The following is a 57,671-nucleotide window of genomic DNA, read 5'->3' as shown; positions in this document are numbered from 1 at the left end:
TCGATCCGCGCGCGGCTGCAGCGCGGCGAGACGGTCTACATTGCTGGCCTCGCCTGCCCGGGCACCCACAACACCGGCGTTGCGCTGGTCGAGGTCACTCAGAGCGGCGGGCCGCGCCTGATCGTCAACAACGAGGAAGAGCGCTTTTCCGGAAACAAGCACACCAACGAGTTTCCACAATACGCACTGGACGACATGCGCGAGGTGCTGCGGCGGATGGGCCGCGACATCGGCGATATCGCGGCCTTCGTCACCACGTGGGACTACCCGGCGCTGATGGCGATGCTGATCCGCACCTCGTTCGAGGAAGCGCCCGGCAGCTTCAAGCTCTTGCGCGCGCCGATCGCGCCGGCGATCAACCTGCGTCAGATGGATCAGGTTCGGCGCCTGTCGCGCAAGCTCGGCAAGATGTATGGGCTCGGCGAACAGTTGCCGCTGATCTGCATGCCGCATCACGACAATCACGCCTGGTTCTCGTTCGCCGCCTCCCCGTTCGCCGACAGCACCGAGCCGATCGCGATCGGCGTGCTTGACGGCACCGGCGACATCGGCTCGATCTCGCTCTATGTCGCCGAGAACGGCGAGATGAAGCAGCTCTACTGCAATGAGAGCCTGTTCGATTCGCTCGGCGCCTTCTACAGCGTGATCTCGTCCAGCCAGGGCGGCTGGACCTGGCTCTCCAGCGAAGGCCGCTATATGGGCGCCGCCGCCTGGGGCGACATGAACCGCGCCACCAATCCGTATTATCAGCGGCTGAAGGAGGTGCTGCAGCTCGGGCCGAATGGCCAGGTGCACCTCAATCGCGCGATGGCCAATTGGCACAGCGATCCGACCGACAAGCCTTACAAGGCGCCGCTGATCGAGATTCTTGGCGAGCCGCTACGCTCCGATCAGCTCTGGAATCCCGACGCCGTGCTGCGCGTCGAGGACATCCACCACCGCCCCGACACGAAGGACCGGCTCGACAAGGCGGCCGCGACGCAGATGGTGTTCGAGGACGCGATGATCCACGTCGTCGATCATCTCTTGCGCGTCACCGGCACCAACCGCCTGGTGTTGACCGGCGGCGTGGCGCTCAACGCGCTCGGCAACATGCGACTGCTCGAGCACTTCAACGAGGCCTGGTTCGAACAGGCGCAGCAGCGCAAGGCGCGCCTACACATGTGGGTGCCGCCGGTGCCGGGCGATCCCGGCGTGCCGATCGGCGCCGCCTGGCTGTTCGCGCAGATGGCGGGCGCCCCGCGCGGCGCGGCGCTCTCGCACGCATTCTATTGCGGCTTGCCGCCGTCGCATGCCGACATCACCGCGGCGCTGAACGCCGATGACGTCGCCTCCAGGCCGGTCGGCAGCATCGCAACGCCGGAGGGCCGCGACGCGGTCGCCGACCTGATGGCGTACGCGGTGGCGCAGGGCGGCGTGATCGCGATCTACCAGGGCGCGGCGGAAACCGGTCCGCGCGCGCTCGGGCACCGCTCGATCCTCGCCAACCCCTGCGATCCCAATGTGCGTGAGCGTCTCAACGAGCGGGTCAAATATCGCGAGGCGATCCGTCCGCTGGCGCCGATGGCGACGCTGGAAGCGGCGCGCGATTATTTCGAGCTCGAGGACGGCGCCTCCGACGCCGACTACAACGCCTATAACTACATGGTGCTGACCGCCCACTCGAAGCCGCAGGCGCGCGAGAAAATCCCGGCGGTTGTACATGCCGACGGCACCGGCCGCATCCAGATCGTGCGCAGCGCCGATGATCCCCTCACCTACGCCTACCTGAAGGCGCTCGGCCGCCGCATCGGCGTCGAGATCTCGGTCAATACGTCGTTCAACGTTGCAGGCCCGATCGCACAGACGCCGGCGCAGGCGATGGATACGTTGCGCCGCTCCAAGGGCCTCGATGCCGTCGTGCTGGTCGCCGATGACGGCACAGCCTACGCCGCCTGGCACGGCGGCGAGCGCGACAGTGGACGCTTCACGGGGTGGTATGCCGAGTGGCAGAAGACGCGCAGCTAGCTAGCGGCGCAACCATGCCAGCACGCGGCCGTCGATCAGGAGCAGCGCACTGCCGATCACGAGCGCCCCGATCACCTCGCGCAGCGAGATCGGCTCGCCGAGCACGAGATAGCCGAGCAGGATCGCGGTGACCGGAATGAGCAGGGTCACCAGCATCACATTGGTCGCTCCGGAGCGCTGCAGGATTTGAAAGAACACGATGTAGGCCAGCGCCGTCGACAGCGCCGCCAGACCGATCACCGCGAGCCACGTCGTCAGATGCGGCATCGGCAGTTGCCAGGGCCGGTCGACCACGCCGGCGACGACGAGCATCATCGTCGCCGACGCCATCATCTGGAATGTCGCGGTTCCGAGCGGCGGGACCCGCGCCGGCAACCGCCGCCCGACCAGGGCCGCGACGCCATAGCTCAGCGCACCCGCAAGGCACAGCAGGATGCCGACGCCCTGCCTGGTCTCGAAGCCGAGGGCGTCGCCATGGAGGATCGCGACGCCGATCACGCCCACGACGACACCTGCGACGCGGCGCGGCTGCGGCCGCTCCTCACCGGCCGCCGCCATCACGACCACCGCAAACAAGGGCGTCGTGGCGTTGAGGATCGAAGCCAGCCCGCTCGTGATGTAGGTCTGCCCGAACACGATCAGCGAGAACGGCAGGACATTGTTGAACAGGCCCATAGCGAAGAACGGCGCCCATCCCGACAGACCTCTCGGAAATTCGATCTTGTAAGTCCGCAGCAGCGGCAACAGGATCAGGGCACCCAGCGTCACCCGCAGCAAGACCACAGTCAGCGGCGGCAGTTCGCGCACGATCACGCCGTTGAAGAAGAACGAGCCGCCCCACAAGACCGACAGCAAGCCGAGCAGCGACCAGTCGCGACTGTCGATCCTGTTCTCGGCGGAAGGCATGTCCGATTCCCATCTGCACAGGAGCAGATAGCTAGTGCGCCGCGGCGGCGGTTGCCACCCGATTTCCGGGCCGCTCCCGACAAACTACTTCGGCCGCGATACGATCTCGATCATCTGGCCTTCGTCGGCGTCGGGCGCGTGGGACTTCGCCTCGTCATAGGCGGCGAGCGCGGCGCGGCTGACTGGTACGCCCGGCAGCAGCGTCTCGGCGAGCCGGACCGCATAGTCCGCATCCTTGTGGCGCAAAGCCGCGGTGAAGGAGGCGCCGGAGAAATCACGCGCGATCATCCGCCTGGAATGGCGGATCACCTGCGGGCTCGCCACCACGCCGGTCGCGAGCGCTTCTCCCACCAGCCTCATGTCGAGGCCGGCCTGCTCGGCCATCGCGATGCCCTCGGCGAGGCTCGCGATCTGCACCGCGCCCATCAAATTGTTGATCAGCTTGAACACGGTCCCGGTCCCGACCGCGCCGAAATGGCGGATGGTGTTGCCGATCGGCGTGAGATACGGCTGCGCCATCTCGAGATCTGCGGCGTCGGCGCCGACCAGCAGCGTCAGCGTGCCGGCGGCCGCGGCTTCCGGCAGGCCGGTCACGGGACAGTCGATGTAGATCAGGCCGCGCGAGCGCAACTCGCGCGCCGTGTCGAGCACGTGCTGATACGACACCGTCGAGCATTCGATTGCGAGCGTGCCCGCCTTCATCGTCGCGGCGGCACCGTCCTTGGTCAGCCACACCTCGCGCGAGGCTTCGCCGTCCGCCACCATGGTGACGACCGCATCGGCGTCGATCGCGGCATCTTCGGGCGACGTCGCCCACTGCGCGCCGCGCGCGATCAGATCTTCCGCCTTGGCCTTGCTGCGATTCCACACCGCGACCGTGAAGCCGGCATCGAGATAGCGGCCGGCCATGCCGTGGCCCATGCGCCCCAACCCGATGAAGGCGACGCGCGGCATGGGCTAATCCACATCCTCGACGGAGCCGGGGCCGGTGCCGAAGGCACGCTGCGCCAGCGTCGCCGCCATGAACTCGTCGAGGTCGCCGTCGAGCACGCCGGAAGTGTCGGACGTCTGCACCCCCGTACGCAGGTCCTTCACCATCTGATAGGGCTGCAGCACGTAGGAGCGGATCTGGTGACCCCAGCCGATATCGGTCTTGGCGGCCTGATCGGCGGCGGCCTGCTCCTCGCGCTTCTTCAGCTCGATCTCGTAGAGACGTGCGCGCAGCATGTCCCAGGCCTGGGCCCGGTTCTTGTGCTGGGAGCGGCCGGCCTGGCAGACCACCGCGATGCCGGTCGGAATGTGGGTCAGGCGCACCGCGGACTCGGTCTTGTTGACGTGCTGACCGCCGGCGCCGCCGGACCGCATCGTGTCGGTGCGGACGTCGGACTCTTTGATCTCGATCTTGATCGAGTCATCGATGACCGGGAAGATCTGCACCGACGAGAACGAGGTATGCCGTCGCGCGTTGGAATCGAACGGCGAGATGCGCACCAGGCGATGCACGCCGGCCTCGGTCTTCAGCCAGCCATAGGCGTTGTGGCCGCTGATCTGGATGGTCGCGGACTTGATGCCGGCCTCTTCGCCCTGGGACTCCTCGAGAAACTCGATCTTGAAGCCGTGCTTCTCCGCCCAGCGCGTATACATGCGCAACAGCATCTGCGCCCAGTCCTGGCTTTCGGTGCCGCCCGCACCGGCATGGACCTCGAGATAGGAATCGAACTTGTCCGCTTCGCCCGAGAGCAGCGCCTCGAGCTCGCGCCGAGCGACCTCCTTCTTCAGGTCCTTGAGCGCCTTCTCGGCTTCGGCGACCACACCCTCATCGTTCTCGGCCTCGCCGAGCTCGATCATGCCGACATTGTCCTCGAGCTCGCGCTCGACCTTGCCGATGCCCGAGAGCGCGTCCTCCAATGAGGTGCGCTCCTGCATCAGCTTCTGGGCTTTCTGGGGGTCGTTCCAGAGATTGGAATCTTCAGCGAGCTTGTTCAGCTCAGCGAGGCGTGCCGTCGATGTCTCGACGTCAAAGATGCCTCCTCAGCAGCCCGACTGACTGCTTGATCTCTTCAACAAGGCGTTCGATTTCCGCGCGCATGGGTCTTCAGCTGTTAGGTTCAATTGCTGCGAGGGATGTAGCGGCCGGCGCGGCAAAGCGCAATCGGCTCGGCCGCGCTGTCCCGCTGATTTGGAACTGAGTACCGCCAGGGCGTTTTCGAGCGAAGTGGATACCGGTTCGCGTAAAGAAAACGCGTCAAAACAAGAATCTAGAGCCCCGTTCCGATTCCATCGGAACGGAAATGGCTCTAGTACAGTCCGCCGGTTCCGGGACGCATGAACAATCCGCTGTCAGACGCCGGTTGCTGCGACGCCGGCGGCCCGCGGCCGTCGGCATCGGCGACGCCGATGACGGAGTAGTTATCCGGCGGCGCGGTACCCGGCTTGAAGGCTTCCAGGATCGTGTTGCCGCCATCACCCGGGCCGGCGCGCATGCCGGACTTGGCGTCGACGCGGATCAGCTTGATGCCGGCGGGAACCTTGAACGGGGTCGGCGGCTTGTCGGCGAGCGCGAGCTTGAGGAAGTCGCGCGCGATCGGCGCGGCGACGTGACCGCCGGTCGCGGCCCGGCCGAGGTTGCGCGGCTTGTCGTAGCCCATGTAGACGCCGACCGCGAGGTCCGGCGAGAAACCGACGAACCACACGTCCTTCTCGTCGTTGGTGGTGCCGGTCTTGCCGGCGATTGGCTTGCCGACTTCCTTGACGACGGTCGCTGTACCGCGCTGGACCACGCCTTCCATCATCTCGGTGATCTGGTAGGCAGTCATCGGATCGAGCACCTGCTCGCGACGGTCGACGAGCTGCGGCTCGGGCTGGTTCTTCCAGCCGGCGGGCGCGTCGCAACCGCGGCACTCGCGGGCATCGTGCTTGAAGATGGTGTGGCCGTAGCGATCCTGGATGCGGTCGATCAGTGTCGGCTTCACGCGACGTCCGCCATTGGCGAACATCGAATAGGCCGTGACCATGCGCATCACAGTGGTTTCGCCGGCGCCGAGTGCATAGGACAGATAGTTCGGCAATTCGTCATAGACGCCGAAGCGCTTGGCATACTCGCCGATCAAGGGCATGCCGATGTCCTGGGCGAGCCGCACCGTCACGGTGTTGAGCGAGCGCTGCAACGCGTTGCGCAGCGTGGTCGGGCCGTAATACTTGCCGGTCGAATAGTTTTCCGGACGCCAGACGCCGGCGCCCTGCCCCTGGTCGATTTCGATCGGCGCGTCGATCACGACCGTGGACGGCGTATAGCCGTTGTCGAGCGCCGAGGAATAGACGATCGGCTTGAACGACGATCCCGGCTGCCGATAGGCCTGCGTCGCGCGGTTGAACTGGCTCTGGTCGAACGAGAAGCCGCCGACCATCGCGAGCACGCGACCGGTCCACGGATCCATCACCACCATGGCGCCGGAGACTTCGGGGAGCTGCCGCAGACGATACTGGCCCTCGACGGTGTTGCCGTCCTTGCTGACCAGCGGATCGGCATAGATCACGTCGCCGGGCTGCAGCACCTGCGAGACCGCCGTCGGCGCCTTGCCCTTGGATTTCGCCCAGCGCACGCCGTCCATCGTGATGATGCCGGTCTGCCGGGCTTTGCTGACCGCGCCGCCGAGCTCGCGGCCCGGCTGGAAGCCGATTCGCGCCGACTGATCGCTGGTCTCCAGCACCACGGCCATCCGCCACGGCGAGATGTCCGAGAGCGATTTGACGTCGGCGAGCTTGACGCCCCAGTCGCCGGAAACGTCGAGCTTCTGCAGCGCACCGCGCCAGCCCTGCGCCTCGTCATAGTTGACGAGACCGGCCGCCATGGTCTTGCGCGCCATCACCTGGATCTTGGGATCGAGCGTGGTGCGGACCGACAGGCCGCCCTCGTAGAGCTTCTTCTCGCCGTACCGCTCGAAGATGTCGCGACGGACTTCCTCCGCGAAATATTCGCCGGCGAAGATGTGGGCGCCGTTGCTACGGCTGGTGACGATCAGCGGCTCCTTGCGCGCCTTGTCGGCGTCGGCCTGCTTGATCCAGCCGTTCTCCAGCAAGCGATCGACCACGTAGTTGCGGCGCTCGATCGCGCGGTCACGGTTGCGCACCGGATGCAGCGCCGCCGGCGCCTTCGGCAGCGCTGCGAGATAGGAGGCTTCGGCGATCGTCAGTTCGTTGACCGACTTGTCGAAGTAGACCAGCGACGCCGCAGCGATGCCGTAGGCGCCGAGGCCGAGATAGATTTCGTTGAGGTAGAGCTCGAGGATACGGTCCTTCGAGTAGGCACGCTCGATGCGCATCGCCAGCAAGGCTTCCTTGATCTTGCGCGTGAACGACACCTCGTTGGTGAGCAGGAAGTTCTTCGCGACCTGCTGGGTGATGGTCGACGCACCCTGCGGACGGCGGTTGGAGCCGTAGTTCTGTGCATAGAGGATCGCAGCGCGTGCCATGCCGGAATAGTCGATGCCGCCGTGCTCGTAGAAATTCTTGTCTTCAGCGGCGAGGAACGCGTTGATGACGAGCTTCGGCACCGCCTGGATCGGCAGATAGAGCCGGCGCTCCTTGGAATATTCGCCGAGCAGCGCGCCGTCGGAGGCGTGCACGCGCGTCATCACCGGCGGCTCATAGTCCTGGAGCTGCGAATAGTCCGGCAGGTCCTTGGAGAAATGCCAGATCGCGCCGGCGACGGCGGCGACGCCGACCAGGAACACAACGGTTCCGGCGGCGAACAGGAAACCCAAGAACCGCACGAGCAGGCGCATTATCGACGTTCCGTTCCAACCTTACGACGCTCGATCATCGCGAGCGCCCGTCCAAAGTGCGAAAGCCTTACGCGACGAAACCTGGGGCCCAACGAGCCACCGTTGCGCATGCCCAATATCCAAGAGTCATCGGACAATATGGTCGATTCCGACGACCCTGCGGTCTCTAGTCTATACCGTTGCCGCTGTGGCCAAACTAGGGCCTCCCCTCGCCGGCTCCGTCTTTTCACCCGGCCGGTTTCATTTGGCCGGCCCGGCAGTTGCGAGCCGTTTGGCGAAATATGCATCAATCGCCTGGGCCATCGAGCCGACCGTCTTGTTCCGCCAGTTCTCCGAGACCAGATGCTCAAGATCACCCTTGTTGGAGACGTAGCCGAGCTCGACCAGGACCGACGGAACGTCGGGCGCCTTCAGCACCCGGAAGCCGGCCGATTTGAGCGGATGCTTGTGCATCCTGACCGTGGTCTTCATCTCGGTCATCAGGAGACGGGCGAAGCGATTGGCGAAGGTCTTGGTCTCCCGCTGCGCGAGGTCGATCAGGATGTCGGCAACCTCGGTCGGCTCGTCGGTCAGATTGACCCCGCCGATGGCGTCGGCCTTGTTCTCAACGTCTGCGAGCCGCTCGGCCTCGGCGTCGGATGCCTTGTCCGACAGCGTATAGATCGTGGCGCCCTGGGCATCGCCTTCACGCTTCGGCAAGGCGTCGGCGTGGATCGAGACGAACAGCGCCGCCGACTGGCTGCGGGCGACCTTCACCCGGTCGTTCAACGGGATGAACGTGTCGTCGGTACGGGTCATCACCACGCGGTATTTGCCCGACTTTTCGATCCGGTCACGCAATGCCAGGCCGAACCCGAGCACGAGGTTCTTTTCCATCTCGCCGCCGGATTGGGTGCCGTTGTCGAGGCCGCCATGGCCGGGGTCGATCACGATCAGCGGCCGCGTGTCCGGACCGACGGCAGGTTTCAGGGCCGCCGTCGTCTCGGGTGCGGCCACCGCGGCGTTGGCATCGGCGACCGTCGGCTTGAGCTCGGGCCGATTCTCGGGGGCGAGCGACTGCACGAAGCTCGTGCGATCGACCTCTTCGAGTTCCAGGACCAGCCGCGGCGGCTGGCCGTTCGCGGCGTCGAGGACGTAGGAATTTGCGACCTTGGCCGGCCCGGTCAGGTCGAAGACGATCCGGGAGCCGCCGGGCATGACCAGACCGTAGCGGAACGCCTTGACCAGACCCCGGCCGGAGGAGCCGGTTCCGGCGGCGAGCTGGAAGGTCACCTGCGGGATATCCACCACGACGCGGTAAGGGTCGGCCAGCGGAAAGGCCCGGAACTCGATCTTGCGGTCGAGATCGAGGATGAATCGGGTCTGCTTGGCATCACCGGCGAGGCGCGCGTCCGAGGCAACCGGGAAACTTGGACCTGCCGCCGGGGCGGATTGGCTGGCACGCTGCCCCTCAGCCGCACCGCTCGCGCCGGCGCACACCAATACTGCGGCGCACAAAAGGCCACAGCCCAGCAAAACAAGGTGATTTGCGCGGATCGCCAACGATTCGGTGCCTCCCCGAGCAGCCTCATATCGCAGTAGGACTACAGAGTTAATTGCACCTTAACGCCGCCGGGGCGAAAAGGATCAAGTGTTGCCGGGCCGCGACGCTTCCCTTGCACGGGGCGGGCAATCCACGTATGTACGGGATGCTGACGGCTAGTACTCCCGGTTGTGTCGCGTTCAGCCTCCCGGTGCAGCGGTGGAACTTTCGAAGAGACGGTTCCAGCGTGTTTTACCGATCCCTCCGCAGCCAGCGCCGCGCGCGGCTGACAAGGAGTGGCGGTTTTGAGCCCGAGCGGCGTCCGGTCCCAGGCACACTCTCGCCAGAGGGACGGTTTGAGACACGGCATAACTGATTATCCGGTCCTCCGGGGCCTCGATATGCGATGGCCGGCGAGCGCTTCGGCGCCGCGCCGGGCTTTCAGCAAAAGATACGGCGGTACTTCTCGCCGCCAACATGTTTAGACGGGCCGACGCTTAATGCGCCAGACTGTGTTGCCGACCAGGATCCCCGAGACGATCGCGCTGACGCGAGGTGAAAGCTTCGCCCGCCGCGTTGTCCCGGTGGGCTCCCGCTCGGCTCTGCGCCTCAGGACGCGTTTTGGCCTTCCCCTCACCCCCGAATCAGGTGGACCGTCGCGTCACCGGGCGGCGCAGTTTGCGCGCGCCATGCACCGCGCCCGCCGCCTCCAAGAGCTCCAAAATGCCGAACAAGATGTTGATCGATGCCACTCACCCGGAAGAGACCCGGGTCGTCGTGGTCCGTGGCAATCGCGTCGAAGAGTTTGATTTCGAGACCGCCCAGCGCAAGCAGCTGCGCGGCAACATTTATCTCGCCAAGGTGACGCGCGTAGAGCCGTCGCTGCAGGCCGCCTTCATCGAGTATGGCGGCAACCGCCACGGCTTCCTCGCCTTCAGCGAAATCCATCCCGACTACTACCAGATCCCGGTCGCCGACCGTCAGGCGCTGATCGAGGCCGATGAGCGCGCCCATCGCGAGGCCGAGGAAGAGCACGAGAGCCGCGGCCACCGCCGCCGTTCGCGTCACCGCAACGCCCGCCGCCGCGGCCATGGCGACCGCGTGCAGAGCGAGGTCGTCGAAGGTGCGAGCCTCGATCCGCAGGCGACGGAGGCCCTTGAGGTCCACGAGCAGCAGGTCGATGCCGAGCGTCATGATCATGAGGTCGTGGCCCACGAAGGTCATGAGCACGACGCGCACGCCCATGATCACGATGATCATGACGATCACGGCCACGATCATCATGACCACGACCACGGTCATCGCCACGAGGACGCGCACGACCATGTCCATGCCGCGAGCGAGGCGCCGGCCGCCGACGCGCAGCCGGACCCGGTCGTTGCCGTTGTCGAGGCCTCGGTTGCGGCAGCAGCGCCCGAAACGATCCAGATTGTCGAGATCAATCATGAGCCCGAACGGGCGCGTGAGGAGCAGGTCGAGGAAAACGCCGCGCACGCCGACGATGCGCCGGCGGTGGCGGACGACGTGATTGCCGGCTCCGATGAGCCGGCGGTTGCTGAGCAGGCTGTCTCCGAGGAGGCCGCGGCGCCGGTCGGCGAACGTGGCGATGAACCCCACGACGACGAAGACGAGGACGACGGCGAGGAAGGCGAGGAAGAGGAAGTCGTCGAATCCGTCGGCGGCGACGACGTGCTCGAGGAAGTTCCGGAGCGCGCGTTCCGCCCGCGCCGCCAGTACAAGATCCAGGAAGTCATCAAGCGCCGCCAGGTGATGCTGGTGCAGGTCGTCAAGGAAGAGCGCGGCAACAAGGGCGCCGCGCTGACCACCTACCTCTCGCTCGCCGGCCGCTACGCCGTTCTGATGCCCAACACCGCGCGCGGCGGCGGCATCAGCCGCAAGATCACTAGCGCGCAGGACCGCTCGCGACTGAAGGAAGTGGTGCAGGATCTCGACGTGCCCGAGGGCATGGGGATCATCCTGCGAACCGCCGGCGCCTCCCGCACCAAGCCGGAGATCAAGCGCGACTTCGAATACCTGATCCGCATGTGGGAAACCGTGCGCGACCTGACCTTGAAGTCGCAGGCGCCGAGCCTCGTCTATGAGGAAGGCTCGCTGATCAAGCGCTCGCTGCGCGACCTCTACAACAAGGAGATCGACGAGATCCAGGTGGCGGGCGAAGCCGGCTACCGCGAAGCCCGCGACTTCATGAAGATGCTGATGCCGGCGAACGTGCGCGCGGTGAAGCAGTATCGCGACGGCCAGCCGCTATTCTCGCGCATGGGCGTCGAGAGCCAGCTCGATGCGATGTTCTCGCCGACCGTGCAGCTGCGCTCCGGCGGCTACATCGTCATCAACCAGACCGAGGCGCTGGTCTCGATCGACGTCAACTCGGGACGGGCCACGCGCGAGCACCATATCGAGGACACCGCGCTCAAGACCAATCTCGAGGCGGCGGAGGAAGTCGCAAGACAGCTCCGGCTGCGCGACCTCGCCGGCCTGATCGTCATCGATTTCATCGACATGGACGAGAAGCGCAACAATCGTGCGGTCGAGCGCAAGCTGTCCGACTGCCTGCGGCAGGACCGCGCGCGGATCCAGGTCGGCCGTATCTCGCATTTCGGCCTTCTGGAGATGTCGCGCCAGCGCATCCGCGCCAGCGTGCTGGAGAGCTCGACCGAGCCCTGCCCGCAGTGCGGCGGCTCGGGTCACGTTCGTTCGGTCTCGTCGGTGGCGCTGCAGCTGCTGCGCGGTATCGAAGAGATCCTGATGAAGGGCGCGACGCACAATCTCGTGGTGCGCACCCGCACCGACGTTGCGCTCTACGTCCTCAACCACAAGCGCGGCCATCTGCGCGATCTGGAAGAAGCCTTCAGGGTGTCGCTCTCGATCGTCGCCGATGCGACCGTCAGCGGCCAGCAGTCCTACGTCATCGATCGCGGCGAGCAGGTGCATACGCTCGAGGCGGCCAAGGCGCTCCTGGCGGCCCAGGCGGCCACCGCCCCGTCGCAGACGGAGGAGCAGGACGACGAGGAAGAGCTGTTCGAGTACGAAGCCGAGGTCGAGACCGAGGAAACCGAGGGGCTTGCCGACGAGCAGGCCGCGGGCGAGGACGCTGGCGCCGAGAGCGAGGGCGAAGGTCAGCGCCGCAGGCGGCGGCGCCGGCGTCGCGGCCGCGGTGGCGAGGCGCGCGACGGCGCGCAGCCGGCGCGTGACGACAGCGACCTCATGCATGTGATGCCGGAGGCGACCGAGGCGGTCGCCGCCGAGGATGGCGAAGGTGACGAGGACGAAGCCGACGAGGCGCAGGGTTTCGCGCGCGGCGACCAGGGCGGCAATGGCGAGCGTCGTCCGCGCCGCCGCGGGCGTCGCGGCGGACGCCGCCGGCGTGGCGGCGGAATGCAGGACGAAGGTCTCGCGGGGTCGATCTCGGACGAGCTCGGACCGACCGCGGAGCCGGAAGCGGTCGACGCCGTCGCCGACTTCGACGGCAGCGCACCGGAGCCGGCCCCTTCGCCGCTGCAGCCCGAGCCAATTGCGCAGCAGCCGGACGAGCAGCCCGTTGAGCCGGTGCCGGCCGAGGCCGTCGCAGAACCGTCGCCCGAGGAGAACCCGGCGGAGGCTGACCGCGCCGCCCGGCGCCGCTCGACCGTGCGCGAGAAGGTCAGCTTCCTGGCCAGCCCGCCGCCCGAGACGCCGGCGCCCGCGCTGGTCGAGACCCCGGCCGAACCCGCGCCCGCCCCTGCCCCCGCGGCCGAGCCCGCTCCGGCAGCCGCAACCGAGGCGCCTGCCCGCAAGGGCTGGTGGTCACGCCGGTTCGGCGGCGGAAACTAGATCGAGGCATCACGTAGGAACCGCCCGGCTCAAACCGGGCGGTTTTGATTTTGAGGCGTAAGGGATGCAAAGTGCAATCGTTCTTGGCGGCGGCATGGTGGGCGTCAGCTCGGCGCTGCATCTGCAGCGCCGCGGCTGGTCGATCACGCTCGTCGACCGCAAGCAACCGGGCCTGGAGACGAGCTACGGCAATGCCGGGATCATCCAGAGCGAGGCCGTGCGTCCCTATCCGATGCCGCGCGATCTCGCCACGCTGGCGAGGATCGCGACCGGTCGCACCAACGATGTGCGCTATCGGTTGGCGTCGCTGCACCGGCACGTCGAGCCGTTGCTGCGCTATTGGTGGAACTCGGCACCGAAGCGGCATCAGGAAGCAACCGCCGCCTGGGCGCGTTTAATCGCTCACGCCACGCCCGAACACGACGTGTTGATCCGCGAGGCCCACGCCGACAACCTCGTCCGTCGCGCCGGCTACCGCCTGCTGCACCGCGACCCCGTCGCGTTCGAGCTCGCGATTGCAAAGGCCGAAGAGAACAGGCGCGACTACGGTGTCCAGTTCCGCGTGCTTGATGGCAGCGAGCTCGCCAGGGCCGAGCCACTGCTACGTGACGATCTTCCCGGCGCCATTCACTGGCTTGGGCCGTGGACGGTCTCCGATCCGGGCGGCCTTGTCGCGGCATACGCCAGATTGTTTCAGCGCCTCGGCGGCAACATCGTCTCCGGCGACGCGCTGACGCTCACGGAGACATCGTCCGGCTGGTCTGTCGAAACGGCCGACGGACGCATCGACGCGGCCAATGCCGTCGTCGCGCTCGGGCCGTGGTCACCCGATCTCATGCTGCGCTTCGGCTATCGCATCCCGCTGGTTCGCAAGCGCGGCTACCACATGCACTATCAAGGCGGCAGCTCGCTCGATCTGCCACTGGTCGATACCGCGAACGGCTATGCGATGGCGCCGATGGCCAAGGGCATCCGCATCACGACGGGTGCGGAGCTGACGAGCCCGGATGCGCCGGCGACGCCGGTCCAGCTCGGCAACGCCGAGGCCGCCGCACGCGGCCTGCTTGATATCGGCACGCGCGTCGAGCCGGAGCCATGGTATGGCACGCGGCCCTGCACGTCGGACATGTTGCCGGTGCTTGGGCCGGCGCCGCGCCACCGCGGGCTCTGGATGAACTTCGGCCACGGCCACCAGGGCTTTACCCTCGGCCCCGCCACGGCACGATTGCTTGCCGAATGCATGAGCGGCGAGACACCGGCCGTGGACCTGACGCCCTATCGCGCCGATCGCTTTGGCGGACATTAGCTCGCCCGCGTCGCCGGCACTGGGCGCCGAAACAGCGAGGGCTGATCGACGATGTCGACCAGCCCTATTGTTTCCGCAGCTGAGGCGCGAGACGCGCCGTTCGATGAGATCGCGCTGATCAGTCCGTCGTCAGCGCGGTCTCCATGTCGGTCGGGTCGATCTGCTTGGCGAGATTGGTATTAAGCTTGTCGCGGTCGAGTTCGCCCTCCCACCAGGCGACGATCACGCAGGCAACGCCGTTGCCGCACAGATTGGTCAGCGCGCGGCATTCGCTCATGAACTTGTCGATGCCGAGCACGATCGCCATCCCCGGCACCAGCCGCGGGTCGACCACCGCGAGCGTCGCCGCCAGCGTGATGAAGCCCGCGCCGGTGATGCCGGAGGCGCCCTTCGAGGTCAGCATCGCCACGACCAGGATCGTGATCTGCTGGGTGAAGCTGAGATCGAAGCCGAGCGCCTGCGCGATGAACAGGGTCGCCAGGGTCATGTAGATGTTGGTGCCGTCGAGGTTGAACGAATACCCCGTCGGGACCACGAGGCCGACCACGGACTTCGAGCAGCCGAGCCGTTCGAGCTTCTCCATCAATGACGGCAGCGCGCTTTCCGAGGACGACGTGCCGAGCACGATCAAGAGCTCGTCCTTGATATAGGCCAGGAACTTGAAGATCGAGAATCCGGCGATCCGCGCGATGATGCCGAGCACCACGAACACGAACAGCGCGGCCGTCAGGTAGAACGTCGCGATCAGCCCCAGCAGGTTGAGGATCGCACCGGTGCCGAACTTGCCGATGGTGTAGGCCATCGCGCCGAACGCACCGATCGGCGCCGCCCGCATCACGATCGAGATGACACCGAACACGGCGTGCGCGGCGTCGTCGATGAAGTTGCGGATGGTGTGGCCGCGCTCGCCGAGGCCCATGATCGCGAAGCCGAACAGCACCGAGAACAGCAGCACCTGCAGGATCTCGCCCTGCGCGAACGCGCCGACGACGGTGTCCGGGATGATGTGCAGGATGAAGTCGACGCTCTTCTGCGCTTCCGCCTGCTTGGCGTAGCCCGCAACCGCCTGCGCATTCGCCGCGGCGTTGCCGAAGCCCGCGCCGGGGCGGATCACGTTGCCGACGATCAGCCCGATCACCAGTGCAAACGTCGAGACGATCTCGAAATAGACCAGCGCCTTGACGCCGATGCGGCCGACCTTCTTGGCATCCTGGATGTGGGCGATGCCCGACACCACGGTGCAGAAGATGATCGGCGCGATCACCATCTTGATCAGCTTGATGAAACCGTCGCCGAGCGCCTTGATCCAGTCGTTGGTGGCAAGGTTGGGCCACAACCAGCCCACCAGTGCGCCGAGCACGATCGCGATCAGGACCTGGACGTAGAGAATCTTGTACCACGGCTTGGCGCCGGCGGCTGCCGGCGCACCCGTGGCAACGGTCGTCGTTGCCATGTATCACTCCCCCTCAGAAGCAGGTTCTAGCCAAGATCAAGTTGGCCGGCCGAGTCAATCGGAACTGACCGGCCTGGCCGCCTTATCCGCGGCGATCGGCGAGCCGCCGCGCAGCCGGCACCAGCGTTGCCCCCAGCGCGTTCTTGATCCGCCCCAGGTTGGGTCTTGAAGATTTGCGGCTATTTAAGCCAATGCGCGATCCGCGCAACCGCTTCCTGCATGTCGTCGGCCGAGCGGGCGTAGGAGAAGCGGATGAACGAGCGGCCGTGAATCGGATCGAAATCGACACCCGGTGTCGCCGCGACGTGCGTCTTCTCCAGCATCTCGCTGGCGAAGGCGAAACTGTCCGAGGTGAAGTCGGAGACGTCGGCATACAAATAGAACGCGCCGTCGGCCGGAAGGAACTTGGTCAGGCCGGCCTTCGGCAGTCCCTCGATCAGGATGCGGCGGTTCTCCTGATAACCGCGCTTGATCGCCTCCATCTCCTCGCGCCCGTCGAACGCAGCTTCGGCCGCGATCTGCGACAGCGTCGGCACCGAGATCGAGAGGTTCTGTTGCAACCGTTCGATCGGCCGTACCAGGACATCCGGCACCACCATCCAGCCGACGCGCCAGCCGGTCATGCAGAAGTATTTCGAGAACGAGTTGATCACCAGCGCCCGCGACGACAACTCGGCCGCGGTGACCGACGGAAAGGCGTAGTCGAGCCCGTGATAGATTTCGTCGGAGATGAAGCGGATGCCGGCACTGTCAGCGGCCGCCATCAGGCTCGACAGCGCCTCGCGCGACATCATCGTGCCGGTCGGATTGGCGGGACTGCCGACCAGCACGCCCTTCAGCGGCGTCTTGCGATGGGCAGCGAGCAGCGCCTCGCCGGTCAGCGCATGACGCGTGTCATTGCTGGTCTCGATCAGCACCGGCTCGCAACCAAGCGCGGTCAGGATATGCCGATACGGCGGATAGCCGGGCACGGTGACCGCGACGCGGTCGCCCGGCTCGAACATCGCGAGGAAGGCCAGGATGAAACCGCCCGACGAACCAGTTGTGACGATGATGCGCTCGGCATCCACCTCACATCGATAGGTCTCGCGATAATGCTGCGCGATGCGGGCGCGCAGCGAGGGAATGCCGAGCGCGGAGGTGTAGTCGATCCGCCCGTCGCGGAGCGCGGCCTGCGCCGCAGCAATCGCGGGTTTCGGCGCCGGTGCGGCCGGCTGCCCGACCTCCATGTGGATAACGTGGCCGCCGGCCGCCTCGATTCGCGCCGCGGCCGCCATCACGTCCATCACCATGAACGGCGGAACGTCGCTTCGTCCGGATGCCGTCAACAGGCTGGTCACACGGTCTCTCACTGTCGCATCACGCATGGATTTCTGCTATTTGACCGGGCCGTCGCCGGATTCAGGTTCCCGCACAGGCGACCGCCCCAGACTGGCCGCATTCGGTGGCTCCTTATAGCGTTTTCGAGCAAAGTGAATACCGGTTCGCGTGAAGAAAAACTGCAAAAACAACCCTCTGGATCACGCGTCCGACCTCGTCGGCACCGGATTCGGAACCTCGCCTTCCGCGGCCCGCCAGCGCCTATAGTCCGCCTCATGCTGTTCCGCCTCGCGCCCCGAACCTGGACCTTCAAACTGACCGCGCTCGCCGCCGCGTTCGCGCTGGCGTTCGGCCCCCTGGCGGCGCAGGCGCAGCAGGGCAAGGGACCGCCGGTGCTGCGCGACACTGAGTCCGAGCAGCTCTTGCGCGAATATACCCGGCCGATCCTGCGCGCCGCAGGTCTGGAGAAGCAGAACATCCAGATCGTGATCCTCAACGACAGCGCGTTCAACGCCTTTGTCGCCGACGGCCGGCGCATCTTCGTCAACTTCGGCGCGCTGATGCAGTCGGAGACGCCGAACCAGATCATCGGCGTGCTCGCGCACGAGACCGGCCACCTCGCCGGCGGCCATCTCGCCAAGTTGCGCGAGCAGTTGGCGCAGGCCCAGACCCAGATGATCATCGCCATGCTGCTCGGCGCCGGCGCCATCGCGGCCGGCGCGCGCAGCGGCACCAATAACGGCCTCACCAATGCCGGCGCGGCCGCGATGTCGGCGCCGCAGGAGGTGATCCGGCGCACGCTGCTGTCGTACCAACGGCAGCAGGAGGAAAACGCCGACCGTGCCGGGGTCAAGTTCCTGACCGCGACCGGCCAGTCCCCCAAGGGCATGTACGAGACGTTCAAGCGCTTCACCGACGAGAGCCTGTTCGCGGCGCGCGGCTATGATCCCTATCTGCAGTCGCACCCGATGCCGATCGACCGCGTGCGGGCGCTGGAGGAGATCGCGCGCACCAGCCCGTATTGGGAGAAGAAGGACGATCCGGCGCTGCAGCTCCGCCACGACATGATGCGCGCCAAGATTTCCGGCTTCATGGAGCGGCAGGAGACCGTCTACCGGCGTTATCCGCTCTCCAACAACAGCCTGCCGGCACGCTACGCGCGCGCGATCACCACCTATCTGCACGGCGATCTGCGCTCTGCGATCGCGCAGATCGACGGGCTGATCCAGGTGCAGCCGAACAACCCCTATTTCTACGAATTGCGCGGCCAGGCGCTGCTCGAAGGCGGCAAGCCGGCGGAGGCGATCGCGCCGCTGCGCAAGGCGGTTCAGCTTTCGGGCAACTCGGCGCTGATCGAGATGCTGCTCGGCCAGGCCCTGGTCGCCAGCGACAACAAGGCCTACACCGACGAGGCGATCAGCATCCTGCGCGCCGCCGTTGCGCGCGAGACCGAGGCGCCGCTCGGCTATACCCAGCTTGCGATGGCCTATGGCCGCAAGGGCGACTACGCCCAGGCCGACCTCGCCTCGGCCCAGGCCGCCTATCTGCGCGGCGACAGCAAGACCGCCCGCGACCTTGCGTCACGTGCCAAGACACGGTTCGCAATCGGCACGCCCGGCTGGGTCAAAGCTGACGACATTGTGAGCGCCAAGCCGCTGCCGGGTCAGAAAAACAACTAGAAATAAACCGTAGTTCGATACAACGATCACCGAAACCGGCTCACAGCCCGGCCGTTATTTCAGACACGGCCGAACAAGGATTTGCCCTATGCCATCGCTCCGCTTTCTTGCTCCTGCCCTGCTTGCGCTCGGCCTTTGCGGCGCGCCGCTCCAGGCGTCGGCCCAGAGCTTCTCCGACAGCCAGCGCAGCGACATCGAGAGCATCGTGCGCAACTACCTGATCGCGCACCCTGAGGTGCTCGAGGAGGCGATGAACGAGCTGAGCAAGCGGCAGGCCGCCGCCGAGGCCGAGAAACATCAGCAGAGCGTTGCCAAGAACGCCGACACGATCTTCAACTCGCCGCGCGGCGTGACGCTCGGCAACAAGGACGGCGACGTCACCTTCGTCGAGTTCTTCGATTACAATTGCGGCTACTGCAAGCGCGCGATGGCCGACATGCTCGAATTGATGAAGGCGGATCCGAAGCTGAAGGTCGTGCTCAAGGAATTTCCGGTGCTGAGCCAGGGCTCGGTCGAGGCTGCCCAGGTCGCGGTTGCGGTGCGCATGCAGGATCCGACCGGCAAGAAATATCTCGACTTCCACCAGAAGCTGCTCGGCGGCCGCGGCGCCGCCGACAAGGCCCGCGCGCTTGCCGTCGCCAAGGAAGTCGGGCTCGACATGGCCAGGCTCGAAAAGGATATGGCGGGACCGGAAGCCAAGGCGACGCTAGAGGAGAATTTCCGCCTCGCCGAATCCATGGGCATGAATGGCACGCCGAGCTACGTGATCGGCAAGCAGGTGGTGATCGGCGCGGTCGGCGTCGACAATCTGAAGGAAAAGATCGGCGTCGCCCGCTGCGGCAAGGCGACTTGCTGATCGCGCCGATTTTCATTCCGAAGCACTGAAAAATCCGGCTGCTGCGCAGCCGGATTTTTTGTTGAGCGAAGCGCGACACTGTTCGACGTTCAACGCTGCGCGCGTGTTCATCGCGCATTCACAAAACAAACCGTGTGGAACCAACAATCACTGGGAACATCACCCATCCTCCCTCGTTGTCGGCGCGGGCAATGCATACACGTGAGGAGAAACTTATGTCTAAACGCTTTCTGATTTCGGTCGCCGCAGCGGCCCTGATCGCAGGCACGGGCTTCGCGAATGCGCAGGGCGCAGGTGGCGCAAGCAAGGACTATCCGGCGACCGGCGGCGCGACCATACAGCACAGCGCTCCTTCAGGTGGCGCGACATCAGGCACGATGGAACACGAGAAGGGCATGAAGGGTTCCGAGCATTCCACCACGGGTCAAGCGCCCGACATGAAGGGTGCGGAATCCGAGAAAGGACAGCCGGGCGCTAGCGGCAAGGCCACCGAGCATGAGACCAAGGGTGGCAAGGACATGAAGGCCGACGAACGCAGCAAGAGCGGCACCGTCGGCGAAACCCGCGAGAAGAGCGGCGGCACCGCCACCGAGAGCCGCGAGAAGAGCAGCGGCATGGAAAAGCAGAAGGGTATGGAGACCCAGAAGGGTACCACCGAGCAGAAAGGCATGGAGACGCAGAAGGGCGCAACAGACACGACCCGACAGCAAACCACGACCGGCAACGCAGCGACGTCGGCGACCGCGGCTCCACCGGCCGAGAAGCGGTCTGAGATCACCACGGCGATCAAGTCGGAGAAGGTGACCGAGGTGACGAATGTGAACTTCAACGTGTCGGTCGGCACGGTCGTGCCGACGAGCGTGCACTTCTATCCGGTTCCCGAACGCGTCGTCGTGATCTATCCGCAGTGGCGCGGCTATGAGTTCATTCTGGTCAAGGGCCGCTACGTGATCGTCGAGCCGCGGACGCACGAGATCGTCTACATCATCGAAGGCTAACCGCCACCCCGGCGCACGGCCGGCCGCTGGGGGCTGCCCTCATCCCGCAAAGCCCCGCCCGACCAGGCGGGGCTTTGTCGCGTCAGGCCCGGGGCCGGCGGGCCCACCGGGAGTTTTCCACAGATGTTGGTTAATGAGCATTTTCCGTGGCTTAGAGCCATGGCCTGACAGGAGAATTGAGCTTGCTGAAGGGCCACGCCAGCCACCTAAAGGCTTTCCCTTCGGGCCGTTGTTACCTATAACCCCGCGATCTAATTCCCCTTTTGCCGGACTCCTGGATGGCCCAAGCCTCTGCCGCGACGATCTATGTGCTCAACGGCCCCAACCTCAATCTCTTGGGGACCCGTGAGCCTGAGACCTACGGCCATGCCACGCTCGCCGATGTCGAGAAGCTGTGCGTGGACACCGCGAAGCAATTCGGCCTGACCGCCGACTGCCGGCAGTCCAATCGCGAGGGCGAGCTGATCGACTTCATCCACGAGGCCCATGCCAAGAAGGCTGCAGGCATCATCATCAACGCCGGCGGCTACTCCCACACCTCGATCGCGCTGCACGACGCGCTGGTTGCGGTGAAGATTCCGGCCGTCGAAGTTCACGTCAGCAACATCCACGCCCGTGAGAGCTTCCGGCATCATTCGTTCACCGCTAAAGCCGCGTTCGCGTCGCTTTGTGGCTTTGGCATCGATGGCTACCGGCTCGCGATCCTTGGCCTTGCCGCCAGGATCGGCGCCAAAGCAAAGACTTAACCGTCAATCCCGACGTTCCCCGTCACCAGACAGAGATTCCGGATGAACACTATGGCGCGCCAGCCAGACGACAAACCAGCCGCAAAATCCAAAAACGACGACAGCGCGCTCATTCGCGAGCTCGCGCTCCTCCTCGCCGAGACCAACCTGACGGAAATCGAGATCGAGCGCGCCGGCCTGCGCGTGCGTGTCGCCCGCAACGTCAGTATTGCCGCATCGGTGCCGGTCGCGCCCGTGCATGCTCCGATTGCCATGCCGGTCGCGGCAGCCCCGGCGGCTGCGCCTGCCGCCGCCGCCGATCTTGCGAAACACCCGGGCGCCGTGCCCTCGCCGATGGTCGGTACCGCCTATTGGGCGCCCGAACCGGGCGCCAAGCCGTTTATCGAAGTCGGCTCGAAGGTGTCGGCCGGCCAGACGCTTCTGATCATCGAGGCGATGAAGACGATGAACCAGATTCCGTCGCCGCGCGCCGGCACCGTGACACAGATCCTCGTCGAGGACGGCCAGCCCGTCGAATTCGGCGAGCCGCTCGTGATCATTGAGTAGAATTCGTCAACCTCAGGCGCTGCGATGTTCGACAAGATCCTCATAGCCAATCGCGGCGAGATCGCGCTGCGCGTGCTGCGCGCCTGCAAGGAGCTCGGCATCTCCACGGTCGCGGTTCATTCCACCGCCGATGCCGACGCGATGCATGTGCGGCTTGCCGACGAGAGCGTGTGCATCGGCCCGCCGCCGTCGAAGGATTCCTATCTCAACGTGCCCGCGCTGCTCGCGGCCTGCGAGATCACCGGCGCCGATGCGGTCCATCCCGGCTACGGATTCCTCTCGGAGAACGCGCGCTTCGCCGAGATCCTCGCCGATCACAATTTGCATTTCATCGGCCCGAAGGCCGAGCACATCCGCCTGATGGGCGACAAGATCGAGGCCAAGAAGACCGCGAAGCGGCTTGGCATTCCCGTGGTGCCCGGCTCCGACGGCGCGGTGACGTCGGAAGACGACGCGATGGCGATCGCGAAGGAAATCGGCTTCCCGGTGCTGGTGAAGGCCGCCGCCGGCGGTGGCGGCCGCGGCATGAAGGTCGCCCACACCGAGGCCGATCTGGCGCTGGCGCTCTCGACCGCGGCCAATGAAGCCAAGTCCGCCTTCGGCGACGCTTCGGTCTATCTCGAGAAGTACCTGCAGAAGCCGCGCCACATCGAGATCCAGATTCTCGGCGACGGCCGCGGCGGCGCCATCCATCTCGGCGAGCGCGACTGCTCGCTGCAGCGTCGCCACCAGAAGGTCTGGGAGGAAGGCCCCTCGCCGGTGCTCGCCGCCGCCGCGCGCGCCAGGATCGGCGAGACCTGCGCCAAGGCGATGCGGGACATGAAGTATCTCGGCGTCGGCACCATCGAATTCCTCTACGAGGACGGCGAGTTCTACTTCATCGAGATGAACACGCGCATCCAGGTCGAGCATCCCGTCACCGAGAGCATCACCGACATTGATCTCGTGCTGGAGCAGATCCGCATCGCCGCCGGCGGCGAGCTGCCCGCGAAGCAGGACGAGGTCGCGATCATCGGCCACGCCATCGAATGCCGCATCAATGCGGAAAACCCGCAGACCTTCCGTCCCTCGCCCGGACGGATCACCCAATTCCATGCGCCGGGCGGCCTCGGCGTGCGGATCGATTCTGCCGTCTATCAAGGCTATGTGATCCCGCCCTACTACGACTCGCTGGTCGGCAAGCTGATCGTGCACGGCAAGACCCGCGGCGAATGCCTGATGCGGCTGCGCCGCGCGCTGGACGAGATGGTGGTCGACGGGATCGAGACGACGCTGCCGCTGTTCCGCGCCCTGGTGCGCGAGCCCGACATCATCGAGGGCGATTACCACATCCACTGGCTGGAGCAGTACCTCGCCGGCCAGCCGGACGAGTCCCCGAAATAGCGGGAACTCCGGTGGAACCGTGCGCCCGGTCAAGCGTTTGATCCGTCTGGGGGCATTTTCCCGGGACGAATCGAAATCCATTTGCTTGGCACGGGCGAGATCATCCTGACGCCTGCTTCACGACAACGCCGCGCGGCTTGGCAGATCCTGCTGCTTGCAGTGGGATTCCTGGTGCTGATCGCGATCAGCGTGGCCTCCGTCCTGCTGGTCAACAAGGCGCGCGAAGACAATGCCCTCGTCGTGCACACGGTCGAGGTCGAGAGCCAGATCGCGAACCTGCTGCTCGAAATCCGCCGTGCCGAGAGCGCCATGCGCGCCTACCTTTTGACCTCGGCACCGCAATATCTCGCCCAGTATCAGAGCGCGGCCGCGGACATTCCTCCAGCCGTCGCGCAGCTCGCCAGAATTACCCGCGACAATCCGGTCCAGGCCACCAACGTGACCAAGCTGAAGGAGGCGGTCGCCCAACGACTCGCCGAATTTGCGCGCGGCGTCGATGCGGTCAAGAACGGCGACATCGCCGCCAACGTCGATGTCTTGCGCAACGACAGCTCGACCGACGCGGTGCAGACGATCGCGGACATCTCGCGTGCGATGCGCGCCGAGGAGGACCGGCAGTTCGCCATGCGAACCGCCCGCGCCGATCAAACCCAGATCCTCGCCTCCTCCGTCACCATCGCCGGGTCCTGCATGGTGATCTCGCTTGCCGCGCTTGCGGTGTTCCTGCTGCGCCGGTCGGCGCGGGTCCGCAATGAGGCCGAGGCGAAGCTGCGCGACATCAACGTCACGCTGGAGGCGACCGTCAACGAGCGCACCGCCGATCTGCGCGAGGCCAACGACGAGATCCAGCGCTTTGCCTACATCGTGAGCCACGACCTGCGTTCGCCGCTCGTCAACATCATGGGCTTCACCAGCGAGCTCGACGAGCTGCGCGGGGATATTTTCCGGCGCATCGCCGCCTTGGGCCGCACCGCCGCGCTCGCCCCGGCGACGCCGGACGACGCGACCATCGCCGCCGAGCCCGAGCTCGAGGGCGACGACAAGCGGCTGTCGGACGATTTCAACGAGTCGCTCGGCTTCATCAAATCGTCGATCGCCAAGATGGATCGCCTGATCTCGGCGATCCTCAATCTCACCCGCGAGGGCCGGCGCGAGTTCATGCCGGAGCGGATCAACGTCACCGAGCTCATCGAGGGCGTTTCCAGGACGGTCGCCCATCAGGCCGCCGCGGCCGACGCCACGATCAGCGTTGGCGCGCTGCCGAATATCGTCAGCGACCGCCTTGCGCTGGAGCAGATCTTCTCCAATCTGATCGACAATGCGCTGAAATATCTCAGGGACGGCGTACCCGGCAACATCGCGATCCAGGGCCGCAGCAAGCTTGGCTTCGCGATCTTCGAGATATCAGACAATGGCCGCGGTATCGATCCGAAGGACCATCAGCGCATCTTCGATCTGTTCCGCCGTGCCGGAACCCAGGACAAGCCCGGACAGGGCATCGGCCTCGCCCATGTCCGCGCGCTGGTGCGCCGGCTCGGCGGAACGATGGCGGTGGCCTCGGAGCTTCACCACGGCAGCACGTTCACGATAACGCTGCCGATCAACTGGACAGGAAAAGATCGGGACAAGGCATCATGAGCAATCCAGTCACCATCATCATGATCGAGGACGATGAAGGCCATGCTCGCCTGATTGAACGGAATATCCGGCGCTCAGGTGTCAACAATGAGATCGTGCCGTTCACCAACGGTACGGCGGCCGTCAACTACCTATTCGGCAAGGATGGCGCGGGCACCGAACGCAAGGGCCAGGCCTTGCTCATCCTGCTCGATCTCAATCTGCCCGATATGACCGGCATCGACATTCTGAAGCGGGTCAAGGAAAACAAGTACCTGAAGTCGACGCCCGTGGTGGTGCTGACCACGACCGACGACTCCCACGAGATCAAGCGCTGCTACGAACTCGGTTGCAACGTGTACATCACGAAGCCCGTGAACTACGAAAGCTTCGCCAACGCGATACGCCAGCTCGGCCTGTTCTTCTCCGTCATCCAGGTTCCGCCAGCCGCCACATGATACCAGCGACGCCGACCCTGCTCTATATCGACGACGACGCGGCGTTGGCGCGCCTGGTCGAGCGCGGCCTGACGCGCCTCGGCTTCAAGGTCGCGCATGCCGCGAGCGGCCAGCAGGGCCTCGATCGTCTCGCCGAGGGCGGGATCGACGTCATCGCGCTCGATCAGTACATGCCCGGCCTCGACGGACTGGAGACGCTGGAGCAGATCATGAAAATCCCGGATGCGCCGCCGGTGGTGTTCGTGACGGCCTCGCAGGATTCCGCGATCGCGGTCACCGCGCTCAAGGCCGGCGCCGCCGACTATCTGGTCAAGGACGTCAGGGGCGAGTTCATTCCCCTGCTCCAGGTCGCGGTCAACGGCGCGATCCGGCAGGCCGCGATCCAGAAGGCGCGCGACGAGGCGGAAGCCGAGGTCCGCGCCTCGCGCGACCGCTATGCGGCGCTCGCGGCCGAGCGTGAGGTGCTGCTGCGCGAGGTCAATCACCGGGTCGGCAACTCGCTGCAGATCATCGCCTCGCTGTTGCATCTGCAGGCCAACTCGGCTGCGCAAGAGGACGTCAAGGCCGCGCTGACCAACGCCATGGGCCGCGTCGCCGCGGTCGCGCAGGTGCACCGCCGCCTCTACACCTCGCAGGATTTCAAGACCGTGATGCTCAACCAGTATCTCGAGGCCCTGCTGGAGGATCTGCGCCGGTCGGCCGAGGGCAACAGGATGTCGCGGCTGACGCTACGGGCCGCCCCGATCGAGATCGATCCGGACCGCGCGGTGGCGATCGGCATCATCGTCAACGAGCTGGTGATGAACGCGGTGAAATACGCCTATCCCGACGGCGCCGGCCCGATCCATGTCGAGCTCAAGCCCGAGGGCGACGACCTCCTGCTGTCGATATCGGACGACGGCGTCGGCATTGGCGACACGACCGACCCGCGCGGCACCGGCATGGGCCAGCGCATCGTCACCGCGATGGCCTCCAAGCTCGACGCCAGCGTCGAGCGCGATCCCGCCCACCAGCAGGGCACCCGTGTGCTGCTGCGCTTCCGCCGCGCCGCGCCGCCGCCGCAGGCCCACGCCCCGGCGAAGTAGGCGACCGCCCCGTACTAGCCCATCTGCAGCCAGGGCAGCACGATCAACAGCAGTCCGGCGAAGTAGATCACCCCGAAGATCAGGCCGAACTTCCAGAAGTCACCCTTCCCGATATAGCCGCTGCCGTAATACATCGGCGCCGGTCCCGTGGCGTAGGGCGAGATCACGCCCATCAGCCCCAGCGAATAGACGCACATCAGCATCAAGGTCGGCATGGACAGGCCCGGAATGCTGGAGCCGACGGCGAGCACCACCGGCAGCACGGCGGCGGTGTGCGAGGTGATGCTGGAGAAGAAATAGTGGACCCAGAAGAAGAACGAGACGAGCAGGATCATCCCCATCGGCGGGGACATTCCGGCGAGCGGCTTGGCATAGCCCTCCGCCACCCATTTGATGAAGCCGATCTCGTTCAGCCCCGACGCAAGTGTCAGCAGTGAGGTGAAGTAGAAGAACACCTCCCAGGCGCTCTTCTCGGCGACGATGTCCTCGAATTCGATCACGCCGGTCAAAAGCATCAGCGAGATCACGACGAACACCACCGTGGTGGCGTTGATGAAGTTGGAGCCGAGCACCGGCAGGTTAATGTTGGGATTGGAGCCGCAGATCCAGAAGAACATCGCCAGCAGCACCAGCACGGCCATGATCCATTCATGGCGCGACGGCGGCCCCATTTTCGCAAGCTCGCCCTTGCTCCACGCCACGATCTCGGGGCTCTCTTTGATCTCGGGCTTGCAGACGATGTAGCTGAGCAGCGGCACCAGGATCAGGAGCAGGATGCCGAGCGGCGCAAAGCCGATGAACCATTGCGACCAGCTGACCTCGACATTGACGATCTTCTTGGCGATCGAGAGCGCGGCCGCGTTCGGCGCCAGCGCGGTCAGGAACAGCGAGCTCGTGACCGCTGTGGTCGCGAACGCCGTCCACATCACGAAAGTGCCGATTTTGCCCGCAGTCGGTCCCGGCTCGGAACCATAGATGCGCGGGATGTTGCTGACGATCGGATAGATCGTGCCGCCCGAGCGTGCGGTGTTCGACGGCGTCGCCGGCGCCAGCACGAGATCGGAGAGCGCCACCGCATAGCCGAGCCCGATGGTGCGGCGGCCGAGCGCGCGCACGAGCAGCAGCGCGAGGCGCCGGCCGAGCCCGCTCTTGCGGTAGCCGATCGAGAACACGAAGGCGCCGACGATCAGCCAGACCGTGCTTTCCGAGAAGCCGCCGAGCATCCAGCGCAGCGCCTTGTTCGGATCGTGCTCGACATAGCCGCTGACGCCGGCAACCGTCAGCCCGATCAGGCCGACCGCGCCGACCGGCATCGATTCCAGGATCAGGCCGGTGATGACGGCGGCGAACACCGCAAAATAGTGCCACTGATTGACGTTCAGCCCCGCCGGCACCGGGATCAGATAGATCACGAGCCACACGACCAGCGGTGCAAGCGTTCTCCAGGAGATCTTCAAGCCGCGCCCCCTCCGTTTCGACCCTCGTCAAGCGTGCCGCCGCCATGTCCCGAGCGGGGCCGCCATTTTCATTGCAACGTAGCATAGCGTCGCCGTTCCGCCCTACGGCGTGCGACCTAACCGCGCGGCTTTTGGATGAACCGGTGCCCCCCGTCAACACCACGGGAGGTGCAAAGCGGCCATCGCAACGCGGCGCCGGCTTTGCTATCCTTTCCGCCCATGACATCGCGCGACTCCGCCTCTTCCGAAATCACGCCCGAAGTGCTGTTGCGCGCCTATGCATGCGGCATCTTCCCGATGGCGGAGAGTGCCGACGATCCGACCCTGTTCTGGGTCGAGCCGGAACTGCGCGGCGTGATCCCGCTCGACGGCTTCCGCATCGCCTCGCGGCTGGCGCGGACCGTTCGCTCAGATGCCTTCACGGTCACCGTCGACACCGCGTTCAAGGCGGTCATCGCCGGCTGCGCGGCGCCGCAGGACGGACGCGACGACACCTGGATCAACAAGCGGATCCGCGATCTCTATATCGGGCTGCATGTGTCGGGCCATTGTCACAGCGTCGAGGTCTGGGAGGACGACAATCTCGTCGGCGGCCTCTATGGCGTCAGCCTCGGCCGCGCCTTCTTCGGGGAAAGCATGTTCCACACTGCGCGCGATGCCTCGAAGGTCGCGCTGGTGCACCTGGTGGCGCGCCTGATCGCGGGCGGCTACGAACTGCTCGACACGCAATATGTGACCGAGCACCTGAAGACTTTCGGCGCGATCGAAATCCCGCGCCGCCGCTATCGCGCCCTGCTCGACAAGGCGATCACGGGCGTGTCTGCGGATTTCCACAAGCTCGAGGCGACGCAGCCGGTCAATGGCGCGGACGCGCTTGCGATCATCGCCGAGCGCAATTAGTCCCCCGTAGCCCGGATGGAGCGCAGCGCAATCCGGGGCAGATCCATCCGCGGACAGAGGACCCGGATTTCGCTATCGCTCCATCCGGGCTACATCGTCGCAACTAATTCCCGAACAACCCGCCGAACAATCCGCCCGGCCGCTGCTGTTGCGGCGGCGGAGGTGGCGGTGGCGGCTGTTGCTGGAATTGCGGCTGCGGCGGCGGACGCGGCGCGGCCTGCTTCGGCGCCGGCGGACGCTTCTGGGCCGGCGGCGGCGGCGTCGGCTGCTTCGGCGGATCGGGTGCTGCCGTCACGATGGTCTGGTCAGGCCCTTTGCAGTCAACCAGCCAGATGTCGTAGATCGGGTGCTCGACGCCGTGCAGGCCTGGGCTCGCGGCGAACATCCAGCCCGAGAAGATCCGCTTCACCTCGCCCTGCAGCGTGATCTCGTCGACCTCGACGAAGGCGTCGGTGTTGGCGGCTTCGGTCGAGGGCCGCGTGTAGCAGGCGTCGGTCTTTACGCGCAGCGCGCCGAACTGCACGGTCTCGCCGATATCCTCGTCGAAATTGATGATGCGGCCGGTGACCTTGTCGAGACCGGAGAAGCTCGCCTTCTTGTTGGTGATCTTGGTCGACGGCGGCTCGGTTACGACCTCGTCGCCCGGCTGCAAGGTTGCAGACGTCGGCGGCACGCCCTTGGGCTGAGCCTGCCCGGGCCGCTGGCCGGCAGGCGCATTGGCGACATTGGGCGCCCCGGGCTGCGGCGGCTGTACGGCGACGCCGGGCTGGTTCTGCGGCGCGACCGTCGTGCCGGGCGGCGGCGCCAAGGGCTGCGATTGCACACTGCCCGGCGGCGGCAAGCCGGCGCCCTGCTGCGGCGGAGGCGGCAGCGGACGGTTCGGTGTCGGCAGCAGCCGGCCGCGCGGCAGCTCCGGCACTTCCTCGTCGTCATCGCTGGGTGGCTGTACCTGCCCGCCACGCGGGATCGCGCCGGGCGGGCGTGGCGCGGGATCGGAGAAAATCGTGCCGATCTGCGCGCGCGCAGGCGGCGCAAGCGAGACGGTTGAGGCGGCGATCAAGGCCGCAAAGCCAGTCAGGGCAATGGTTCGAAACATCTCGCGGGCTTCAAGGGGCGAATCGGGCTCGCGACAGTTTACCTTTATATCGGCCGCTCGCAGGTCCACCGGTTAACACGGCGAATACGGCGGGGAAAGGGCGGCTTAGCCCCCTTCCCGGCCAGCGGTCTGCACTGGTCAGCCCCTGGAACACATGGGATAGTCTCGCCCCTGAGCTCGCGCGGCCCCCGCGCGGAAACGAGGAAAATCCGGCACTGAACCGGACCAGCCAGAGGAAACCCCATGCCCGATCGGATCAGGCTTGATGGCCGGGTCACCGGCGCTGCCGGTGTCATCGGAACCGCAACGATGCAGCTCCTCGCCGAGCGCGGTGCGCGGATTGTCGCAGTCGATCGCCGCGAGGCCGACCTGAAGACCGCGATCAAGGACCTGCCGGCCTCGGCGGAGGCGCTCGCGGTCGCAGCCGACGTCACCCGGGAGGACGAGGTCAAGGAGTATGTCCGTGCCGCCGTCGACAGGTTCGGCACCATCGACGCCTTCTACAACAACGCCGGCATCGAGGGCGACATCAAGCCGATCCCGGACTATCCGTTGGAGAGTTTTCGCCGGGTGCTCGACGTCAACGTCGTCGGCGTCTTCCTCGGCATGAAGTACGTGCTGCCCGTGATGCTCAAGCAGAACAAGGGCAGCATCATCAACACCGCCTCGATCGCCGGCCTCATGGGCTCGCCGATGATCGCGGTCTACAGCGCGAGCAAGCATGCGGTGATCGGGCTGACCAAGAGCGCGGCCTGGGAATGCAGCGGCACCGGCGTGCGCGTCAATTGCGTTTGCCCCGGCATGATCGACAGCCGGATGCTCTCTACCATCCTGCAGGGCCGCAGCGGCGGCAACGCACCGCCGCCGACCGACAAGATCGTCGACCGCATCCCCGCCCGCCGGCTCGGCCTCGCCAGCGAGGTCGCTTCCATCGTCGCGTTCCTCGCCTCCGACGAGGCTAGCTACGTCACAGGCTCCGCCTACACCGTCGACGGCGGCCGCACCGCCGCCTGACGTCCCAATCCAGCAGCAACAGAAAGAAGGTTGTCGTAATGCCCGTTGTTCTCGATGCCGATGCCGCCGCCGTCTACAAGGCGTTCCAGGAAGCCGGCCGCCCCGCCTATGAGACGCTGACGGCCCCGGAAGCGCGCGAATACTACCGGGCTGCGCGCCTCGTCAGTAACCCCGAGCCACCCGCGCTTCACTCGAGCAAGGAGCTTTCGATCCCCGCGCCGCACGGCGCGATCCCGGCGCGGATCTACACGCCGAAGACGCTGCGCAAGAGCAATGGGCTCGCACCGTGCCTGGTGTTCTACCACGGCGGCGGCTGGGTGATCGGCGACCTCGATACCCACGAGGTGGTGTGCCAGAAGCTCGCCCATGAGGGCGAGCTGATCGTGATCTCGGTCGATTATCGCCTGGCGCCCGAGCACCGTTTCCCCGCCGCCGTCGATGACGCCATCATCGCCGCGAAGTGGGTTGCGGCCAACGCGAAAGAGCTTGGCATCGATGCGTCACGCCTGATCGTCGGCGGCGACAGCGCCGGCGGCAACCTCGCAGCCGTCGTCGCGCTCGCCGCGCGCGACGGCGACGGGCCGAAGCTCGCAGGCCAGCTCCTCGTCTATCCCGCGACCGAATTCTCGCGGAAGCATCCATCGCACCGCGAGCCCGAGACCAGCATCCTCCTGACGCATTCGGTGATCGGCTGGTTCGGCGATCACTATCTCGGCGGTGCGGATTCGAGCGATTGGCGCGCCTCGCCGGCGCGGGCAAAAAGCTTTGCGGGGCTGCCGCCGGCCTATGTGCTGACCGCCGGCGCCGATCCGCTGCGCGACGAAGGCGACGAATACGCCAAATTCCTGAAGGAGGCTGGCGTGAACGTGACCTACCGCCATTTCCCCGGCCAGTTCCACGGCTTCTTCACCATGGGCAAGCTGCTCAACCAGGCCAACATCGCGGTTTCAGAGATCAGCGCCTGGCTGAAGGCGTTGGGCTGAGGGGCGATCGACTTGTCGCGCAAGTGCGATTGACCGGACGCTTGCCGGCGTCCGGTCAATCGATGATCCCGCGGCCTTGCGGCGATAGCGCGCCTTGAAGTTCCGGCTCGCCTCGCGATAGTGCGCGCTGGCCGGCTGCTTCACACCCGGCCGGCAGCCTCCAGCCGTCGGGATCGCCTTGCTCGCACCTGTCCTCGTCTTCGGTATTCCGCTCGATTTCTTCCTGTTCGGACTGACGCTGCTCGGCGTCGCGATCTTCCATCACCACACGCTTGCGGTGGCGTTGACGGGACTTGCGGCGATCGTCGCCTACAAGCTCGTGTTCACGGGCTTCGCGAAATTCGGCCCGGGCCTGCCTGGCCTCGCGCACCACATGGAGCATGAGTGGGTCACGCTTGCGAACCTGTTCCTGCTCCTGATGGGATTTGCGCTGCTGTCGCGCCATTTCGAGGAAAGCCGGATCCCGGACGAGATGCCGGCGCTGCTGCCCGATGATTGGAAGGGCGGCCTGATCCTGCTCGTGATCGTGTTCGTGCTGTCGGGTTTCCTCGACAATATCGCAGCCGCTCTGATCGGCGGAACAGTCGCCCGCCACGTCTTCCGCGGCCGCATCCGTCTCGGCTATCTCGCCGCCATCGTTGCGGCGTCCAACGCCGGCGGCGCGGGTAGCGTCGTCGGCGACACCACGACGACGATGATGTGGATCGACGGCATCAGTCCGCTCACTGTGGTGGAAGCCTATGTCGCCGCCGCCGTCGCCATGCTGGTCTTTGCTGTGCCGGCCTCGCTGCAGCAGCATCGTTTCTCCCCGATCGTGAAGAACGCGCCGTCGGGCCTGACGGTCGACTGGACGCGCGTCGCGATCGTGGCCGTGATCCTGCTTGCCGCGCTCGCCGCCAATGTGACGGCCAATCTGAAATTCCCCGCGCTGCTCGACGCGCTCCCGGTGCTGGGGTTCGCGGTGTGGTGCGCCATCCTGTTGACCGCCGTGTTGCGCCGGCCGGACTGGTCGGTGATGCCGGAAACCTTGAAGGGCACCGTGTTCCTGCTCGCGCTGGTGACGGCGGCCTCGATGATGCCGGTGGAAAAGCTGCCGGTTGCGTCGTGGCAGACCGCGCTCGGCCTCGGCTTTGTCTCCGCGGTGTTCGACAACATTCCCCTGACCGCGCTCGCGCTCAAGCAAGGCGGCTACGATTGGGGCTTCCTCGCCTACACCGTCGGGTTTGGCGGCTCGATGGTCTGGTTCGGCTCGTCCGCCGGCGTCGCCGTCTCCAACATGTATCCGGAGGCCAAATCCGTGGTGCGGTGGATCACCCAGGGCTGGCCGGTCATCATCGCCTATGTCGTCGGCTTCTTCGTGATGCTGGCCCTGCTCGGCTGGCATCCCGACGCCCCGCACTGACGCCGGCAGATGGCGAAGCTGCTATGGTGCAGCGCACAATCGCTTACTTCAAAGTTGTGGAAAAACGAGACAAATCCGTTGACATTGCTAAACTCCATTCGCCGTAACAACTTATGGAGCGTTCGCATGAGTGTTAGTGCAGAAGTCCTCACCCGCGCCCCGTCGGAGTTGGAACAGATGCAGGGCGAAATCAACTCGGTGAGTTCACCTCGACCACGCGGCAACACTCGGCCTCTCTCACCGATGCCGGACTACGTCGAGCACCGCAACGGCGTCAACGAGGTTGGCAAGCTGTCAGCCGAGGCGGTCGTGCGCGAATACGAAGCGGCCGTGAAAGAGATCGAGGCCCTCGGAACAGAACTGCAATTGGCCGCCAAGAAGTGCGAGGCGATGGTGGCCGGCGTCCATGACATGATCGCAGAAATCAAGGAGTTCGCTGCAGGTTATCGCGATCAGGGCAAGCGTTTCTTCTTGCAGATCGAGGCCGTCTCGTTGATGACCACGGAGGTCAGAGATACCTGCGAAACACTCAAGAAGAAGATCGCGACCGATACATTGACCCAGTGATGTCTAGGCTGTCGCCGTTTCTCGCGATCCGCGCCTGACTATTCTTGGATCGCGGGGCTTATCTTGTGTGAGGTGAATGGTTTCGCCATTCCCACGCGGCGGCACCTCTTAGTTCCATTCAATGCCAAGCCGTTCAACATCATGCCCCGCTTCGGCGGGGCATTTTTGTGGGGCGCTTTGCGGAGGCCAGGTGCCCGGTCAGCCATGTCCGTTGCCGGAAGAAGCCGATATCGGCGACCAGCGGTCGTTGAAATCCGCAGCCGGCAGCGTGTCCGCGCCGGAGACGACAGTGCCGTCGGTCCGAGACGCGTGCGACCTTATCGCGGCGGCGGTTGCGGTGACAGCGAGCAGAGCGATCATCACCAACCCAACAATCCTCCGATGCTTTGTCATTGGAACCTCCTCCAGTCCGCACGCCCACTTACTATGTGGTCACGGGAACCTCGCGCAGGTTCAAAGTGCAAAGACGAGCATGAGTCGCGCGCGAGATCGGACAACGAACTTGTCCGAAACTCAAGTTGCCTCTGCGTGCGGACGCCACCAAATCCATTGGCGCTGCTGGAATTTTGGCTCGACGACCTAACCCGCCCGCGCTGCGCGGCGCAGCGATTGCGGCGGCTGGCCGAAGGCGCGGATGAAGGCGCGGCGCATCCGCTCGGGATCGCGGAAGCCGGTGATTTCGGCAACGCGCTCGATGGCTTCGCCCGACGACTGCACCCGCTGCCGCGCCACCTCGATGCGCAGCCGCTCCACCGCCTTCGACGGCGTGGTGCCGGTCTCCGCGATGAAGGCGCGGGTGAAATGCCGGGAGCTCATGCCGGCCTTCTCGGCGAGGTCCTCAACCGTCAGCGGCGCGTCGAGATTTTCGCGCGCCCAGGCGAGCAGCGGCCCGAAGCGGCCGTTCGGCGCCTTCAATTCCAAGAGCTGCGAGAATTGCGACTGCCCGCCGCTGCGGCGATGGTAAAGCACGAGCTGGCGCGCGGTCTTCTGCGCGACCTCGTCGCCATAATCCTCCGCGATCATCGCCAGCGCGAGATCGATGCCGGCGGTGATGCCGGCCGAACTCCAGATGTTGCCGTCGCGGACGAAGATCTGGTCGGGCTCGAGCTTGATCTTCGGATAGGCCTTCACGAAATGCGGCGTGCGCCCCCAATGCGTTGTCGCGCGGCGGCCGTCGAGCAGGCCCGACTCGGCGAGCACATAGGCGCCCGAACAGACGCTGGCGACGCGGATACCTCGCGAGGCGATCCGCCGTACGAACGCCAGCGTCGTCGGACAGGTGGCCGACGTCCGTACGCCCTCGCCGCCGGCGATGATCAACGTCGTGAGCGCGGCCGACGACCTCAGCCCGCGCGCGAGCATTTCAACGCCGGATGAGCTACGCACCGGCCCGGCCTTCACCGCGATCGTCCTGATCGCCGGCGCGCTGCCGGCGAAGCGCGCGGCGATCTCGAACGCAGCGATCGGGCCGGCCGCATCGAGCAGCTGGAAGTCGGGAAAGATCAGGACGCCGATCATGGTCAAATCCTCGCAAGCGGCGCCATGTCCTAAAACGAGGGAAATACGCCATTCTTGACGAAAGGCCACCATGCCATCGTGGCGCCGTCAAGCGCTAATTGGAGGCTCCGATGTCCGACCCCTTGCAGATTGGACTGCTCGTCTTTCCGAAGGTGACCCAGCTCGACCTCACCGGTCCGCTGCAGGTGTTTTCGTCCGTGCCCGGTGCCAAGGTGCATCTGATCTGGAAGCGGATCGAGCCGGTGCAGACCGATTCCGTGATGGTGCTGACGCCGACCACGACCTTTGCCGACTGCCCGCAGCTCGACGTGATCTGCGTGCCCGGCGGCTTCGGCACCGACGACATGGTTGGTGACGAGGAGATGCTGGCCTTCCTGCGCAAGCAGGCGGAGCGCGCCAAATATGTCACCTCGGTCTGCACGGGATCGCTGGTGCTCGGCGCCGCCGGCCTGCTCAAAGGCTATCGCGCCACCACGCACTGGAGCGCGATCGATTTCCTCTCCGGCTTCGGCGCGATCCCGACAAAAACCCGCGTCTGCGTCGATCGCAATCGCTTCACCGGCGGCGGCGTCACCGCCGGAATCGATTTCGCGCTGACGCTGGTGTCGGAACTGGTCGACCGCAAGACTGCGGAAGCGATCCAGCTTCGCCTCGAATACAACCCCGCGCCGCCGTTCAATGCGGGCTCGCCCGACACCGCGCCGGCCGAGCTCCTCGCCGTCATGAAGGAGCGGATGGGACCAGCACAGGTACGGCGCGGCGAATTGATGGAGCGAGCCGCGGCGCGGCTCGCCCAAGGGGTCTCCTGACAATTCCACGCGACAATTGCTGTCGTTCCCGAGGGCAGAGCTTCAGGGGGTAGTGGGCTCCAATCCCTTGCTCCGCATGGCACCGGCAGCCGCCGGCGAGCGCGGGAACGCAATCAATTGCTCGGCAGCCTTGGGCTCGCCGGCGTTGGCGCTGAGGCCGACGCTGAAGGTGGTGTAGTTCTGCAGCTCGTCCGGAAGCGCTCCTGGACTCCGACATCGAGATGCAGCCGCTGTTCGTCGTCGCCGGCCCGCAAAGCTCCTGGTCGCGCCGCCGCAAGCTGACGCTTTCAGAGCTCGTCGACGCGCCGTGGATCCTGTCGACGCTGGAAGCGGAATCCGGCTCGCCTTTCGTCGAAGCATTTCGTGCCGACGGCGATTTTCACCCTGAAGGGCCGAATGCTGAGCCCGGTGGCGCAAGTGTTTGCCGATTGCGTTCGCGACGTCGCCAAGCCGCTTGCCCAAAACAAAGGGGCGCCCTGACGCGGCCCATTGGATCAACCAGCTCGGATCTGGCGGTCGCATGCGGCGGGTGGTCGCATGCGGCAGTTAGTTTAGAGTTTGTCTTATTATAAACTACTGAAGATAAAGGGTTTTTTATTGACTGCCATTTTTTCCCGCGGCAGATCGCTCCGGCATTCATTCGCGTCTCACACCGGAAAGCTGTCACTAGATGTCGCCGAGAGTCACTTGTCGCCCAGTTGCCCGTCTTGCCTCTACCGTCAAATCACTCTCGACATTCCCCAGGCCGACAGCTTTCGCCGCACCTATCGCGTTCATCGCTTTGTTCAGCGCAGACTTCCCGCATCGCGCCAGCGCGCAGAACGCTGTGCGAGAGACTGAGCAGGCGGCAACGTTGCCCGCAGTGACGGTTACCGCAGACGTGCCGAAGCATCGAGCACGTCCGCGATCAAACCCGGGCCGAAGGGTGGTCCGCGGAGGCGTGCCGACGAGTGAGCGGAGCAAGATGCAGGCGGAATTGGCGCCTACCGCGCCAAAGCCCGGCGCGCTCCCGCCGTCCTATCCGGGCGGACAGGTCGCCCGCGGAGGACAGCTTGGCTTGCTGGGCAACAAGGATTTCATGGACACGCCGTTCAACATCACCAGCTACACGGCAAAGAAGATCGAAGATCAACAGGCCAGCACGGTGGCCGACGTCGTGAGCAACGACCCTTCCGTCCGTTTCACCGGTCAGACTGGTGGCATTCTCGATTCTTTCTTCATCCGCGGCTTTCCGATCGGCGAAGGAAATCTTGGAGAAATTGCCTTCAACGGCGTCTATGGTGTCGCACCCAATTATCGTGTGTTCACCGATTACATCGAACGCATCGAGGTCATCAAAGGCCCGACTGCGCTGCTTTACGGCATGGCGCCGAACAGCAGCGTCGGGGGCACCGTCAACATCGTTCCGAAGCGTGCCTCCGATGTCGATCTCACACGGATTACGACCGACTACGCGACAAACACGCAGCTCGGCACACACCTTGATGTGAGTCGGCGGTTCGGTGAGAATCGTGAATTCGGAGTCCGATTCAACGGCAGCTATCACAACGGCGATACACCTCTGGACAACCAGAACCGGGAGGCGCATGTCGGTGCCGCGGCGTTCGACTATCGCGGCGACAGGTTCAGGGCTTCGCTCGACTTCATCGACCAGGAGGAAAAATTCGACGCCCCGACTCGGCCGTTTCTGGTCGCCACAGGAATAGCTGTCCCAACCGCGCCCGATGGGAGGCGCAATGTCACACAGGCATGGGAATGGTCCAAAATCCATGACAACTCGCTGCTGGCGCGCACCGAATACGATGTGACGGATGCCGTGACAGTATTCGCCGACGCCGGTGGGGGCAGGACACAGGTCGATCGTCTGTTTGGCACCCCGACAATCCTGGATGCAGCGGGCAACACAACTTCGAGGCCGGACCATTTCAAATTCGATATTGAAAGAAATGTCACTGACGCCGGCCTCCGCGCCCGGTTCGACACCGCCGCGATCAGTCACGCTGTAACTTTCCAGGGAAGTTACTACACCGATCAGTTGTCGCGAGGCTCTATCTCCGGCACCTCGGTCCTGTCGAACATCTATGCACCGATTGCTCGTCCCGAGCAGTTCGTTCCAGCTCCCGCGACCGTGCCGAAACTGTCGGATACCAACATGACCGGCATTGCGTTGGCCGACACCTTGTCGATTCTGCAGGAACGCTTACAGCTGACCGTCGGCGTGCGGCAACAGGGAGTCAAATCGAACAACTTCAACACAACCACGGGCGCCGTCACCGCCTCCTACGACCAAACTGCGCTCACGCCGATGGTCGGCCTCGTCGTCAAACCGTGGAACAACATTGCATTCTACGCGAACTACATCGAGGGGCTCAGTAAGGGCGACATCGCCCCGATGACCGCGAGCAATGCTGGAGAAGTCCTCCCGCCCTACATCAGCAAACAGCAGGAAGCAGGCGTCAAGATCGACTTCGGCATGCTGGCCACTACGATCAGCGCCTTTCAGATCACCAAACCCTCAGGGCAACTCGGCGTGGACAAGATTTTTCGGGCCGACGCTGAACAAACGAATCGCGGTTTGGAATTCAACGTGTTTGGAGAGGTGCAACCCGGCATCCGAGTGCTCGGCGGCGTGACGCTGATTGATGCCGAGCTCACAAAGACGAACACCCCCTCCACTCTCGGCAAGACGCCGGTTGGCGTGCCTCAAGTGCAGGCCAACTTGACTGCTGAATGGGATACCCCCTTCGCGCCCGGACTGACATTGGTCGCAAGCACTGCCTACACAGGCCCTCAATATCTGAATGCGGCAAATACACAGAGCATCCCGGCCTGGACGAGGCTCGACCTTGGTGCCCGCTACAACACCAGGATCTACGGCAGGCCGGTCACCCTGCGGGCCTTGGTCCAGAACGTGTTCAACACCAACTATTGGTCCGGCGTGTCGAGCTTTTCGGGATTGTCGCAAGGCGCTCCGCGCACCCTGCTGGTGTCGCTTGCAACAGATTTTTGAGTTGAGTTGACCCAAATGCGTGCAATAGCGATGGTCCCGTTGCGCCGGAACGGATGCGCCGCACGGTGCGATCCCCCTTCGCGATTCAATTTGCGCGCAAGGCTCCCACAGACGTGAGCCGACCCTCTTGGCCTGCACGCGTCCGGCGTGCCTTCATGTGGGTTCACAGTTGGCTGGGGTTGATCGGCGGCATCGTCGTGGTGTTGATCGGCCTCACAGGAAGCTTCATCGTCTTTTACCGCGAAATCGATGCCGCGCTAAATCCGGCGCTTTATGCCTCGGCTGGCCCGGAACAAATAGTCACCTTGACCGAGGTGATGCGCGCTGCCGCGACAGCGGATACAGCGCCGATTTCGACGATCGTGGCTCCGGATCGGACCTGGCCCGTCTGGGTTGTGATACATACCCACGAAAGCGAGAAAGGCCGTTACCCGAATCGTTGGACGACCATGGTCGATCCTTCGAACGGGAAAGTGCTCGGCCGGCGCGACTATACCAACGCGTTCGCGCTCACGGTCTATCGTCTGCACTACACGCTGCTGCTCTATGAGTGGTGGGGCAAGGAGGTGGTGGGCGTGGTCGGGTTCATTCTGCTTAGCCTGGCGCTGTCGGGCCTATATTTGTGGTGGCCGAGGCAGGGCCGGTTTTGGCGATCGATATCGGTGCGCAAAGGCGTTTCGTTTCATCGATTCCTCGTCGACATTCACAACACGGCGGGTTTTTGGGCCTTGATTGAGCTCCTCGTGATCTCAATCACCGGCGTCGGGATCGTTTTTCCCGACGTGGTGCGTCCTGTCGCCGGCATCCTGTCGCCAGCGACCCCTGATCCCTCGCCTCGGATCGAAACCCCGCCCCCTAAGGGAACGCCGCTACTGCCGGCCGATGCGATCGTGCGGATCGCGCAGGCAACTCGGCCATCCCTGACCGTCGCCATGCTGAACCCGCCAACCGAAATGCGCAACACATGGCGCGTGCTGTTCCGCCCCGAGGGCGCTGATCCCGCTGTGCGTTCACGAGGAGCGATCTGGATCGATCCATGGAGTGGCGCGGTAGTGCACGACCGCACGTCGGACGCCATGTCGATGGGTGATCGTTACATGACCGAACAGCTCTGGCTCCACAACGGCGCGACGTTCGGACTCATCGGCCGCCTGCTCGTGTTCACAGCCGGATTCGCACCTCTCGCCCTGTTCATCAGCGGCGGGATCATGTGGCTCAAAAAACGGCCGGCGAGGACCAACTGAGACACTGCATCCGAGCGCTGTCGGACCTCAGCAAACGAACCCCAAAGGGCCGCGCGACCGGTTCTGATTCAACGAGAACTGGAGGAGCTCAGGCCGGATCGAGCGCGCTGATCGTGATGTAGTATCCGTCGGGATCCCGGAGCGAAAACTCCATCGTTCCCGTGTTGGGATTTTGATACGGCTCTTCTTCCAGCCGGCCGACGAGCGCGCGCGCCCTTGGCACAGCGACGTCGAAGTCGTCGACCCGGAAGAACAGCAGGAGACCGTTGCCAGGCTTGGCGTCATGGGGGCTCGTCAACGAGGGATGCTCGTGGGCACCCCACGCATGCAGGCAGAGCAAGACCGTGCCATCGGAGTCGACAATTTGCCCGAAGTAATCGTGGGCAGGTGTCGCCTCCGGCAGGCCAAGCAGCGACCGGTACCACATGAAGCTCCGGGGCACGTCGGCTACGCCGATGATCGTCCACAAGCGCTTCATGGGATGCTCCGCGGTCCGTTTGATTGATCCAGGAGATGCCGGGCTGCCGTCCGGCCCGCAAAAGAAAAAGGCCGCCCTGGTTTCCCGGGCGGCCTTTCCTGTCTCACGGCGGCTTCAACATTAGCGGGCGATTTCAGGAGTTCTGCACCGGGGGCCTATCTCCCAGCCGTCTCCTACTCGGAAGCCGCTGCTCATCGGGACAGTCGCGACCTGGAGCCCGATCCGACGCGATGGTTTTCCATCTCCGTAAGATGGTCCTATTGAGCCGCGATCTCCGGTTTGACGCAAGCGGTCGGCAGCGCTCGCGCCGCACCTGTCCCCGCTGTTACCGTTGTCCACAGCCACGCGTGCGCTGCACGCGCAGATCGGTGCTCGCGCAACCCAAGGAAGCAGTGGATGGAGCAGTGGCTGACGATCAGCTTCCGGGCGTCCAGGCGTGGTAGTCGCCGGTCGCCTTGGGGCGGCGGCCGCTCGCCAGCGTCGAGCCGGACGGACGATAGGCCTGCGCAGTCCCGGTCATGTTCGGCACATGCGGCTTTTGCCATTCCCGCGGCGCGTAGTTCTGCTCGGTCGGCGGGACATCGACGGTGTGGTGCAGCCAGCCGTGCCAGGACGCAGGCACGCGCGACGCTTCGGCATAGCCGTTATAGACCACCCAGCGGCGCTCGAAACCGAGCGTCGGGTCGATCTTGCCACCCGCGGTGCGATAGTAGCGATTGCCCTGCTCGTCCTGGCCGACCAGTTCGCCGAAGCGCCAGGTCCACAATTGCGTGCCAAAGGTCTGGCCATTCCACCAGGTGAAGAATTTCAGCCAAAATTGTTTCATGCGGCCAGATCGTCGGTTCGAGGCAGTTGGGCTCTGATGCCACCTGAATCCCGAAATGTCCAGCGAGGCGCCGTGCGGCACGCGCGCCAGATCACGTCACGATCCCCGACATCGTGACGCCGGGCATTTGGGGCCAAATGTCGCGGCGCCGGCACATTCCATTCGTGCGCCATACAGTTCCTGTCTCTCAATCTGAGCGTTGCGCGTGGTGCATGCGCAGGCTGAGGAACGTCCGCCCCCAGAAGGGGTTAGACCATGTCCCGCAGATGGAGCCAGCAATGATCAGTCTAAAGGTTTTGAGTGCCACCGCCGCAATAGCGCTTGCGCTGCCGCTGGTGGTGCCGAGTGAGAGTTTTGCCCAGGCCATTGGCGGCCGGGCCGCAGCCGCGATGGGCGGCGGTGTTGGCGGCGGAGCCCGTGGCGGTGGTGGCGGCGCAATCGGCGCCGGCGGTGGCGGCTTCCGCGGCGGTGGTGCGGCAATCGGCGGTGGTGGCGGCGGTGGATTCCGCGGCGGCATCCCGAGCGGCGCGGCCGCAGCGATGGGTGGCGGGCCCCGCGTCGGTGGCGGCGGCGTTGTCGCTGGCGGCGGCGGTGGCTGGGCCGGCCGCGGCGGCGGCGGATGGAATGGCGGCGGGTGGAATGGCGGCTACCGCCATCATCACCACGGCGGCTTCTATCCCGGCTTCGTCGCGGGCGCGGTGGTCGGCGGCGCGCTCGCGTCCAGCGCCTACGGCCCGGACTACTACTATGAACCGGGCTATTACGATGACAGCTACTATGACGACGGCGGCCCCGTCGCGGTCGAGGCGGCCCCCGGTGGCGATGCGGCCTACTGCGCGCAGCGCTACAGATCCTACGATCCGGCTTCGGGCACCTATCTCGGCTATGACGGCCTCCGGCACCCCTGCCCGTAACGGTTGCTGACGTGACAATCGCGAAAGGGCGGCGCTTGCGCCGCCCTTGTTCTTTATCCGCGCAGCGCGACCGCAACCGCGGCCAGCGTCACCACAAGGGCCGCGATGTCGCGCGGCCCGAGCTGCTCGTGCAACATCCCGGCCGCGGCGAGCACGCCGACCACCGGCACCAGCAGGGTTCCGATCGATGCCGTCGCGGCCGGCAGTCGCCCCAGCGCGGCGAACCAGCAGACGTAGCAAAGGCAGAACTGGATCAGCGTCATGTAGGCCATCGACGCCCAGCCGAGCGGCGAGAGCGCCGACAGTTGCGGCTGCTCGGCGAGGATTCCGACGATGACGATCGGAAGGCAGCCGATCGCGAGTTGCCAGGCGGCCAGCGACAATGGCGGCATTGCCAGCGGGAAATGCTTGGTCAGCACGGTTCCAAGCCCGACGCAGAGCGCCCCTGCCAGGGCGAACAGGACACCGGGCAGCTTCTCCAGACTGGCGTCGATGCCGCCACCGCCGATCAGCACACTGATGCCGGCCAGGGCGACGGCAAGCGACAGCGCACGCGCAAACGACACCCGCTCGCCTAGGATCGGCCACGCCAGCAGCGCCACCCATACCGGGATCGAGATGCCGAGCACCGCAGCCTCGCTCGCCCGCAGCCAGATCAACGCGAGCCCCATCGAGGCCACCCAGCCGCCGATCGTCAGCGTCGACACCAGCGCAAGCCGCAGCCGCATCTTCGCGGGAACGCGCAGCGTTTGTCCGCGCGCGAGCGCGATCACACCGAGCGCGATCGCGCCGACCATCCCGCTCAGCCCGCGCGCCGACAGCGGCGGCCACTCGGTGAGCAGGAATTTCATGACCGGGAAATTGAGGCCCCAGCCGATCGAGGCGACGACGAGGAGTGCAAGGCCGAGCGGCGACATTCCGGCGCGGCCGGCAACGGGAACTGAGGTCATGGATTTGTGATCTTGGCCTGCAATCTGCGGAGTGGACAAATACAAGTGATGGGACGCGAGGTGTGGGAAATCTGCTTGTCAGCGAAGCACATATGCACTCTATCATACAGACTACCTGTCGCCGTTCCGCCTTAATCGATTCAACGGGCAAAGCGAGTCGTCGGCACGCAAAGCCCCCCACAAAGAGGATGCATGGTGCCGCGCGTTCTCGTCGTCGATGATGATCCGATGGTGTGCGTTGCCATCGAGGTCTGTCTGCAACGCCAGGGCTTCGACGTCACGGTCGCCGATGGTGGTGAGGCCGGCATGCGCGCGCTGGAAAATGCCACCTTCGACGTGATGCTCGTCGACGTCTTCATGCCGCATATGCGCGGCTTCGAGGCGATCCGCATCTTCCACGAGCGCGCGCCCGATATCCCAGTGATCGCGATGTCCGGCTACGCCTTCGCCAATGCGGATCGCGCACCGGACTTCCTGCGGATGACGATCGAGCTCGGCGCGGCCGCCTGCCTGCGCAAACCATTCACGCCGCAGGCACTGATCGCCGCCGTTAACGAGTGTCTCACCAAGTCCGCACCTTCCGCTCGCGCCTCGAAATAGTCGTCCGTACCCATAGTCAATGGCTTACCAACGCCTCATCCTCGGCATCGGCCTCGCCATCTTGCTCGCGATCAGCGCAGCGTCGATCGGGCTCGACGTCAGATCGCGCACCGAGACCGAGTCGGTCGATCGCACGCTCGCCATCCTCAAGCGGATCTCGGACCTGCGGCCGCTGTTGCGCGGCTCCGAGAACGCGGCGCGCGGCTTTGCGCTGACCGCAGACGCAAGCTTCGCCGCCGAATATCGCGACACCTCCGCCGCCCTCACCTCGGCCTTCGCCGACCTGATCCACGCGGTGAACGGCAATCGGGGCGAACGGCAACTGCTCGAGGAAGCCAAGGGGCAGCTCGATCGCGGCATCGCGCTCGGCGGCGAACTGATCAGGCTGCGCAACGCCGGCGACAGCGCCGCAATCGAACGGCAGGTCGCGGGCGGCGAAAGCCGTGCGCTGATGGACAAGGTTGGCTCGGCGCTCGAGAAGGTCGTCGCCGAAGAGCGCCGCCTGCTCGCGGTCCGCAGCGAAGCGTCGAAAACCAACGGACGCATGCTGCTGGCGATCGACCTGCTCGGCGTCGTGCTGATCCTCGTCCTTGCCACCGTGCTGATCATAGCGGCGCGGCGATCCAGCCGCGAATTGCAGGACTCGCTCAGCGCGACGCAAGCCACCAACGTGTCGCTCGAGGCCAAGGTTGCCGAGCGAACCAAGGATCTCGGCACCGCCCTTGAAGAACTCCGCCACTCCACCTCGGTGATGGAGACCACCTTCCACAGCATGGCCGAGGCGGTGCTGGTGATCGACACCACCGGCAAGGTGCTGCTCTCCAATCTCGCCGCCGAGAAGATGCTGCGCTATCGGCCGGGCATGACGGTCCAGGTGCTGCGGGCCCTTAGCAACGTGTTCCATGCCGATGGCGTCAGGCCGATGCAGGTCGACGAGATGCCGTCGGCCAGGGCGCTGCGCGGCGAGGAATTCGACGGCCTCGAGTTCATCGCCCGTCCGGTCCGCGGCGCACCGCAGATCCATCTCGTGGTGTCCGGCCGCCCCTTACGCGATTCCGACGGCAAGATCATCGGTGCGGCACTGGTCTATCACGACATCACCGCCTCGCGCGAAATGGAGCACAAGCTCCAGCAGTCGCAGAAGCTCGACGCGATCGGCAAATTGACCGGCGGCGTCGCGCACGATTTCAACAACATGCTGACGATCATCACCGGCACCACCGAGACGCTGGTCGACAGCCTGCGCGGACAGCCGCTCGTGAAGACCGCCGAGCTGATCGACCGTGCCGCCGAGCGCTGCCGCGAACTGATCCAGCACCTGCTCGCCTTTGCTCGCCGCCAGCCGCTCGAGCCGCGCACCGTCGACATCAACGCGACCGTGCTCGATATCGCCAAGCTGTTGCGCCCCACCCTCGGCGAGCAGATCGAGATCAACTCGGCGCTGGCTCCCGACGTGGCGAGCGTCCATATCGATCCGTCGCAGCTCGCGAACTCGCTGCTCAACATGGCGATCAACGCGCGCGACGCGATGCCGGACGGCGGCAAGCTGCTGTTCGAGACCAGCACCATCGTGCTGGACGACGCCTATGCCGCGGCCAATCCCGACGTCACGCCGGGCCGCTACGTCATGCTCGCGGTCAGCGACACCGGCACCGGGATGTCGCAGGCGGTGCAGGACAAGGTGTTCGAACCCTTCTTCACCACCAAGGAAGTCGGCAAGGGCACAGGCCTCGGCATGAGCATGGTCTACGGCTTCGTCCGGCAGTCCGGCGGCCATATCAGGATCTACAGCGAGCAGGGTCACGGCACCACGATCAAGCTCTATCTGCCGCCGGCGCGCGGCCAGGTCCAGGCGGAGGCGCTCGCGGCGGCGCCGGTGCCGCGCGGCAGCGAGATCATCCTTGTCGTGGAGGACGACGCGCTGGTGCGCAACTACGTCACTGCCCAGCTCGCAAGCCTCGGCTACAAGACGATCCCGGCTGCGGATGCCCGCGCCGCGCTCGCGGTCGTCGACAAAGGCGAGCCGTTCGACCTCCTGTTCACCGACGTTATCATGCCCGGCGGCATGAACGGCCGGCAGCTCGCCGACGAGGTGGCGAAACGGCGGCCCGGCATCAAGGTGCTCTACACCTCGGGCTATACCGAGAACGCGATCGTGCATCACGGCCGCCTCGACGACGGCGTGCTGCTGCTGGCAAAGCCCTATCGCAAGTCGCAGCTCGCCAGCATGGTGCAGGAAGCGCTGGCGGGCGGCGTGGCGTAAGGTCCACGGCTCCCTTCACCTCTCCCCATAAGAACGGCGAGAAGGAGAAGAAGTCACCGCGTCGCCAGCACGACGCCGGCGAGCGTGAACAAGAGCGCCGCGATCTGCGCCGGGCCCAGCGGCTCGTGCAACGCAATGGCCGACGCCACCACGCCGATGACCGGCACCGCCATGGTGCCGATCGCCGCCACCGAAGCCGGCAGGCGGGCGAGTGCCGCAAACCAGCTGACATAGGCGATGCAGAACTGGATCACGGTCGAATAGATCAGGAGCCACCAGCCGGCCGTGGTGACGCGGTCGAGATGCGTGGTTTCGAGCGCAAGGCCCACGATCGCGACCGGAAAACAGCCGAGGCCGATCTGCCAGGCCGCGGCCGGAATCGGCGGCATCTTGAGCGGATACCTTTTCGCCAGCACCGTGCCGAGCGCAAAGGCGATCGCGCCGCCGAGCGCCATGATGATGCCCGGCAGCCTCTCACTGCTCGCGGAAAAACCGTTGCCGCCCATGATCGAGCCGAGCCCGACGAAGGCCATCACCAGCGCGATGGTGCGAAGCAGCGTCGGGCGTTCGCCGAGCACCGGCCAGGCCAGCAGCGAGGCCCAGACCGGCATCGTGTAGGCGATCAGCGCGGCCTCGCTCGCCGGCAGCCAGAGCAGCGCGAGCCCCATCAGCACCATCCAGCCGGTGACGTTGAGCAGCGCAAACGGCACAAGCCGCGGCCACAGCGTAGCGTCGACAGCAAGGCTCTGCGAGCGGATCAAAGCGAGCACGGCAAGCAGCAGCGCGCCGATCACGCCGGTGACGCCGCGCAATGTCAGCGGCGGCAGTTCGCTAAGCAGGAATTTCGTGACCGGCCAGTTAAAGCCCCAGCCGACCGAGGTGATGGCGAGGAACATCAGGCCGGCGGGCGCCAGGCGCGCCCCAGCCTTGGGTTTTGAGTCTGTCATGGAACCCGGCAAGGAGTGGAATCAGCAGGCACCTTGTGCCCGCGATTTCGTCGCGCGACCATCACGCGCCTGACATGCCTGCTCCGTAGTTTCCCCGTAGGCTTACGTGAGTCCCAAAAATTCAATCCGGGAACGCGAATAAATAGTTCCCCTGTGAACAGTGGGCGCAGTTTCAGTCCACAGCTCGCATGAGATTTTTTATGCTTGGGAATCCCTGAGGACTCACTGATACTTGGCCCGATCACAGGCGCGGCACCGACCCCTGTTATCCCCCTCTTTCCACCATATTTAGTATTTGATTCAGGAACTCGTACTAGTCCTTGACGCGCGTAACGGACTTGGCCTAGCTTTGATCCTGTTCGGCGCGAGTGTGTTTGGGTCCCCGCCGGCTGCTCCCAAAAGGGTCCAAAATGACCACTCCGCCAGGCCTTTCAGGCCGCGGGTGAAGGGCTTGTCTGCCCTGATTTTTGACCGTCTCAGGGGCACCAAACGGGCCGCCAAAGGCCCGGAAACCAGAGGCCGGAACCGGCCCGAGCAAAGCGACGCTGGCGTCGTTTTGAAGATGCGTTCGAGTGACGTGTTGGGGCGTTAAATGCACTTGAACTGGACCACCCGGAAACGGGTCGGCCCAGGGGGTGCCGCCGCGGAGGCGCCGGTACGAAGCCGGGTCTTGGCGGAAGAGAGAACAGGCCGGGTCCACCGGCTGAGCTGCGAATGACCGAAGAGCGGGCAACCTCGCCTTCCGGAAGTTCGCTCAAGGGATAACATTCCGGCAACCCGCGAAGAACGTGGGGCCGGACAGAAGAAGAGACGGGGCTCGACCAATGCGAATCGAACGGCGCAACACCACCAGCGGACAATCACCGTATGCCGGGATCAATTTCCGGCTGACGACATCGGAGATCCGCAATCCTGACGGCTCGGTCGTGTTCCGGGCCGAGAATGTCGAAGTCCCCGAGTTCTGGTCGCAGGTCGCCTCCGACGTGCTGGCGCAGAAGTATTTCCGCAAAGCGGGCGTCGCCGCGCGCCTGAAGAAGGTCGAGGAAGAGACCGTGCCGTCGTGGCTGTGGCGCTCGGTGCCCGACACCGAAGCGCTGGCTCTTCTCCCCGAGAACGAGCGCATCGTCGGCGAAACCTCGGCGAAGCAGGTGTTCGATCGCCTCGCCGGCTGCTGGACCTATTGGGGCTGGAAGGGCGGCTATTTCTCCTCTGAAGAAGATGCCCTCGCCTTCTTCGACGAGTTGCGTTTCCAATTGGCAAAACAGATGGTCGCGCCGAACTCGCCGCAATGGTTCAACACCGGCCTGCACTGGGCCTACGGCGTCGATGGCCCCGGCCAGGGCCACTACTATGTGGATTGGAAGACCGGCAAACTCACAAAATCGAAGTCGGCCTACGAGCATCCGCAGCCGCACGCCTGCTTCATCCAGGGCATCGAGGACGACCTCGTCAACGAGGGCGGCATCATGGACCTCTGGGTGCGTGAGGCGCGCCTGTTCAAATACGGCTCCGGCACCGGCTCCAACTTCTCGCGCCTGCGCGGCGAAGGCGAGCGCCTGTCCGGCGGCGGCCGCTCGTCCGGCCTGATGAGCTTCCTCAAGATCGGCGACCGCGCAGCGGGCGCGATCAAGAGCGGCGGCACCACCCGCCGCGCGGCGAAGATGGTCGTGGTCGACGTCGATCACCCCGACATCGAGACCTATATCGACTGGAAGGTGAAGGAGGAGCAGAAGGTCGCGGCTCTCGTCACCGGCTCCAAGATCAACCAGAAGCACCTCAAGGCCGTGATGAAGGCCTGCGTGAACTGCGAAGGTTCAGGCGACGACTGCTTCGACCCCGAGAAGAACCCGGCGCTCCGCCGCGAGATCAAGCTCGCGCGCCGCAACCTCGTGCCCGACAACTACATCAAGCGCGTCATCCAGTTCGCCAAGCAGGGCTACAAGGACATCGCCTTCGACACCTACGACACCGACTGGGATTCGGAGGCCTATCTCACCGTCTCCGGCCAGAACTCCAACAACTCGGTGTCGCTGAAGGACGACTTCCTCCGCGCGGTGGAAACCGACGGTGAATGGAATCTCGTCGGCCGTACCACGAAGAAGGTCACCAAGACTCTCAAGGCGCGCGACCTCTGGGAAAAGATCGGCTACGCCGCCTGGGCGAGCGCCGATCCCGGCCTGCACTTCAACACCACGATGAACGACTGGCACACCTGCAAGGCGTCCGGCGACATCCGCGCGTCCAACCCGTGCTCGGAATACATGTTCCTGGACGACACGGCGTGCAACCTCGCCTCCGCCAACCTCTTGACGTTCTACAACACGACGACCAAGCGCTTCGACATCGAGTCCTACGAGCACCTCTGCCGGCTCTGGACCATCGTGCTGGAAATCTCCGTCATGATGGCGCAGTTCCCGTCGAAGGCCATCGCAGAGCTCTCCTACGAATTCCGCACCCTCGGCCTCGGCTTCGCCAATATCGGCGGCCTGTTGATGACCATGGGCCTGCCCTATGACTCGAAGGAAGGCCGCTCGCTCTGCGGCGCGCTGACCGCTGTGATGACCGGCATCGCCTACAAGACCTCGGCCGAGATGGCCGCCGAGCTCGGCACCTTCCCCGGCTACAAGAAGAACGCGAGCCACATGCTGCGCGTGATCCGTAACCACCGCCGCGCCGCCCATGGCAACGCGGCCGGCTATGAGGCGCTCTCGGTCAACCCGGTGCCGCTCGATCACGCCTCCTGCCCGCAGGCCGATCTCGTCACCCATGCCATCCGCGCCTGGGACGATGCGCTCGCGCTCGGCGAGGTCAACGGCTATCGCAACGCCCAGACCACGGTGGTGGCGCCGACCGGCACCATCGGCCTGGTGATGGATTGCGACACCACCGGCATCGAGCCCGACTTCGCGCTGGTGAAGTTCAAGAAGCTCGCCGGCGGCGGCTACTTCAAGATCATCAACCAGGCGGTTCCCGAGGCGCTGCGCGCGCTCGGCTATCGCGAGAGCGAGATCGCCGAGATCGAGGCCTACGCCGTCGGCCACGGCTCGCTGTCGAATGCCCCCGGCATCAACGCCTCGACGCTGAAGGCCAAAGGCTTCACCGACGAAGCGATTGCAAAAGTCGAGAAGGCGCTGCCGACCGCGTTCGACATCAAGTTCGCCTTCAACAAGTGGACCTTTGGCGAAGACTTCATCCGCGACCAGCTCGGCATCGACGCGGAAGCCATTGCCGCCCCCGGCTTCGACCTGCTCTCGGCGGTGGGCTTCTCCAAGCGCGAGATCGAGGCCGCCAACGTGCACATCTGCGGCGCGATGACGGTCGAGGGCGCCCCGCACCTTAGGCCTGAGCACTATCCGGTGTTCGACTGCGCCAACCCCTGCGGCAAAATTGGAAAACGCTACCTCTCGGTCGAGAGCCACATCCGGATGATGGCGGCCTCCCAGCCGTTCATCTCGGGCGCGATCTCGAAGACCATCAACATGCCGAACGACGCCACGGTCGAGGACTGCAAGTCCGCCTACCTCTTGTCGTGGAAGCTCGCACTGAAGGCCAACGCGCTCTATCGCGACGGCTCGAAGCTGTCGCAGCCGCTCAACTCGCAGCTCATCGCCGACGACGAGGACGAGGACGATGCGGTCGAGGCGCTGTACGAGAAGCCGATGGCGGCGCGTGCCGCCCAGGTCTCCGAGAAGATCGTCGAGAAGCTCGTCGAGCGTATCGTCGTGATGCGCGAACGCGAGAAGATGCCCGATCGCCGCAAGGGCTACACCCAGAAAGCGGTTGTCGGCGGCCACAAGGTCTATCTCCGCACTGGCGAATATGACGATGGCCGTCTCGGCGAGATCTTCATCGACATGCACAAGGAAGGCGCGGCACTGCGCTCCTTCATCAACAACTTCGCGATCGCGGTCTCGCTGGGCCTGCAATACGGCGTGCCGCTGGAGGAATATGTCGACGCCTTCACCTTCACCCGCTTCGAGCCGGCGGGCCCCGTGCAAGGCAACGACTCGATCAAGTACGCGACCTCAATCCTCGACTATGTCTTCCGCGAGCTCGCGGTGAGCTACATGGGCCGCTTCGACCTCGCCCATGTCGACCCAAACGAGTCCGGCTTCGACGCGCTCGGCAAGGGCGTCGAGGAAGGCAAGGAGCCGGATGAAGGCCCCGCCCAGCAGGCGACGAAGTATCTGTCGCGCGGCCTCACCCGCTCGCGCACCGACAACCTCGTCATCATGCGCGGCGGCTCGGCCGCGGTGAGCGCGAACTCCGATGCGGCCCCCGCCGGCGGCAACCGCGTCACCGCGCTCGCGGGCCGCGGCGTCTCCGACACCATCGAAGGCGCGGTCGCGCTGAAGCAGGAGACGCAGCACGACCTCTCGCCGACCGAGAAGCTCGAGGCGATGCAATGGAGCAAGGGCGGCTCCGCCGCCGCGGCTGCGCCTTCCAAGGCCGAGCGTCGCGCCGAAGCGAAGGCCAAGGGCTACGAAGGCGAGATGTGCTCGGAGTGCGGCAACTTCACGCTGGTGCGGAACGGCACCTGCATGAAGTGCGATACGTGCGGGTCCACGACGGGGTGCTCGTGAGGCTTAGAGAATCGCCGTAGCCAACACTACCAAGAGTTGATAAGAGGGTTGCTCAATGGAGTAACCCTCTTATTTTTTGATGTTTCTTCCTTCGAGTTTCTCAAATGAATTCCGAGAAAGCTGACGCAACATCCAAAACCAACTTTAAGCTTTGGCTCAAGGACGCCAGGAAGAAACACGAACGACTTACACCCGCTGTGGTTGAATTGATCCGAGGGCTGCTCAGAACACGCGGAATAGATTTTCTCAGTGTTGAAGGCCGAACGAAATCGGAGAGCTCTGTTATCGAAAAGTGCGATCGCAAAAGTTACAACAACCCTCAGGAGCAATTAACCGACCTCTCCGGCATCAGGATCATTACTTACCTAGAGAGCCAGGCGCTGCAGATCGCTGAAGTAATTCGGAGCACGTTTGAAGTTGACGAAGCAAACAGCTTGGACCGCAACGATATCCTAGGTTCCGACCGGATTGGCTACAGGTCTGTCCATTTTGTATGCGAACTTGGTCGTCATCGGACCAACTTGCCCGAGTATGAGGGGCTCGCGGGCATGAAATTTGAGATTCAGCTTCGCACTGTCTTGCAGCATGCATGGGCCGAGTTGGCCCACGATCGTTCGTTCAAACTGGGACTTGACTTGCCGAAAGCCATCCAGCGTAAGCTGAACCTGCATGCGGGCATGCTAGAGGTAGTAGATTCGGCCTTTGATGAGATCGCACGCGAAATTGACAACTATAGCCTCTCAATCGGCCGGAAAAGCATCGATGAGATGGACGATATCGAACTCAACTCGATTTCACTTGGAAAGTACTTAGACCAAATTTCAGCTCTTTATGGCTTATCTTTTGTGACCGACGACATTTCGGACGACGTCGTCAAAGAGCTTCGGCTTTATGGTGTCAGCACGATCGGCGATCTGAAGAAAATCGCCACTAGAAGCCTGATAGCCGAGATTGAGAATGCAGCAAAGCCTAACCAAACGAGGATCGGGTTTTTGAGAGACCTGATGATGTATGACGACGTCGAACGATATTTTCGATGCGCGCCTGAATGGGGAGTGATTCACCTCAACGATGCATTGCCGCTAGCCGCCAAGTACGGACCCGAACTGATTGCTCGTCTTTTTTCCGATCATGATGTCGACATCCGACAAGACGAAGATGACTTTTTCTGGAGTGGCTATTCGGAGCTCTTAGCCGTACTCAGCCGCCGACAACCGAGCTAGCAAGGTTAGGCCGGATTTGCCAAAGCCGTAATCCACCCGTTCTTCGCGGCCCTGTGGGCGGGCTACGCTGCGCTAAACTTCCCTGCACCTGTACAACCTTGGGTCAGTCACACAGATAGCCCGCCACGATCCGCGCGTTGCTGGCCTTTGTTCTATGCACAGACGCACACAGCGCTGCCGGTCGATCGCCTTATCGGACTCGGCACATTGACCCGCATACCGACAGTATCCATATGCATCCGACGAACCGGCTGAAGCGTGCCGCTTCGCACTCACCCGGACACAGCCGAGTACCGCTGGCGGCGTCCTTCCTGCATCCGGTTTCGTTCGGGAGCCCCCGTGCCCGCACTGTCTATCCTCGATCTGGTCCGCGTCACCCGGGACACCGATGCGCGCGGCGCGCTCGATAATGCGCGCGATATTGCAGTTCACGCCGAGGAATGGGGCTATCGCCGCATCTGGGTGGCGGAGCATCACAACATGCCGGGCATCGCGAGCGCCGCGACGTCGGTCGTGATCGGTCATATCGCGGCGGGAACGAAAACCATCCGGGTCGGTGCCGGCGGCATCATGCTGCCCAACCATGCGCCTTACGTCATTGCCGAGCAGTTCGGCACGCTGGCGCGGCTGTTTCCTGATCGTATCGACCTTGGCCTCGGCCGCGCGCCGGGGACGGATCAGCTCACGCTGCGCGCCCTGCGCCGCACGCCTGAAGCCGCCGAGAATTTTCCGCAGGACGTGCTCGAGGTGCAGGCCTTCCTGGCGGAGGCTGGTCCGAACCAGCGCATCCAGGCCGTGCCGGCCGCTGGCACCGACGTGCCGCTGTGGATTCTGGGATCGAGCAATTTCGGCGCGATGCTCGCCGCCGAGCTCGGCCTTCCCTATGCCTTTGCCTCGCATTTCGCGCCTGACCTGCTGCTTCAGGCGCTTCAGATCTACCGTGCCCGCTTCAAACCATCAGAGCAGCTTGACCGCCCCTATGCCATGGTCGGCGTCAACATCATCGCCGCCGAGACCGACGCCGAAGCGCGCCGGCTCGCGACGACGCAACAGATGTCGTTCACAAACATCTTCCGCGGCGCACGCGGCCTCAGCCAGCCGCCGATCGACGACATCGAGACCTACTGGTCGCCGTCGGAGAAAGTCCAGGCGATGGGGATGCTCGCCCGTTCCATCGTCGGTTCGCCCGACACGGTTCGTGCCGGTATCGATGCGCTCGTTGCGGAGACCGGCGCCGATGAGCTGATGGTCGTATCTGACGTCTACGAGCACGCAAAGCGGCTGCGATCCTTCGAGCTGATCGCCGGCGCGGCCGGGATCGCTCGCTGAGCTGCGACGGACGCGGCCACTCAAGCGTAGGGCGGAATAGCCGCAGGCGTAATCCGCCATTTCGTTCGCGACATTTCCGGCGGGTTACGCTGCGCTAACCCGCCCTACGCCTACGCGCTCGCTCTATCCGCGTGTGCCGGACAGCTTGACCCGCCCCCTCTTCCACAGCCTGAACCCGCCGTCGAACGCATTCTCATTATCGCCAAACCTCACCTTGCGCGGCGGATTGTCGACCTTGTCGGCGTTGCCACCGCCAAGCACGACGTAGTCGGGCTGCAGCGCGGCGAACAGGCGCTCCAGGACGTCGTCGACGGCCTTTCGCCATTTCTTCTTGCCGAGGCGCTTGAGGCCTGCGGCGCCGACATAGTGCTCGAACGTCTTGCCCTTGCGGTACGGAAGGTGGGCGAGCTCCATCGGCGCCGGATTGCCGTCCACGATCATCGCGGAGCCAAGGCCCGTGCCGAGGCCGAGGAACAGCATGCGGCCGCCCTGATAGCTGCCGATCGCCTGCAACAGCGCATCGTTGACGACCTTGGTCGGTCGGCCGAAGGCCTTCTGGAAGTCGAAGCCGGCCCAGCCGTGACCGAGATTGTGCGGCTCTTTCAAGGGCCGGTTGTGGACGACAGGCCCCGGATACCCGATCGAGATGACGTCGTAGGACCAGTCCTTCGTCAGCGCCTTGATCTTCCTCACCATCGCCTTGGCGGACAGATCGGGGCCGGACTCGAATTGGCGCTTGGTGTGCTCCTTGTCGGTCATGACCTTCACGCGCGATCCGCCGATGTCGATCGCCAGGATCGTTTGTCGCGACGCGCGCTTCCCCGTCCTGTTCGCCATGAATTCGCGTCCTGCTCGGGTCGGACAATAGCGCCTTTGACGCTGCGCAGCTCGCATTATCCGCCGTAGCTCGAAGCAAGCGTAGCCCGGATGAGCCAACGGGTCGCGCGAATGCGCGCCCGATGACAGGCTCAGCGATACCGGGGCGCTCTGTCCGCTGACCATAATTCACCCCGCATACCGCTTCGCTCATGCGGGCTACTCGCTGGGCCATGCGGGGGCGCGCGTGGTTCCCGCCGCCGGAGTTCATTTTTCCAAATGTCATCACATGGTCGCCACGCAAGTGGCAAGATTCCAGCGCGAACATGGCACAGGCAGTATGATTCGAAATTGGAATCTGGAGCGGCCAAAATGTTAAGTGCAGACGGTAATCAACCGATCGGGAAACCCGGACGGCGCAAGCGGAAGGGGCCACAGAGCCGAAAGGCCGCGCAGCGGAAGGAAGCCGGTCAACAGCAGGACCACACGCCGGTTCCGTTGCAGGACGCCCACGAGGAGATCAGCGCACTGGTCGCATCGAGTGACAGTTCTCCAACTGACACTTCCGCGACCGAGACTTCCTCGACCGTCCCCGTCGTATCGGCGAAAGCCGCCGCGGTCAGCCCCCAAACCATCGCGAATGCCTATGGCGACTACGCGAGGAAGTCGCTCGAACAGACCTGGTCCTTCTTCGAGAGGCTCGCGGCCGTGCGTTCGCCCGACAAGGCGTTTGAGGTTCAGACCGAATTCGCGAAGCAGGCTTACGAAACCTTCATTGCCGATTCGCAGAAGATTCTCGAACTGCAGAGCGAATTAGCCAGGCAGAGAGTGGTCTATCTGGAGGGCTTCGTGGTCAGGATGACGCAAACCACGTTCGTCCTGCGCACTGCGCGCAACTAGCAAGCGTAGAGCGGATTGGCCGAAGGCGTAATCCGCCCTTCTGCGCGACTGACCGGCGGGTTACGCTTCGCAAACCCGCCTTACTCGCCGTTGAGAGTCAGATCTTACACCTCGGCCAAGGCTACGGCGGATGAGGCGCTAACATGCTCAACCCGCCGGTTCTTCTCATCCACAATCACCACCCGCGGCCGAAACCTGCGCGCCTCCTCGGCGTCGAACCCGGCATAGGCAACGATGATGATCTTGTCGCCCGCCATCGCGAGACGCGCGGCGGCGCCGTTGAGGCCGATGATGCCGGAGCCCGCGGGCGCCTCGATCACATAGGTCGAGAAGCGGGCGCCTGTGTCGATGTTGTAGATGTCGACGCGTTCGTTGATGAGGAAGCCGGCGGCGTCGATCAGATTGCGGTCGATCGAGATCGAGCCCTCGTAGTGCAAGTCCGCTTCGGTGACACGCGCGCGATGAATCTTGCCCTTCATCAAAGTCACTTGCATCGAGGCCATCCCGTATCGTTGCTTCGGAATTTTCCGCGCCCGCCAATAAGGACCTCGCAGCCTCGGGTCAATATTCGTCGCGCGAACGCGCGCCGCGCGTTCGTCCCGGCGTCGACACGTTTCTTCTGAGATCGCCGCTCGCGGTGGTCGGAATGGCTCCGGGTCGCGAGGCTCCGAGAATGATCACTCTGTGGAACAGCTATCCGGGAGCAGTTTTTTATTTTGCGACCCGCCCTGCTCTAGCGCCCCGGCACCGGCGCGGGTGGCCGCGGGCGCGATGCGCCGCCTGCTGCACGCGACGGCTTCGCGGCGGTGCGCGACGGGCCGCGCTGGTTGCTGTCGACGGACTGGAGATACGACGCCAGCGCCTGGGCCGAGTCCGGGCCGCTCGAATAGTGCTCCTTCAGGAACCAATACAGCGTGAGATTCATGCGGCCCTTGGCGAGGCCGCGCGGGCTGCGATGGCAGGTCGCGCAACCGTCGGTGAACAGCTTTGCGGCCGATTTGCCCTGATCGAGATTCTGTGCGTCGGCGGTGCCGGTCAGCACGGCGACGATGCCGAGGGCGGCGAGTGCGCGCCCCAGTTGCGGTAGCGATGTCAATGTGGGAGGTCCTGACTAAGCCAGTGTTCGTTACGACCAGCCGATTGCATCAGCTCATCGATGACGTCAAGCCCGACGTCTCCGGTTCCCTTCGAGAGCGTTTTCGAGCGAAGTGGATACCGGTTCGCGTAAAGAAAACGCGTCAAAACAAAATCTAGAGCCCCGTTCCGATTCCGTCGGAACGGGGCTCTAGGTCGTGTGGACTCTAAGGATTCCCTTTTAGGAGCAAATCAGATTCAAGGCTGCTTT

46 protein-coding genes (1 of these 46 running past the window's edge) are annotated in these 57,671 nt (G+C 64.7%); 28 read left to right on the top strand and 18 right to left on the bottom strand.

Annotated elements, in window-relative coordinates:
* Positions 1–2,007, top strand: the 3' portion of a protein-coding gene (locus tag ACFFWD_RS05155; RefSeq protein ID WP_376962125.1) for a carbamoyltransferase C-terminal domain-containing protein. The gene continues 147 nt to the left of window position 1, outside the view; 2,007 of the gene's 2,154 nt are visible here — the last part of the coding sequence; the start codon falls outside the window, past its left edge; it ends in the stop codon at positions 2,005–2,007.
* Here the strand turns inward: ACFFWD_RS05155 and ACFFWD_RS05150 are convergent, their stop codons facing one another.
* The 5 genes from ACFFWD_RS05150 to ACFFWD_RS05130 form a co-directional block, all read right to left on the bottom strand.
* Positions 2,008–2,913: a DMT family transporter gene (locus ACFFWD_RS05150; RefSeq protein ID WP_376962123.1), complete on the bottom strand. Its 906-nt coding sequence runs from the start codon at positions 2,911–2,913 to the stop codon at positions 2,008–2,010.
* 84 nt (positions 2,914–2,997) lie between these two features.
* Complete coding sequence (locus ACFFWD_RS05145) at positions 2,998–3,867, bottom strand: NAD(P)-dependent oxidoreductase (protein WP_376962121.1); 870 nt, start codon at positions 3,865–3,867, stop codon at positions 2,998–3,000.
* Positions 3,868–3,870: 3 nt separating this feature from the next.
* Positions 3,871–5,002, bottom strand: a protein-coding gene (prfB, locus tag ACFFWD_RS05140) for a peptide chain release factor 2 (protein WP_376962119.1) whose coding sequence is annotated in 2 segments (ribosomal slippage) — positions 3,871–4,932 and positions 4,934–5,002 — 1,131 coding nt in all. Because the reading frame shifts where the segments join, the coding sequence is not laid out codon by codon here.
* Between the two features lie 208 nt (positions 5,003–5,210).
* Positions 5,211–7,697 (bottom strand): penicillin-binding protein 1A, encoded by a 2,487-nt coding sequence (locus ACFFWD_RS05135; protein ID WP_376962117.1) that lies wholly within the window; start codon positions 7,695–7,697, stop codon positions 5,211–5,213.
* A gap of 240 nt (positions 7,698–7,937) precedes the next feature.
* Positions 7,938–9,239, bottom strand: a complete 1,302-nt coding sequence (locus ACFFWD_RS05130) for an N-acetylmuramoyl-L-alanine amidase (protein ID WP_376962115.1) — start codon at positions 9,237–9,239, stop codon at positions 7,938–7,940.
* Positions 9,240–9,942: 703 nt separating this feature from the next.
* Here ACFFWD_RS05130 and ACFFWD_RS05125 point away from each other — a divergent pair.
* On the top strand, positions 9,943–13,050 hold the full coding sequence (locus tag ACFFWD_RS05125; RefSeq protein ID WP_376962113.1) for an Rne/Rng family ribonuclease: 3,108 nt from the start codon (positions 9,943–9,945) through the stop codon (positions 13,048–13,050).
* Positions 13,051–13,114: 64 nt separating this feature from the next.
* Positions 13,115–14,356 carry an NAD(P)/FAD-dependent oxidoreductase gene (locus ACFFWD_RS05120; protein ID WP_376962111.1) on the top strand — a complete coding sequence of 414 codons (1,242 nt, stop codon included), beginning with the start codon at positions 13,115–13,117 and terminating at the stop codon, positions 14,354–14,356.
* Positions 14,357–14,474: 118 nt separating this feature from the next.
* Here the strand turns inward: ACFFWD_RS05120 and ACFFWD_RS05115 are convergent, their stop codons facing one another.
* Positions 14,475–15,809 carry a dicarboxylate/amino acid:cation symporter gene (locus ACFFWD_RS05115; RefSeq protein ID WP_376962109.1) on the bottom strand — a complete coding sequence of 445 codons (1,335 nt, stop codon included), beginning with the start codon at positions 15,807–15,809 and terminating at the stop codon, positions 14,475–14,477.
* A gap of 179 nt (positions 15,810–15,988) precedes the next feature.
* Complete coding sequence (locus tag ACFFWD_RS05110) at positions 15,989–17,176, bottom strand: pyridoxal phosphate-dependent aminotransferase (protein ID WP_376962107.1); 1,188 nt, start codon at positions 17,174–17,176, stop codon at positions 15,989–15,991.
* 228 nt (positions 17,177–17,404) lie between these two features.
* On the opposite strand from ACFFWD_RS05110, the gene ACFFWD_RS05105 reads away from it, so the two are divergent.
* From ACFFWD_RS05105 to ACFFWD_RS05065, 9 genes are all read left to right on the top strand, one after another.
* Complete coding sequence (locus tag ACFFWD_RS05105; protein ID WP_376962105.1) at positions 17,405–18,808, top strand: M48 family metalloprotease; 1,404 nt, start codon at positions 17,405–17,407, stop codon at positions 18,806–18,808.
* An 88-nt stretch (positions 18,809–18,896) separates the two neighbouring features.
* Positions 18,897–19,664: a DsbA family protein gene (locus ACFFWD_RS05100; RefSeq protein WP_376962103.1), complete on the top strand. Its 768-nt coding sequence runs from the start codon at positions 18,897–18,899 to the stop codon at positions 19,662–19,664.
* 215 nt (positions 19,665–19,879) lie between these two features.
* Complete coding sequence (locus tag ACFFWD_RS05095) at positions 19,880–20,662, top strand: DUF1236 domain-containing protein (protein ID WP_376962101.1); 783 nt, start codon at positions 19,880–19,882, stop codon at positions 20,660–20,662.
* 278 nt (positions 20,663–20,940) lie between these two features.
* Positions 20,941–21,408 carry a type II 3-dehydroquinate dehydratase gene (aroQ, locus tag ACFFWD_RS05090; protein WP_376962099.1) on the top strand — a complete coding sequence of 156 codons (468 nt, stop codon included), beginning with the start codon at positions 20,941–20,943 and terminating at the stop codon, positions 21,406–21,408.
* Positions 21,409–21,459: 51 nt separating this feature from the next.
* A complete protein-coding gene (gene accB, locus ACFFWD_RS05085; protein ID WP_376962097.1) occupies positions 21,460–21,954 on the top strand; it encodes an acetyl-CoA carboxylase biotin carboxyl carrier protein in 495 nt (164 codons plus the stop codon).
* A 24-nt stretch (positions 21,955–21,978) separates the two neighbouring features.
* On the top strand, positions 21,979–23,337 hold the full coding sequence (accC, locus tag ACFFWD_RS05080) for an acetyl-CoA carboxylase biotin carboxylase subunit (protein WP_376962095.1): 1,359 nt from the start codon (positions 21,979–21,981) through the stop codon (positions 23,335–23,337).
* A gap of 105 nt (positions 23,338–23,442) precedes the next feature.
* Entirely contained in the window at positions 23,443–24,975 is a 1,533-nt protein-coding gene (locus tag ACFFWD_RS05075; RefSeq protein ID WP_376962131.1) for a sensor histidine kinase, read from the top strand.
* Entirely contained in the window at positions 24,972–25,412 is a 441-nt protein-coding gene (locus ACFFWD_RS05070; RefSeq protein ID WP_376962093.1) for a response regulator, read from the top strand. The genes ACFFWD_RS05075 and ACFFWD_RS05070 overlap by 4 nt, the downstream gene beginning before the upstream one ends.
* Complete coding sequence (locus ACFFWD_RS05065; protein ID WP_376962091.1) at positions 25,409–26,497, top strand: sensor histidine kinase; 1,089 nt, start codon at positions 25,409–25,411, stop codon at positions 26,495–26,497. Before ACFFWD_RS05070 ends, ACFFWD_RS05065 begins: the two co-directional genes overlap by 4 nt.
* A 14-nt stretch (positions 26,498–26,511) precedes the next feature.
* On the opposite strand, the gene ACFFWD_RS05060 is transcribed toward ACFFWD_RS05065, so the two are convergent.
* Complete coding sequence (locus ACFFWD_RS05060; RefSeq protein WP_376962089.1) at positions 26,512–27,954, bottom strand: DASS family sodium-coupled anion symporter; 1,443 nt, start codon at positions 27,952–27,954, stop codon at positions 26,512–26,514.
* 219 nt (positions 27,955–28,173) lie between these two features.
* Here ACFFWD_RS05060 and aat point away from each other — a divergent pair, with 219 nt between their 5' ends.
* Positions 28,174–28,854 carry a leucyl/phenylalanyl-tRNA--protein transferase gene (gene aat, locus ACFFWD_RS05055; RefSeq protein WP_376962087.1) on the top strand — a complete coding sequence of 227 codons (681 nt, stop codon included), beginning with the start codon at positions 28,174–28,176 and terminating at the stop codon, positions 28,852–28,854.
* 103 nt (positions 28,855–28,957) lie between these two features.
* Here aat and ACFFWD_RS05050 read toward each other — a convergent pair whose 3' ends face one another.
* Positions 28,958–29,950: a DUF2155 domain-containing protein gene (locus ACFFWD_RS05050; protein ID WP_376962085.1), complete on the bottom strand. Its 993-nt coding sequence runs from the start codon at positions 29,948–29,950 to the stop codon at positions 28,958–28,960.
* 243 nt (positions 29,951–30,193) lie between these two features.
* On the opposite strand from ACFFWD_RS05050, the gene ACFFWD_RS05045 reads away from it, so the two are divergent.
* From ACFFWD_RS05045 to ACFFWD_RS05030, 4 genes are all read left to right on the top strand, one after another.
* Positions 30,194–30,964 carry an SDR family NAD(P)-dependent oxidoreductase gene (locus tag ACFFWD_RS05045; protein ID WP_376962083.1) on the top strand — a complete coding sequence of 257 codons (771 nt, stop codon included), beginning with the start codon at positions 30,194–30,196 and terminating at the stop codon, positions 30,962–30,964.
* Between the two features lie 38 nt (positions 30,965–31,002).
* Positions 31,003–31,947, top strand: a complete 945-nt coding sequence (lipP1, locus tag ACFFWD_RS05040; protein ID WP_376962081.1) for a LipP1 family hormone-sensitive lipase — start codon at positions 31,003–31,005, stop codon at positions 31,945–31,947.
* A 178-nt stretch (positions 31,948–32,125) separates the two neighbouring features.
* Positions 32,126–33,349 carry a citrate transporter gene (locus tag ACFFWD_RS05035; protein WP_376962079.1) on the top strand — a complete coding sequence of 408 codons (1,224 nt, stop codon included), beginning with the start codon at positions 32,126–32,128 and terminating at the stop codon, positions 33,347–33,349.
* A 177-nt stretch (positions 33,350–33,526) separates the two neighbouring features.
* Positions 33,527–33,916 (top strand): hypothetical protein, encoded by a 390-nt coding sequence (locus ACFFWD_RS05030; protein ID WP_376962077.1) that lies wholly within the window; start codon positions 33,527–33,529, stop codon positions 33,914–33,916.
* Between the two features lie 198 nt (positions 33,917–34,114).
* Here ACFFWD_RS05030 and ACFFWD_RS05025 read toward each other — a convergent pair whose 3' ends face one another.
* Together ACFFWD_RS05025 and ACFFWD_RS05020 are read right to left on the bottom strand one after the other, a co-directional pair.
* The gene (locus ACFFWD_RS05025; RefSeq protein ID WP_376962075.1) at positions 34,115–34,309 is read right to left on the bottom strand and encodes a hypothetical protein; all 195 of its coding nucleotides are present in this window, start codon (positions 34,307–34,309) and stop codon (positions 34,115–34,117) included.
* 186 nt (positions 34,310–34,495) lie between these two features.
* Positions 34,496–35,434, bottom strand: a complete 939-nt coding sequence (locus ACFFWD_RS05020) for a GlxA family transcriptional regulator (RefSeq protein ID WP_376962073.1) — start codon at positions 35,432–35,434, stop codon at positions 34,496–34,498.
* Positions 35,435–35,544: 110 nt separating this feature from the next.
* Between ACFFWD_RS05020 and ACFFWD_RS05015 the strand changes: the two genes are divergently transcribed.
* From ACFFWD_RS05015 to ACFFWD_RS05000, 4 genes are all read left to right on the top strand, one after another.
* A complete protein-coding gene (locus tag ACFFWD_RS05015) occupies positions 35,545–36,243 on the top strand; it encodes a DJ-1/PfpI family protein (protein ID WP_376962071.1) in 699 nt (232 codons plus the stop codon).
* 221 nt (positions 36,244–36,464) lie between these two features.
* Positions 36,465–36,815, top strand: coding sequence for a type 2 periplasmic-binding domain-containing protein (locus ACFFWD_RS05010; RefSeq protein ID WP_376962069.1), 351 nt, complete (start codon positions 36,465–36,467; stop codon positions 36,813–36,815).
* Positions 36,816–37,207: 392 nt separating this feature from the next.
* On the top strand, positions 37,208–39,253 hold the full coding sequence (locus tag ACFFWD_RS05005) for a TonB-dependent receptor (protein WP_376962067.1): 2,046 nt from the start codon (positions 37,208–37,210) through the stop codon (positions 39,251–39,253).
* Positions 39,254–39,408: 155 nt separating this feature from the next.
* Positions 39,409–40,497 carry a PepSY-associated TM helix domain-containing protein gene (locus ACFFWD_RS05000; RefSeq protein ID WP_376962065.1) on the top strand — a complete coding sequence of 363 codons (1,089 nt, stop codon included), beginning with the start codon at positions 39,409–39,411 and terminating at the stop codon, positions 40,495–40,497.
* Between the two features lie 88 nt (positions 40,498–40,585).
* Here ACFFWD_RS05000 and ACFFWD_RS04995 read toward each other — a convergent pair whose 3' ends face one another.
* Both ACFFWD_RS04995 and ACFFWD_RS04990 read right to left on the bottom strand, forming a co-directional pair.
* Positions 40,586–40,975, bottom strand: a complete 390-nt coding sequence (locus tag ACFFWD_RS04995; protein ID WP_376962063.1) for a VOC family protein — start codon at positions 40,973–40,975, stop codon at positions 40,586–40,588.
* Between the two features lie 415 nt (positions 40,976–41,390).
* Positions 41,391–41,801 carry an NADH:ubiquinone oxidoreductase subunit NDUFA12 gene (locus tag ACFFWD_RS04990; protein ID WP_376962061.1) on the bottom strand — a complete coding sequence of 137 codons (411 nt, stop codon included), beginning with the start codon at positions 41,799–41,801 and terminating at the stop codon, positions 41,391–41,393.
* Positions 41,802–42,079: 278 nt separating this feature from the next.
* Here ACFFWD_RS04990 and ACFFWD_RS04985 point away from each other — a divergent pair, with 278 nt between their 5' ends.
* Positions 42,080–42,715: a BA14K family protein gene (locus tag ACFFWD_RS04985; protein ID WP_376962059.1), complete on the top strand. Its 636-nt coding sequence runs from the start codon at positions 42,080–42,082 to the stop codon at positions 42,713–42,715.
* A 53-nt stretch (positions 42,716–42,768) separates the two neighbouring features.
* On the opposite strand, the gene ACFFWD_RS04980 is transcribed toward ACFFWD_RS04985, so the two are convergent.
* Entirely contained in the window at positions 42,769–43,665 is an 897-nt protein-coding gene (locus tag ACFFWD_RS04980; protein WP_376962057.1) for a DMT family transporter, read from the bottom strand.
* Positions 43,666–43,860: 195 nt separating this feature from the next.
* Here ACFFWD_RS04980 and ACFFWD_RS04975 point away from each other — a divergent pair, with 195 nt between their 5' ends.
* On the top strand, positions 43,861–44,265 hold the full coding sequence (locus ACFFWD_RS04975; protein WP_376962129.1) for a response regulator: 405 nt from the start codon (positions 43,861–43,863) through the stop codon (positions 44,263–44,265).
* A gap of 19 nt (positions 44,266–44,284) precedes the next feature.
* A complete protein-coding gene (locus ACFFWD_RS04970; RefSeq protein ID WP_376962055.1) occupies positions 44,285–46,528 on the top strand; it encodes a CHASE3 domain-containing protein in 2,244 nt (747 codons plus the stop codon).
* A 53-nt stretch (positions 46,529–46,581) separates the two neighbouring features.
* Here ACFFWD_RS04970 and ACFFWD_RS04965 read toward each other — a convergent pair whose 3' ends face one another.
* A complete protein-coding gene (locus tag ACFFWD_RS04965; RefSeq protein ID WP_376962053.1) occupies positions 46,582–47,475 on the bottom strand; it encodes a DMT family transporter in 894 nt (297 codons plus the stop codon).
* A gap of 824 nt (positions 47,476–48,299) precedes the next feature.
* Here ACFFWD_RS04965 and ACFFWD_RS04960 point away from each other — a divergent pair.
* The 3 genes from ACFFWD_RS04960 to ACFFWD_RS04950 all read left to right on the top strand — a co-directional run bounded on the left by ACFFWD_RS04960 (position 48,300) and on the right by ACFFWD_RS04950 (position 54,610).
* The gene (locus ACFFWD_RS04960) at positions 48,300–52,058 is read left to right on the top strand and encodes a vitamin B12-dependent ribonucleotide reductase (protein ID WP_376962051.1); all 3,759 of its coding nucleotides are present in this window, start codon (positions 48,300–48,302) and stop codon (positions 52,056–52,058) included.
* A 104-nt stretch (positions 52,059–52,162) separates the two neighbouring features.
* Positions 52,163–53,281: a GTP pyrophosphokinase gene (locus ACFFWD_RS04955; RefSeq protein WP_376962049.1), complete on the top strand. Its 1,119-nt coding sequence runs from the start codon at positions 52,163–52,165 to the stop codon at positions 53,279–53,281.
* 339 nt (positions 53,282–53,620) lie between these two features.
* Positions 53,621–54,610: an LLM class flavin-dependent oxidoreductase gene (locus tag ACFFWD_RS04950; protein ID WP_376962047.1), complete on the top strand. Its 990-nt coding sequence runs from the start codon at positions 53,621–53,623 to the stop codon at positions 54,608–54,610.
* A 123-nt stretch (positions 54,611–54,733) separates the two neighbouring features.
* Here ACFFWD_RS04950 and ACFFWD_RS04945 read toward each other — a convergent pair whose 3' ends face one another.
* Positions 54,734–55,447 (bottom strand): ROK family protein, encoded by a 714-nt coding sequence (locus ACFFWD_RS04945; protein WP_376962045.1) that lies wholly within the window; start codon positions 55,445–55,447, stop codon positions 54,734–54,736.
* Positions 55,448–55,777: 330 nt separating this feature from the next.
* On the opposite strand from ACFFWD_RS04945, the gene ACFFWD_RS04940 reads away from it, so the two are divergent.
* Positions 55,778–56,326, top strand: coding sequence for a phasin family protein (locus ACFFWD_RS04940; protein ID WP_376962043.1), 549 nt, complete (start codon positions 55,778–55,780; stop codon positions 56,324–56,326).
* Between the two features lie 104 nt (positions 56,327–56,430).
* Here ACFFWD_RS04940 and panD read toward each other — a convergent pair whose 3' ends face one another.
* Together panD and ACFFWD_RS04930 are read right to left on the bottom strand one after the other, a co-directional pair.
* Positions 56,431–56,820 carry an aspartate 1-decarboxylase gene (gene panD, locus ACFFWD_RS04935; RefSeq protein ID WP_376962041.1) on the bottom strand — a complete coding sequence of 130 codons (390 nt, stop codon included), beginning with the start codon at positions 56,818–56,820 and terminating at the stop codon, positions 56,431–56,433.
* Positions 56,821–57,059: 239 nt separating this feature from the next.
* Positions 57,060–57,422 (bottom strand): hypothetical protein, encoded by a 363-nt coding sequence (locus tag ACFFWD_RS04930; protein WP_376962039.1) that lies wholly within the window; start codon positions 57,420–57,422, stop codon positions 57,060–57,062.
* Positions 57,423–57,671: the final 249 nt, after the last annotated feature.

This window comes from Bradyrhizobium erythrophlei, from assembly GCF_042430365.1.
GTDB lineage: Bacteria > Pseudomonadota > Alphaproteobacteria > Rhizobiales > Xanthobacteraceae > Bradyrhizobium > Bradyrhizobium erythrophlei.
The sequence above is the reverse complement of the archived record's forward strand: the minus strand, read 5'-3'. Positions and strand labels throughout refer to the sequence as shown.

Excerpts from the sequence above, each read along its gene's own strand:
- accC (WP_376962095.1), top strand. The coding sequence starts at position 21,979 with ATGTTCGACAAGATCCTCATAGCCAATCGCGGCGAGATCGCGCTGCGC.
- ACFFWD_RS04985 (WP_376962059.1), top strand. The coding sequence starts at position 42,080 with ATGATCAGTCTAAAGGTTTTGAGTGCCACCGCCGCAATAGCGCTTGCG.
- ACFFWD_RS05015 (WP_376962071.1), top strand. The coding sequence starts at position 35,545 with ATGTCCGACCCCTTGCAGATTGGACTGCTCGTCTTTCCGAAGGTGACC.
- ACFFWD_RS04990 (WP_376962061.1), bottom strand. The coding sequence starts at position 41,801 with ATGAAACAATTTTGGCTGAAATTCTTCACCTGGTGGAATGGCCAGACC.
- ACFFWD_RS05045 (WP_376962083.1), top strand. The coding sequence starts at position 30,194 with ATGCCCGATCGGATCAGGCTTGATGGCCGGGTCACCGGCGCTGCCGGT.
- ACFFWD_RS04945 (WP_376962045.1), bottom strand. The coding sequence starts at position 55,447 with ATGGCGAACAGGACGGGGAAGCGCGCGTCGCGACAAACGATCCTGGCG.
- lipP1 (WP_376962081.1), top strand. The coding sequence starts at position 31,003 with ATGCCCGTTGTTCTCGATGCCGATGCCGCCGCCGTCTACAAGGCGTTC.
- ACFFWD_RS05070 (WP_376962093.1), top strand. The coding sequence starts at position 24,972 with ATGAGCAATCCAGTCACCATCATCATGATCGAGGACGATGAAGGCCAT.
- ACFFWD_RS04980 (WP_376962057.1), bottom strand. The coding sequence starts at position 43,665 with ATGACCTCAGTTCCCGTTGCCGGCCGCGCCGGAATGTCGCCGCTCGGC.
- ACFFWD_RS05000 (WP_376962065.1), top strand. The coding sequence starts at position 39,409 with ATGTGGGTTCACAGTTGGCTGGGGTTGATCGGCGGCATCGTCGTGGTG.
- ACFFWD_RS05020 (WP_376962073.1), bottom strand. The coding sequence starts at position 35,434 with ATGATCGGCGTCCTGATCTTTCCCGACTTCCAGCTGCTCGATGCGGCC.
- aroQ (WP_376962099.1), top strand. The coding sequence starts at position 20,941 with ATGGCCCAAGCCTCTGCCGCGACGATCTATGTGCTCAACGGCCCCAAC.
- accB (WP_376962097.1), top strand. The coding sequence starts at position 21,460 with ATGGCGCGCCAGCCAGACGACAAACCAGCCGCAAAATCCAAAAACGAC.
- ACFFWD_RS04960 (WP_376962051.1), top strand. The coding sequence starts at position 48,300 with ATGCGAATCGAACGGCGCAACACCACCAGCGGACAATCACCGTATGCC.
- ACFFWD_RS05105 (WP_376962105.1), top strand. The coding sequence starts at position 17,405 with ATGCTGTTCCGCCTCGCGCCCCGAACCTGGACCTTCAAACTGACCGCG.
- ACFFWD_RS05125 (WP_376962113.1), top strand. The coding sequence starts at position 9,943 with ATGCCGAACAAGATGTTGATCGATGCCACTCACCCGGAAGAGACCCGG.
- ACFFWD_RS05050 (WP_376962085.1), bottom strand. The coding sequence starts at position 29,950 with ATGTTTCGAACCATTGCCCTGACTGGCTTTGCGGCCTTGATCGCCGCC.
- ACFFWD_RS05115 (WP_376962109.1), bottom strand. The coding sequence starts at position 15,809 with ATGGCAACGACGACCGTTGCCACGGGTGCGCCGGCAGCCGCCGGCGCC.
- ACFFWD_RS05095 (WP_376962101.1), top strand. The coding sequence starts at position 19,880 with ATGTCTAAACGCTTTCTGATTTCGGTCGCCGCAGCGGCCCTGATCGCA.
- aat (WP_376962087.1), top strand. The coding sequence starts at position 28,174 with ATGACATCGCGCGACTCCGCCTCTTCCGAAATCACGCCCGAAGTGCTG.
- ACFFWD_RS04955 (WP_376962049.1), top strand. The coding sequence starts at position 52,163 with ATGAATTCCGAGAAAGCTGACGCAACATCCAAAACCAACTTTAAGCTT.
- ACFFWD_RS05005 (WP_376962067.1), top strand. The coding sequence starts at position 37,208 with ATGCAGGCGGAATTGGCGCCTACCGCGCCAAAGCCCGGCGCGCTCCCG.
- ACFFWD_RS05065 (WP_376962091.1), top strand. The coding sequence starts at position 25,409 with ATGATACCAGCGACGCCGACCCTGCTCTATATCGACGACGACGCGGCG.
- ACFFWD_RS05120 (WP_376962111.1), top strand. The coding sequence starts at position 13,115 with ATGCAAAGTGCAATCGTTCTTGGCGGCGGCATGGTGGGCGTCAGCTCG.
- ACFFWD_RS04970 (WP_376962055.1), top strand. The coding sequence starts at position 44,285 with ATGGCTTACCAACGCCTCATCCTCGGCATCGGCCTCGCCATCTTGCTC.
- ACFFWD_RS05110 (WP_376962107.1), bottom strand. The coding sequence starts at position 17,176 with ATGCGTGATGCGACAGTGAGAGACCGTGTGACCAGCCTGTTGACGGCA.
- ACFFWD_RS05025 (WP_376962075.1), bottom strand. The coding sequence starts at position 34,309 with ATGACAAAGCATCGGAGGATTGTTGGGTTGGTGATGATCGCTCTGCTC.
- panD (WP_376962041.1), bottom strand. The coding sequence starts at position 56,820 with ATGCAAGTGACTTTGATGAAGGGCAAGATTCATCGCGCGCGTGTCACC.
- ACFFWD_RS04965 (WP_376962053.1), bottom strand. The coding sequence starts at position 47,475 with ATGACAGACTCAAAACCCAAGGCTGGGGCGCGCCTGGCGCCCGCCGGC.
- ACFFWD_RS05135 (WP_376962117.1), bottom strand. The coding sequence starts at position 7,697 with ATGCGCCTGCTCGTGCGGTTCTTGGGTTTCCTGTTCGCCGCCGGAACC.
- ACFFWD_RS05150 (WP_376962123.1), bottom strand. The coding sequence starts at position 2,913 with ATGCCTTCCGCCGAGAACAGGATCGACAGTCGCGACTGGTCGCTGCTC.
- ACFFWD_RS05030 (WP_376962077.1), top strand. The coding sequence starts at position 33,527 with ATGCAGGGCGAAATCAACTCGGTGAGTTCACCTCGACCACGCGGCAAC.
- ACFFWD_RS05010 (WP_376962069.1), top strand. The coding sequence starts at position 36,465 with ATGCAGCCGCTGTTCGTCGTCGCCGGCCCGCAAAGCTCCTGGTCGCGC.
- ACFFWD_RS05100 (WP_376962103.1), top strand. The coding sequence starts at position 18,897 with ATGCCATCGCTCCGCTTTCTTGCTCCTGCCCTGCTTGCGCTCGGCCTT.
- ACFFWD_RS05145 (WP_376962121.1), bottom strand. The coding sequence starts at position 3,867 with ATGCCGCGCGTCGCCTTCATCGGGTTGGGGCGCATGGGCCACGGCATG.
- ACFFWD_RS04995 (WP_376962063.1), bottom strand. The coding sequence starts at position 40,975 with ATGAAGCGCTTGTGGACGATCATCGGCGTAGCCGACGTGCCCCGGAGC.